The sequence below is a fragment of the Arthrobacter sp. zg-Y179 genome, assembly GCF_020907345.1.
In the GTDB taxonomy this organism is placed as follows: domain Bacteria; phylum Actinomycetota; class Actinomycetes; order Actinomycetales; family Micrococcaceae; genus Arthrobacter_B; species Arthrobacter_B jinronghuae.
In genome coordinates this window covers 227,575-283,718 of the sequence record NZ_JAJJOB010000005.1, presented here as the reverse complement: position 1 = coordinate 283,718, position 56,144 = coordinate 227,575, and the positions used below count along the sequence as shown (strand labels likewise).

53 protein-coding genes (2 of these 53 only partly in view) are annotated in these 56,144 nt (G+C 65.9%); 33 read left to right on the top strand and 20 right to left on the bottom strand.

Annotated features, from left to right (window positions below):
* From LOC56_RS04470 to nagA, 7 genes are all read left to right on the top strand, one after another.
* Positions 1-1,003, top strand: partial view of a Gfo/Idh/MocA family protein gene (locus LOC56_RS04470; protein ID WP_229950866.1) — the 3' portion only. The gene continues 278 nt to the left of window position 1, outside the view; only the last 1,003 of its 1,281 coding nucleotides appear in the window; its start codon lies beyond the left edge, outside the window; it ends in the stop codon at positions 1,001-1,003.
* The gene (locus LOC56_RS04465; protein WP_229950865.1) at positions 1,003-2,346 is read left to right on the top strand and encodes an ABC transporter substrate-binding protein; all 1,344 of its coding nucleotides are present in this window, start codon (positions 1,003-1,005) and stop codon (positions 2,344-2,346) included. Before LOC56_RS04470 ends, LOC56_RS04465 begins: the two co-directional genes overlap by 1 nt.
* A gap of 4 nt (positions 2,347-2,350) precedes the next feature.
* Positions 2,351-3,331, top strand: coding sequence for a carbohydrate ABC transporter permease (locus LOC56_RS04460; protein WP_229950863.1), 981 nt, complete (start codon positions 2,351-2,353; stop codon positions 3,329-3,331).
* The gene (locus LOC56_RS04455) at positions 3,324-4,244 is read left to right on the top strand and encodes a carbohydrate ABC transporter permease (protein WP_229950861.1); all 921 of its coding nucleotides are present in this window, start codon (positions 3,324-3,326) and stop codon (positions 4,242-4,244) included. The genes LOC56_RS04460 and LOC56_RS04455 overlap by 8 nt, the downstream gene beginning before the upstream one ends.
* A 20-nt stretch (positions 4,245-4,264) precedes the next feature.
* Positions 4,265-6,016 (top strand): DUF4832 domain-containing protein, encoded by a 1,752-nt coding sequence (locus tag LOC56_RS04450; protein WP_229950859.1) that lies wholly within the window; start codon positions 4,265-4,267, stop codon positions 6,014-6,016.
* An 87-nt stretch (positions 6,017-6,103) separates the two neighbouring features.
* Positions 6,104-7,081, top strand: coding sequence for an ROK family protein (locus LOC56_RS04445; protein WP_229950858.1), 978 nt, complete (start codon positions 6,104-6,106; stop codon positions 7,079-7,081).
* The gene (gene nagA / locus LOC56_RS04440) at positions 7,078-8,199 is read left to right on the top strand and encodes an N-acetylglucosamine-6-phosphate deacetylase (protein ID WP_229950857.1); all 1,122 of its coding nucleotides are present in this window, start codon (positions 7,078-7,080) and stop codon (positions 8,197-8,199) included. The genes LOC56_RS04445 and nagA overlap by 4 nt, the downstream gene beginning before the upstream one ends.
* Before the next feature lie 46 nt (positions 8,200-8,245).
* Here the strand turns inward: nagA and LOC56_RS04435 are convergent, their stop codons facing one another.
* The gene (locus tag LOC56_RS04435) at positions 8,246-8,809 is read right to left on the bottom strand and encodes an MOSC domain-containing protein (protein ID WP_229950855.1); all 564 of its coding nucleotides are present in this window, start codon (positions 8,807-8,809) and stop codon (positions 8,246-8,248) included.
* 256 nt (positions 8,810-9,065) lie between these two features.
* Between LOC56_RS04435 and LOC56_RS04430 the strand changes: the two genes are divergently transcribed.
* Positions 9,066-10,031: a hypothetical protein gene (locus LOC56_RS04430; protein ID WP_229950854.1), complete on the top strand. Its 966-nt coding sequence runs from the start codon at positions 9,066-9,068 to the stop codon at positions 10,029-10,031.
* Between the two features lie 500 nt (positions 10,032-10,531).
* Here LOC56_RS04430 and LOC56_RS04425 read toward each other — a convergent pair whose 3' ends face one another.
* The gene (locus LOC56_RS04425; protein WP_331460910.1) at positions 10,532-11,611 is read right to left on the bottom strand and encodes an alkene reductase; all 1,080 of its coding nucleotides are present in this window, start codon (positions 11,609-11,611) and stop codon (positions 10,532-10,534) included.
* 225 nt (positions 11,612-11,836) lie between these two features.
* On the opposite strand from LOC56_RS04425, the gene LOC56_RS04420 reads away from it, so the two are divergent.
* From LOC56_RS04420 to LOC56_RS04405, 4 genes are all read left to right on the top strand, one after another.
* Positions 11,837-12,235: a hypothetical protein gene (locus LOC56_RS04420; RefSeq protein ID WP_229950851.1), complete on the top strand. Its 399-nt coding sequence runs from the start codon at positions 11,837-11,839 to the stop codon at positions 12,233-12,235.
* Between the two features lie 1,002 nt (positions 12,236-13,237).
* Positions 13,238-13,969, top strand: coding sequence for a hypothetical protein (locus tag LOC56_RS04415; RefSeq protein ID WP_229950849.1), 732 nt, complete (start codon positions 13,238-13,240; stop codon positions 13,967-13,969).
* A gap of 190 nt (positions 13,970-14,159) precedes the next feature.
* Positions 14,160-15,140 carry a hypothetical protein gene (locus LOC56_RS04410; RefSeq protein WP_229950848.1) on the top strand — a complete coding sequence of 327 codons (981 nt, stop codon included), beginning with the start codon at positions 14,160-14,162 and terminating at the stop codon, positions 15,138-15,140.
* 765 nt (positions 15,141-15,905) lie between these two features.
* A complete protein-coding gene (locus tag LOC56_RS04405) occupies positions 15,906-16,862 on the top strand; it encodes a hypothetical protein (protein WP_229950843.1) in 957 nt (318 codons plus the stop codon).
* 36 nt (positions 16,863-16,898) lie between these two features.
* Here the strand turns inward: LOC56_RS04405 and LOC56_RS04400 are convergent, their stop codons facing one another.
* The gene (locus LOC56_RS04400; RefSeq protein WP_229950841.1) at positions 16,899-17,231 is read right to left on the bottom strand and encodes a DUF6221 family protein; all 333 of its coding nucleotides are present in this window, start codon (positions 17,229-17,231) and stop codon (positions 16,899-16,901) included.
* Between the two features lie 320 nt (positions 17,232-17,551).
* Between LOC56_RS04400 and LOC56_RS04395 the strand changes: the two genes are divergently transcribed.
* The 7 genes from LOC56_RS04395 to LOC56_RS04365 all read left to right on the top strand — a co-directional run bounded on the left by LOC56_RS04395 (position 17,552) and on the right by LOC56_RS04365 (position 25,609).
* Positions 17,552-19,036: a fumarylacetoacetate hydrolase family protein gene (locus tag LOC56_RS04395; protein ID WP_229950839.1), complete on the top strand. Its 1,485-nt coding sequence runs from the start codon at positions 17,552-17,554 to the stop codon at positions 19,034-19,036.
* A complete protein-coding gene (locus LOC56_RS04390; protein WP_229950837.1) occupies positions 19,033-19,740 on the top strand; it encodes a GntR family transcriptional regulator in 708 nt (235 codons plus the stop codon). The genes LOC56_RS04395 and LOC56_RS04390 overlap by 4 nt, the downstream gene beginning before the upstream one ends.
* Positions 19,741-19,774: 34 nt before the next feature.
* On the top strand, positions 19,775-21,292 hold the full coding sequence (gene hpaE, locus LOC56_RS04385; protein ID WP_229950835.1) for a 5-carboxymethyl-2-hydroxymuconate semialdehyde dehydrogenase: 1,518 nt from the start codon (positions 19,775-19,777) through the stop codon (positions 21,290-21,292).
* A 50-nt stretch (positions 21,293-21,342) separates the two neighbouring features.
* Positions 21,343-22,440 carry a 3,4-dihydroxyphenylacetate 2,3-dioxygenase gene (gene hpaD, locus LOC56_RS04380; RefSeq protein ID WP_229951509.1) on the top strand — a complete coding sequence of 366 codons (1,098 nt, stop codon included), beginning with the start codon at positions 21,343-21,345 and terminating at the stop codon, positions 22,438-22,440.
* 99 nt (positions 22,441-22,539) lie between these two features.
* Entirely contained in the window at positions 22,540-23,325 is a 786-nt protein-coding gene (gene hpaH / locus LOC56_RS04375; protein ID WP_227932833.1) for a 2-oxo-hept-4-ene-1,7-dioate hydratase, read from the top strand.
* Positions 23,310-24,110: an HpcH/HpaI aldolase family protein gene (locus LOC56_RS04370; RefSeq protein ID WP_229950833.1), complete on the top strand. Its 801-nt coding sequence runs from the start codon at positions 23,310-23,312 to the stop codon at positions 24,108-24,110. Before hpaH ends, LOC56_RS04370 begins: the two co-directional genes overlap by 16 nt.
* 11 nt (positions 24,111-24,121) lie before the next feature.
* Positions 24,122-25,609 (top strand): MFS transporter, encoded by a 1,488-nt coding sequence (locus LOC56_RS04365; protein WP_229950831.1) that lies wholly within the window; start codon positions 24,122-24,124, stop codon positions 25,607-25,609.
* A 461-nt stretch (positions 25,610-26,070) separates the two neighbouring features.
* On the opposite strand, the gene LOC56_RS04360 is transcribed toward LOC56_RS04365, so the two are convergent.
* A complete protein-coding gene (locus LOC56_RS04360; RefSeq protein ID WP_229950829.1) occupies positions 26,071-26,757 on the bottom strand; it encodes a M23 family metallopeptidase in 687 nt (228 codons plus the stop codon).
* A gap of 224 nt (positions 26,758-26,981) precedes the next feature.
* On the opposite strand from LOC56_RS04360, the gene bsh reads away from it, so the two are divergent.
* The 5 genes from bsh (at position 26,982) to LOC56_RS04340 (ending at position 30,273) form a co-directional block, all read left to right on the top strand.
* Positions 26,982-27,929 (top strand): choloylglycine hydrolase, encoded by a 948-nt coding sequence (bsh, locus tag LOC56_RS04355; protein ID WP_229950828.1) that lies wholly within the window; start codon positions 26,982-26,984, stop codon positions 27,927-27,929.
* A gap of 115 nt (positions 27,930-28,044) precedes the next feature.
* Positions 28,045-28,176, top strand: coding sequence for a hypothetical protein (locus tag LOC56_RS16165; protein ID WP_269437935.1), 132 nt, complete (start codon positions 28,045-28,047; stop codon positions 28,174-28,176).
* A gap of 82 nt (positions 28,177-28,258) precedes the next feature.
* Positions 28,259-28,795, top strand: a complete 537-nt coding sequence (locus LOC56_RS04350; RefSeq protein ID WP_229950826.1) for a helix-turn-helix transcriptional regulator — start codon at positions 28,259-28,261, stop codon at positions 28,793-28,795.
* A gap of 126 nt (positions 28,796-28,921) precedes the next feature.
* Positions 28,922-29,818, top strand: a complete 897-nt coding sequence (locus tag LOC56_RS04345) for an alpha/beta hydrolase family protein (RefSeq protein WP_229950824.1) — start codon at positions 28,922-28,924, stop codon at positions 29,816-29,818.
* Positions 29,818-30,273, top strand: coding sequence for a MarR family winged helix-turn-helix transcriptional regulator (locus LOC56_RS04340; RefSeq protein ID WP_229950822.1), 456 nt, complete (start codon positions 29,818-29,820; stop codon positions 30,271-30,273). The genes LOC56_RS04345 and LOC56_RS04340 overlap by 1 nt, the downstream gene beginning before the upstream one ends.
* Here the strand turns inward: LOC56_RS04340 and LOC56_RS04335 are convergent.
* The gene (locus LOC56_RS04335; protein ID WP_229950820.1) at positions 30,270-30,686 is read right to left on the bottom strand and encodes a hypothetical protein; all 417 of its coding nucleotides are present in this window, start codon (positions 30,684-30,686) and stop codon (positions 30,270-30,272) included. The two genes, LOC56_RS04340 and LOC56_RS04335, sit on opposite strands and share 4 nt — an antisense overlap.
* Before the next feature lie 23 nt (positions 30,687-30,709).
* Complete coding sequence (locus LOC56_RS04330) at positions 30,710-30,910, bottom strand: hypothetical protein (RefSeq protein ID WP_229950818.1); 201 nt, start codon at positions 30,908-30,910, stop codon at positions 30,710-30,712.
* A 106-nt stretch (positions 30,911-31,016) separates the two neighbouring features.
* Here LOC56_RS04330 and LOC56_RS04325 point away from each other — a divergent pair, with 106 nt between their 5' ends.
* From LOC56_RS04325 to LOC56_RS04305, 5 genes are all read left to right on the top strand, one after another.
* Positions 31,017-31,574: a GNAT family N-acetyltransferase gene (locus tag LOC56_RS04325; protein ID WP_229950814.1), complete on the top strand. Its 558-nt coding sequence runs from the start codon at positions 31,017-31,019 to the stop codon at positions 31,572-31,574.
* 249 nt (positions 31,575-31,823) lie between these two features.
* The gene (locus LOC56_RS04320) at positions 31,824-32,993 is read left to right on the top strand and encodes a sugar ABC transporter substrate-binding protein (protein ID WP_229950811.1); all 1,170 of its coding nucleotides are present in this window, start codon (positions 31,824-31,826) and stop codon (positions 32,991-32,993) included.
* Positions 32,993-34,747, top strand: a complete 1,755-nt coding sequence (locus LOC56_RS04315; protein ID WP_229950809.1) for a sugar ABC transporter ATP-binding protein — start codon at positions 32,993-32,995, stop codon at positions 34,745-34,747. Before LOC56_RS04320 ends, LOC56_RS04315 begins: the two co-directional genes overlap by 1 nt.
* On the top strand, positions 34,747-35,817 hold the full coding sequence (locus LOC56_RS04310; RefSeq protein ID WP_229950807.1) for an ABC transporter permease: 1,071 nt from the start codon (positions 34,747-34,749) through the stop codon (positions 35,815-35,817). Before LOC56_RS04315 ends, LOC56_RS04310 begins: the two co-directional genes overlap by 1 nt.
* A gap of 70 nt (positions 35,818-35,887) precedes the next feature.
* The gene (locus tag LOC56_RS04305; RefSeq protein ID WP_229950805.1) at positions 35,888-36,844 is read left to right on the top strand and encodes a LysR family transcriptional regulator; all 957 of its coding nucleotides are present in this window, start codon (positions 35,888-35,890) and stop codon (positions 36,842-36,844) included.
* Between the two features lie 4 nt (positions 36,845-36,848).
* Here the strand turns inward: LOC56_RS04305 and LOC56_RS04300 are convergent, their stop codons facing one another.
* The 10 genes from LOC56_RS04300 to LOC56_RS16265 all read right to left on the bottom strand — a co-directional run bounded on the left by LOC56_RS04300 (position 36,849) and on the right by LOC56_RS16265 (position 46,603).
* A complete protein-coding gene (locus LOC56_RS04300; protein WP_229950803.1) occupies positions 36,849-37,853 on the bottom strand; it encodes a fumarylacetoacetate hydrolase family protein in 1,005 nt (334 codons plus the stop codon).
* Complete coding sequence (locus tag LOC56_RS04295) at positions 37,846-38,973, bottom strand: amidohydrolase family protein (protein ID WP_229950801.1); 1,128 nt, start codon at positions 38,971-38,973, stop codon at positions 37,846-37,848. Before LOC56_RS04295 ends, LOC56_RS04300 begins: the two co-directional genes overlap by 8 nt.
* Positions 38,970-40,097: an FAD-dependent monooxygenase gene (locus LOC56_RS04290; RefSeq protein WP_229950800.1), complete on the bottom strand. Its 1,128-nt coding sequence runs from the start codon at positions 40,095-40,097 to the stop codon at positions 38,970-38,972. The genes LOC56_RS04295 and LOC56_RS04290 overlap by 4 nt, the downstream gene beginning before the upstream one ends.
* Positions 40,098-40,141: 44 nt before the next feature.
* Positions 40,142-41,122, bottom strand: coding sequence for a cyclase family protein (locus LOC56_RS04285; protein ID WP_229951508.1), 981 nt, complete (start codon positions 41,120-41,122; stop codon positions 40,142-40,144).
* A 26-nt stretch (positions 41,123-41,148) separates the two neighbouring features.
* Positions 41,149-42,123, bottom strand: a complete 975-nt coding sequence (locus LOC56_RS04280) for a fumarylacetoacetate hydrolase family protein (RefSeq protein ID WP_229950798.1) — start codon at positions 42,121-42,123, stop codon at positions 41,149-41,151.
* Between the two features lie 4 nt (positions 42,124-42,127).
* On the bottom strand, positions 42,128-43,147 hold the full coding sequence (locus LOC56_RS04275; protein ID WP_229950796.1) for a VOC family protein: 1,020 nt from the start codon (positions 43,145-43,147) through the stop codon (positions 42,128-42,130).
* 83 nt (positions 43,148-43,230) lie between these two features.
* Positions 43,231-44,490 (bottom strand): glycosyltransferase 87 family protein, encoded by a 1,260-nt coding sequence (locus LOC56_RS04270; RefSeq protein ID WP_229950791.1) that lies wholly within the window; start codon positions 44,488-44,490, stop codon positions 43,231-43,233.
* 33 nt (positions 44,491-44,523) lie between these two features.
* Positions 44,524-45,195 (bottom strand): DUF1345 domain-containing protein, encoded by a 672-nt coding sequence (locus LOC56_RS04265; protein WP_229950789.1) that lies wholly within the window; start codon positions 45,193-45,195, stop codon positions 44,524-44,526.
* 90 nt (positions 45,196-45,285) lie between these two features.
* Positions 45,286-45,783 carry a GNAT family N-acetyltransferase gene (locus LOC56_RS04260; RefSeq protein WP_229950787.1) on the bottom strand — a complete coding sequence of 166 codons (498 nt, stop codon included), beginning with the start codon at positions 45,781-45,783 and terminating at the stop codon, positions 45,286-45,288.
* A gap of 28 nt (positions 45,784-45,811) precedes the next feature.
* Complete coding sequence (locus LOC56_RS16265) at positions 45,812-46,603, bottom strand: GNAT family N-acetyltransferase (RefSeq protein ID WP_331460909.1); 792 nt, start codon at positions 46,601-46,603, stop codon at positions 45,812-45,814.
* Positions 46,604-47,228: 625 nt separating this feature from the next.
* Between LOC56_RS16265 and LOC56_RS04250 the strand changes: the two genes are divergently transcribed.
* Positions 47,229-48,122, top strand: coding sequence for a dihydrodipicolinate synthase family protein (locus tag LOC56_RS04250; protein ID WP_229950785.1), 894 nt, complete (start codon positions 47,229-47,231; stop codon positions 48,120-48,122).
* A gap of 564 nt (positions 48,123-48,686) precedes the next feature.
* On the opposite strand, the gene LOC56_RS04245 is transcribed toward LOC56_RS04250, so the two are convergent.
* The 4 genes from LOC56_RS04245 to LOC56_RS04230 all read right to left on the bottom strand — a co-directional run bounded on the left by LOC56_RS04245 (position 48,687) and on the right by LOC56_RS04230 (position 54,502).
* Positions 48,687-51,623: a molybdopterin-dependent oxidoreductase gene (locus LOC56_RS04245; protein ID WP_229950783.1), complete on the bottom strand. Its 2,937-nt coding sequence runs from the start codon at positions 51,621-51,623 to the stop codon at positions 48,687-48,689.
* Entirely contained in the window at positions 51,620-52,516 is an 897-nt protein-coding gene (locus tag LOC56_RS04240) for an FAD binding domain-containing protein (protein ID WP_229950781.1), read from the bottom strand. The genes LOC56_RS04245 and LOC56_RS04240 overlap by 4 nt, the downstream gene beginning before the upstream one ends.
* Before the next feature lie 10 nt (positions 52,517-52,526).
* Positions 52,527-53,672, bottom strand: coding sequence for an XdhC family protein (locus tag LOC56_RS04235; RefSeq protein WP_229950779.1), 1,146 nt, complete (start codon positions 53,670-53,672; stop codon positions 52,527-52,529).
* Positions 53,673-53,983: 311 nt separating this feature from the next.
* Positions 53,984-54,502, bottom strand: a complete 519-nt coding sequence (locus LOC56_RS04230; RefSeq protein ID WP_229950776.1) for a DUF3995 domain-containing protein — start codon at positions 54,500-54,502, stop codon at positions 53,984-53,986.
* A gap of 238 nt (positions 54,503-54,740) precedes the next feature.
* On the opposite strand from LOC56_RS04230, the gene uraD reads away from it, so the two are divergent.
* The 3 genes in view from uraD to pucL are tightly spaced (at most 3 nt apart) and all read left to right on the top strand, a layout consistent with a single transcriptional unit that may run on beyond the window.
* The gene (uraD, locus tag LOC56_RS04225; protein ID WP_331460908.1) at positions 54,741-55,268 is read left to right on the top strand and encodes a 2-oxo-4-hydroxy-4-carboxy-5-ureidoimidazoline decarboxylase; all 528 of its coding nucleotides are present in this window, start codon (positions 54,741-54,743) and stop codon (positions 55,266-55,268) included.
* The gene (gene uraH, locus LOC56_RS04220; RefSeq protein ID WP_229950774.1) at positions 55,265-55,606 is read left to right on the top strand and encodes a hydroxyisourate hydrolase; all 342 of its coding nucleotides are present in this window, start codon (positions 55,265-55,267) and stop codon (positions 55,604-55,606) included. Before uraD ends, uraH begins: the two co-directional genes overlap by 4 nt.
* A 3-nt stretch (positions 55,607-55,609) precedes the next feature.
* A protein-coding gene (gene pucL / locus LOC56_RS04215; RefSeq protein WP_229950773.1) for a factor-independent urate hydroxylase crosses the window boundary here: on the top strand, positions 55,610-56,144 show its 5' portion. It continues 416 nt past the right edge of the window; only the first 535 of its 951 coding nucleotides appear in the window; its start codon is at positions 55,610-55,612; its stop codon lies off the right edge, out of view.

Here is a 56,144-nt window from a genome sequence, read left to right as displayed (position 1 = left end):
CCACGAAGCCATAGCGGTGAAGCTGTTGAAGGCGGGCATCGCTTCCTATCTCGAGAAGCCCCTGGCGATCACGCTCGAGGGAGCGGACAGAGTCCTCACCGCGGCAGCCGAATCCGGCACGCTGCTCTACGTGGGCCACAACTTCCGCCATTCCGGGGTGGTCCGGGCGATGCGGAAGATCATCGAGCGGGGTGAAATCGGCGAGGTCAAGGCCGTCTGGGTACGGCACTTTGTGGGCAACGGCGGCGACTACTACTACAAGGACTGGCACGCTGACCGCTCAAAGACCGGCAGCCTGCTGCTGCAGAAGGCCAGCCACGACATCGATGCGGTGCACTACCTCGCCTCGGGGTACACCCGCCGGGTGGTCGCCATGGGGGAGCTGATGGTTTACGGCGGCGTCACCGACCGGCGCACCCGGCACGGCGAAACCATGCCCGACTGGTTCTCCTACGACAACTGGCCGCCCGGCCGGCAGACCGGGCTCAACCCGGTGGTGGACGTGGAGGACCTGTCCATGATGCTGATGACGCTCGATAACGGCGTGATGGCCAGCTACCAGCAGTGCCATTTCACGCCCGACTACTGGCGCAACTACACGGTGATCGGCACGGAAGGCCGGCTCGAGAACGTCGGCGACACCGCCGGCGGCAGTATCAAGGTCTGGAACCGGCGCCGTGAATGGCAGGTCGCGGGTGACCTCGAATATCCCATTGACGGCGCAGCCAGCGGCCATGAAGACGCAGACCTGCTCACGATGACTGAATTCTTCGACGCCCTGGTCGACGGCGCCCCCACAGTTGTCAGCCCGCGCGCGGCCCGGGAAGCGGTCGCGGCGGCTTACCTCGCCGCCGAGTCCCTTCGCAACGGGTCGCGGCCCATCGACGTGCCCGCCCTCCCGGCGCATGTCGCCCGGCACTTCCCACAAACGCCGGCCCCGGTGACCACACCGGCCACAGACTCCATTCACACCGCGCAATCAACCCTTGGAAGGACCTCCTGATGAAAAACCTGTTCCCTTCTGCCGCTTGGCGCTCCGCCCGGCGCACTCCCGTACGCCCGCCCACCCGGCGGGTCGCCGCCGGGGTCGCGCTCGGCGTCGGGCTGGCCATGGTGGCCAGCGGATGCGGTTCGAATGCGGAGTCCGCCGAGCCGGGCGAGTATTCAGCTGCCGACAAAGACCTGACCGCAGAGATCACCTACGGGGTGTGGGACAAGAACCAGGTGGCGGCGATCGAAGAGAACATCACCGCGTTCAACGAGGAGTACCCGAACATTGACGTCTCGGTCAATGTCACGCCCTATGCCGAATACTGGACCAAGCTGCAAACGCAGGCCTCCAGCGATACCCTTCCTGATCTCTTCTGGATCAACGGCCCGAACATCGGTCTCTACGCCTCGAACGGCAAGCTTGAGCCGATTACCGGCGCCGTTGACGCGGGCGATATCGATCCGGCCAACTATCCGGAAGCACTTGTTGACCTGTACACGATCGACGACGTCCGGTACGGCGTGCCCAAGGACTTCGACACCATCGGCATCTGGGCCAACAAAGCCCTCTTCGAGAAGGCCGGCGTGCCGCTGCCCACAGGGGACTGGACCTGGGAAGAGTTCCAGAAGACGGCTGCCGACATCTCCGCGGCGCTGGCTGCCGACGGCTCATACGGCGGTGCCGGCGGAATGGACGGCCAGACCACGTACTACAACACCATCTTCCAGGCCGGCGGCACCGTGATCGAAGACGGCACATCGGGCTACTCCTCACCGGAGACGCAGGCAGGAATCCAGTTCTGGACCGACCTGATCGCCAACAACGGTTCGCCGTCCATCCAGCAGCTCACGGACACGACGGCGGACCAGTGGTTCACCTCGGGCAAGCTCGCCATGTACTGGGGCGGCAGCTGGTTCCGTTCGGCGCTGACCGATACGGAACTGGAAAGCGACGTCGTGGTGCTGCCGCTGCCGCAGGGCGAGGAACAAGCCACCGTGATCCACGGCGTGGCGAACGTTGTCTCGGCATCATCGAAGGAGAAGCAGGCGGCGCAGGCCCTGCAGGCCTTCCTGGCCAGCAAGGAGGCGCAGCAGCAACAGGGCGACGCCGGAGCGGTCATCCCCGCCTTCGAAGGAACCCAGAGCGCATTCACCGGTTCCATGCCCGAGGCCAATCTCCAGGTATTCCTTGACGCACTCGACTACGCCCAGCCCCTGCCGGTAAGCAAAAACTCCGCCGTGTGGAACGCCTTTGAGACCGACTTGCTGCCGCAGGGGTTCTCCGGGGAGAAGCCGGTGAAGGACACAGCGGATGAGCTGGCAAGCAAGATGAACGCTGCGCTCGCCGAAGAATGATGCGATGACGACAACTGACCGCCGTGCAGGCCGCCCCGCGCCGTCCCAGAAGGACGGCGCGGGGCCGGCCCGCCCGGCCCCGCTGCCCGGACCGGCAGGGAAGCGCAGGCGCCCCGGCAGGGACGGACTGTGGCCGTGGTTCTTTATTGCGCCACTGGTGTTCGGCATCGCCGTCTTCTACCTGTGGCCGATTGTCCAGACCGTCGCCATGTCCTTCACGGAGACAGGGCCGTTCGGCGGGTCGACCTTTTCGGGCCTGCAGAATTACACCGAGTTGCTGGCCGACCCGCAGCTGTACCGGTCGCTGGGCAACACGCTGCTGTACACCGGCATTGTGATGCTGGGGATCCCCATCGCGGTCTACCTGGCGAGCCTGCTGAACCTTCCGGGCCTGCGCTTCGCTTCCGTCTACCGGGTACTTTTCTTCCTCCCGTACGTCGCCATGCCGACGGCGGTCGCGATGGTCTGGCGGCTCATTTTCAACGGCGATTTCGGGCTGGTGAACTACGGCCTGGGGTTCCTGGGCATTGACGGGCCCTACTGGATCAGTACGCCGGTGTTCGCAATGGTGGCGGTGGCGATTGTGGGGCTGTGGTCCTCACTCGGATTCAGCCTGATTGTGCTGGCCGCAGGGCTCAAGAACATTCCGCCGGAACTCTACGAAGCCGCCGAGCTCGACGGTGCAACCCGCTGGGGACAGTTCAAATCCATCACCGTTCCGCTGCTTTCGCCCAGCGTCTTCTTCGTCACGATCGTTACGGTCATCTCCAGCTTCCAGCTCTTCGACCTGCTCTACGCGATCCTGGGCAGCAGCAACCCCGTCCTGCCCAAGAGCATGTCCCTCGTCTACTTCTTCTACCGAGAAGGATTCGTCAACAACGACAAGGGGTTCGCGGCCGCGATCGCCATGGTGATCCTCCTGATCATCGGCTTCGTCACCCTGCTGCAGTTCCGGTTCCAGAAGAAGTGGGTGCAGAGTGACTGACAGGTTAATGCCCGTGCGGATGCCCGATGCCGTGCCGGAGACGGCGTCGAAATCGGTGCAGCGGAAGTCCCGCGCCCGGGCGAGGGCACGGGCCCGACGGCGGGGCGGCTCCCACGCCGTGGCGCACATTGTGCTCGGGCTGGGTGCACTGGTCATGGCCTTCCCCTTCGTATGGCAGATCATCATGTCGCTGTCCACCAACGCCGAGGTGCAAAGCGTTACGCCGGTGTTCTGGCCGGCGGAGGTGCAGTGGTCGAACTATGCCGAGGTCTTCGAGCGGCTGCCCTTCCTGGGCCAGCTGCAGAACTCCGTGGTGATCACGGTGATCCGCACCCTGGCACAGATCCTCTTCTGCACACTGGCCGGCTATGCCTTTGCCCGGATGCGTTTCCGCGGCCGGTCTGTCCTGCTCGCCCTGGTGCTGTCGATCCTGATGGTCCCGTCGCAGGTTTACCTGCTGTCCCAGTACCAGATTGTGCAGGGCCTCGGGCTGCTGGACAGTGTGGGCGGACTTGTCCTGCCCGGCCTTTTCAGTGCCTTCGGGACCTACCTGATGCGCACGGCCTTCCTGAGCATGCCCGCGGAGTTGGAGGAAGCCGCGCGGCTGGACGGCGCGAATCCGTTCCAGATTTTCTGGCGGGTCATGCTGCCGCTGGCGCGGCCCACCATGAGCGTCCTGGCCATCACCACAGTGCTGTGGTCATGGAATGAGTTGCTCTGGCCGCTGGTGGTAACCACCTTCAGCGACCGGATGCCGTTGTCCGCCGGGCTGGCAACCCTGATTGGCGACCGTACTACGGACTATCCCGTGGTTATGGCCGCGAGCCTGCTGGCCATGGCGCCGGTGCTTCTCTTGTTCATCTTGTTGCAGCGCCGGGTTATTGACGGCCTCGCCTCAAGCGGCCTGAAGTAATCCTCGACATCTGGAGAATCATGAAAAAACCTACGCTGGCGGTTCTTCTGGCTGCCGCCGTCGCCCTTGCCGGGCCGGCGGCAGCAGCCGTCGCCCTTGACCCCGCACCCGCCGCCCCCTCCGTCTACGTGCCCGGGGATACGGCCGCCACGGTGGCCTACGAACCCAGCAACGAGGTGATCGCCAACCCCCAGCGCGGGTTCTACCACCACACCGAGACCCACTACCGCGCGGACGGTTCGGGCTACGTCCCGCTCGATGCAGCGGCCCTGGCGGCACTCCGGCCGCAGGGTATAACGCAGATCCTGCGGGTCTTTTACCTGGAGAAGTTCGCCGCGGACCCGGTCCTCGATGAGGAGTTCCTGGCGCTGGTCCAGGCCGACTACGACACGGCGCGTGAAGCCGGAGTGTCGGTGATTACGCGGTTCGCCTATGTCCAGGGCGGCGCCTGGCCCTACGTGCCGCCTTACGGAGACGCACCCCTGGACGTGGTGCTTGCGCATATTGAACAGCTTGGACCGGTGCTGCGCGCGAATTCCGACGTGATTCCAGTAGTGCAGAACGGGCTGATCGGGTTGTGGGGCGAGGGCTACTACACGGATCACTTCGTGGCAGACCCGGCGAATCCCGGCGTCGTGACCCCGGAGGACTGGGCCAAGCGCTCGGCCGTCACCCAGGCCCTGCTCGATGAGCTGCCCGCCGACCGCGGTGTCCAGGTGCGCACGATGGCCTCGAAGCAGCAGATGCTCGGCGTGCCCGCCGCGGCGTCGAGTGCAGTCACGGCCGCGGAAGCGTACACGGATACCGCCATAGCGCGCACCGGACACCACAACGACTGTCTGCTCGCCGCCCCGGACGACTGGGGCACCTTCCTTTCGGACCCGATCACCCTGGACCAGGAGTATCTGGCCGCTGACAGCCTCTACGTTCCGGTGGGCGGCGAAACCTGCAACGTGAACCCGCCCCGGTCGGAATGGGAAAGCGCCTCGGCTGAACTGGCCCGTTATCACTACAGCTACCTCAACACCGACTACAACCGGGACGTGCTGAATTCCTGGGGCGAGGCAGGGCTTGCCGAGACGGCGAAGAGGCTGGGCTACCGGTTGGTTATGGAGTCCTCCTCCGTTGCACCGGCGGATGACTCCGCTGTGTCCACCGCGGCCGCGGATGAGTCCGTGGTGGTTTCCGTTGACGTACGCAATGACGGGTGGGCGGCTCCCTATACGCCGCGGACGGCCCTGCTCGTGCTGACCGGCAGCGATGGATCCACAACTTCGGTGCCGTTCACGTCCAACGCCGATCTCCGCCGCTGGCTCCCGGGAACAACCAACACGTTGTCCACCACGCTGAGCCTGTCCGATCCGGCGCTCGCTTCCCTGGCCGAAGGCAGCTATCAGCTCGCGATTGCCTTCCCGTCATCCGATCCGGGTACCGCGGCCGATGCCCGGTTCGCCGTGCAGGCAGCGAATATCGGCACCTGGAATCCGTCCGAGGGTACGAACCTGTTGGGACAGACCGTAATGATCGGTGCCCGGGCCGCGGTGCCCGGGCCGGTGACTCCTGAGCCGTCGACGGCACCGGTTGTGCCGCCGGTTGCGCCGCCGGTAGCGACTACGCCAGCCCCGCCCACCCCGCAGGTGGATGTCCTTGCTAACACCGGCGGCGGACTGGGGCCTGTCTCCGCTCTCGCGCTGGGCGGTTCAGCCCTGCTGGCCATCCTCGTCGGCGGTGCCTTCCTGGTCTATCGGCGGCAGCTGGAGCGGCGCACCTGACGCCCGGGAATACCCGGATCCCTGCAGCTGCCGGGGGATCATTGGCCCGTTGGGTCATCACGACGCCGCTACGACGAGGAAACCAGCATGTCCCTACCAGCCATATCGCTCGGTGCCGGATCTTCAACGGTCCTGGCCTTCGACGTCGGCGGAACCTACATAAAGGCAGGAGTGGTCGGCCCCTCGGGCCGGCTGCAGGCGTTCTGCCGTGTTCCGACTCCCCTCGACAAGGCCAGGCCCGCAGAAGCAGTGCTGGACCGGATCGCGGCGCTTGCCCGCAACTTCAGGAGCGAGCTGCCCGAAAGCCGGATCGAGGCCGCGGGAGTCATCGTGCCCGGGATTGTTGACCCGGGCACGGGAACCGCTGTCTATTCCGCCAACCTCGGCTGGCGGAACTATCCCTTTGCGGAGGAAGCGGAACGAAGGTTGGGAATCCCCGTGGCGTTTGGACACGACGTCGCTGCCGCCGGAGACGCGGAAGTCCGGTTGGGCGGGGCGAAGGACTTCCGGGACGTACTGGTCATCGTTATCGGAACCGGGATCGCCGCCGCCGTTTTCTGCGAGGGCAAACGGGTCACGGCCGGGGGTTATGCCGGCGAAATCGGGCAGGCCCTTGTCCCGGCCGGTTCGCTGACCGGTACTGCCACGCTGGAGTCCGTGGCCTCCGCCGCGGCTATCGCCCGGAGGTATGCGGCACAGGCGGGGCACCAGGTGGACGGTGCACGGGAGGTGGCGGGCCGTGCCCTTCAGGGGGATGCGGTGGCGCGGCAGGTCTGGGGAGATGCCGTGGACGCCCTCGCCTTCAGCATCGCCCAGTGCGCCAACATTCTTGGGACGGAAGCCTTCATCATCGGCGGCGGGTTGTCCCAGGCAGGTGATGCCCTCTTGGTTCCCCTGCGCGAGCGCCTGGACCGGATGCTGGGATCCGCCCGGCGTCCGCACATCCTGTGCGCCCGGCTGGGCCAGGACGCCGGCTTCATCGGAGCCGCCCTGAACGCGCGGGAGCTGCTGCTGAACCGGCCTGCCCGTCTGTCACCGGAATCCGCACCGTCAGGAACCGCATGATCATCGAAGCCTCAGCAGTGCTCACCCCCGAGGGCATGCAGGAGCCGGGCTGGATCGAAGTGGACGGCGGGGACATTGCGGACGCCGGCCCCGGCAGGCCTCCCCGCCGGGCTGACTACAGTCTTGACGCCACGGTGGTTCCCGGATTCATCGATGCGCACGTCCATGGCGGCGGCGGGTACTCCTTCAGCGACCCGGAGGTCAACGCTGCCGATCGTATTGCCGCCGTCCACCTGGCACACGGCACAACCACCATGATGGCCAGCCTCGTGACCCGCCCCCATAACGAACTCGTGGCCAGTGTTCGCGGCCTTGCAGGAAAGGTGCGGGACGGCGTCGTCGTTGGTATTCACCTGGAAGGCCCTTGGCTGAGTCCTGACCACCGGGGTGCGCACGCGCCCGAATTCCTGCAGGAACTGCGGATGCCGGAGTTGCTGGAACTCCTCGAGGCCGGGGCAGGGACCATCCGGATGGTCACCTTGGCGCCGGAGTTGGACGGCAGCCGCGAAGCCATTGCGGCAATCACCGCCCATGGAGCAAAAGCGGCCATCGGCCACACCGGTGCCACGTACGCCCAAACCCTGGCGGCCATCGAGGCCGGTGCCCGCATTGGCACACACTTATTCAACGGCATGCGTCCGGTACATCACCGCGAACCTGGGCCTGTGATTGCACTATTGGAAAACAGTGGGGTCTTCTCCGAAGTCATTGCTGATGGCGTGCACCTGCACCCGGCGGCTGTCCGTACGGTGTTCAACAGCCCGTGCCGCGCGGTCCTGGTCACCGATGCCATGGCCGCCGCCTGCGCCCCGGACGGCCGCTATGCCCTGGGCGGTGTCGCGGTGGACGTGCATCAGGGGCAGGCGCGGACCGTTGAGGGCGGAAGCATTGCCGGCAGCACACTGACTCTCGACGCCGCCCTGCGGTACACCGTGAAGACGGTGGGCATACCGCTGTCCATGGCTGTCGAAGCACTCACCGGGAGCCCGGCCGCGATGCTTGGCCTCAGCAACGTCGGCCGAATCGAAGCAGCCCGGCGCGCTGATCTGGTTGCCCTGGACGGTGATCTGGAGGTGAAGGCCGTTATGCGCGCGGGCCAGTGGGTTAGCGGCCCTTGAATGGACGGGCCCGGACGCTGCCGTGCTCACCTTCCGCGCAGGAGTTTCAGACGCACTTGAGCCGGCGCTGCGGCCCGGCCGGAACCTCGACGCGGATTTCGTCGTCGACGTTCACCCGCCCGCCTGCCAGCACGATGCCCATGATTCCCGTCTTCCGCACGACTTTTCCCGCGCTGTCGCGGGGCAGCACCGCTTTGAGCAGCCCGGTTTGGAAGCGGTCAATCTGCCGGCAGGGATTCCGCAGCCCGGTCACCTGGACGACGGCGTCGGGTCCGATCCGCAGGAGTGTCGCCTCGGGCAGGTTCAGGAGGTCGATGCCGCGGGTGGTGATGTTTTCGCCGAGGTCGCCGGGACCCACCTCGAAGCCGTCCCGCGCCAGTTCCTCGAACAGCTCCGCATGGATCAGGTGCACCTGCCGCAGGTTGGGTTCCGTCGGGTGGAACCGCTTTCTGAACACATGCTGCACGGTGGTGCCGGAATGCGCGTCTCCTTCAACGCCCAGCCCTTCCACCAGCAGAACCGATTCCACCTGGTCCTTGCTGAAGTTGTGCTTGCTGCTTTGACTGACGGAGAGCACTTTCGATCCTTCGGGAGTGCGGGTGGCAGTCATTGACGGATCATTTCATATCCCGCCACGGCCTGCGGAAAGGGCCCCGGAGCACGCCACCCGTGACGGGAAGTCGATTTTTCCCAACTCGACCTAGACCGTGTACCTCCCGGCATTCGGTGCGCACCGGCCCAAGAGGACACGAACAGGTAATGATTTGGGGGGGTGGTATGGACTTACACGTTTTGGGAACACAGGATAAACACAGCAAAAGTACCCATGTCAGCCAATCATTCCTGGGGACGAAATGAGCCGCGTAATGCAGTCGAATACTGTTCAGCGAGGTGCTGCTACCCGCCCTGTGAAGCAGCACGACAGCACAACCCTGTGGTCCATCCTGACTATTGAGCCGGAGCGTAAGAATGCCGGCGACGACATTATCCGCCATGTTGTTGCCCCTTTGTCTTCCCAACTGCGGGCCGGGGAGGGGAGCCGGTTTCGGTTGTCACGCAGCCCGGAATCCGACCGTCACGCCGTGCTCCTGCATCTGCTTGCCACCGACGACGTCGCTAAGCGCCTATGGAAGTTTGCGCACGCGCTGGCGGACGAAAACGTTGCCACGCTGGGTACCGTGAAGATCTCCCACTCGCCGGGGCTCGTCTATCCGCCGCTGCCGGGCGAACCGGTACCTGAGGTGGTGGAAGCGGCATTTGCACGGTTCGGCGGGCCAAAGGGCTTGGACCTGGTAACTGAGATTGGCGAGGTCTCCATGGATCTGACTTTGTGGGCGGTCAATCGCTTTCCCAGCCTCAACACGCGCTCGATGCTGGCTGCCCTGCTTCTCTTCGACGCCGGCCACGCCATGATGCGGGGCCCCCGGTCCGCTGTTTGGCCCGACCGCAGAACCACTAGCTGGGACTTCTACTGGAACGCTCATCTGCACGCCTGCATAGGTTCTTTTGGCCCGAACGCTGCGCAAGCGCGCAGGGAAATGATGGCCCGGATTGCACCCCGGGTTATGCCCGCACATCGGGTGATGGCCGCTCTTGCCTCAGAGCAGGCAGTGGATATCTGGCGGAAGCGGTGGGCAAGGGCCATGGATGAGTATTTGTACCGGGCAGACAAACAACGCGTCAGCCGCAGTGCTCAGCAACTGGCAATGGGGGCTACCCAGCACGCACTCAACGGGCTGGGATTCGCGCTCAGGGAGCAGGCGACCCTTGGCCTATACGCGCGTGCATGGAGTAAGGAAATTGAAGCGCAGTATTCCGGTGAGGAGCATTAGTCGCAGCCGTCAAAACGGTAAGAAACAACGGCGCAGGCCGCACCGGTCAATGGCCACGGAACACTTCGTTCTACATCGGATCTCCCAACGATCTGGGGTGCGGGTCCGGGTTCTTCCACCCGCCCCGGTGCGTCATGGACGGTTCGACTGGTTCCGGTGCCCGCCGCACGACAATAAGGATCGTGGCAATGGGCCCTAACAGGAGCGATAACAGGAACCAGATCCAGCGGGAGCGATTCTTCTGCTCGGCAAGGCCGGCATTTATAAGCGCCACCATGAACCAGAATGTGCCGGTACTTACGTAATCGTCCATTGGCCCACCTAACCACAAGCCGCAATACACCGAGGCGCGGAAAGGCCGTGGCAGCCGATCATGAACGAGCGTCCCTGTCCCATGGGCGCCGCCCATGATCGACGCGAAACTGAATCCCGATCATCCGCTGACAATGCGACGGCAGGCCTCCCTCATCACGCGGAAGGCCTGCCGTCGTTCGTTTCGGCTAGGAAACCGGAGCGAGCTCCGGGTAGTCCGTGTAGCCGGCGGCGCCGTCGGTGTAGACGGTGGCCTGGTCGATCTCGTTCAGCGGGTGGTCCTCCTGCCAGCGGCGGGCCAGGTCCGGGTTGGCGATCACGGGACGGCCGACGACGGCGGCGTCGGCCAGGTTCTCCTCGAGCAGCATGACGGCGTCGCTGCGGGTGGTGACCGTGCCGAAACCGGTGTTCATCAGCACCGGGCCGCCGAAGCGGCGGCGCAGGCCCTGGACCAGCTCGTCGGCCGGATCCGCGTGCAGGATGCTCAGGTAGGCCGGCTTCAGATCGGCAATGCCGTCCACCAGGGCGGTGTAGGTGGCGGTCACATCCGCGCGGTCGGTTTCCAGCACGCCCTGGATGTTGTGCTCCGGGGAGATGCGGATGCCGGTGTGCTCGGCGCCGACGGCCTCGGCCACGGCTCGGAAGGTCTCGATGACCAGGCGGGCCCGGTTCTCCGGGGACCCGCCGTAGTTGTCGGTGCGGGTGTTGGAGACGGGGGAGAGGAATTCCTGCAGCAGGTAGCCGTTGGCACCGTGCAGCTCGACGCCGTCGAACCCTGCCTTCATCGCGTTCTGTGCTGCGGAGACGAAGTCCTGTACGACGCCGGGCAGTTCTGCTTCGGTGAGGGCGTGCGGCACCGGGTAGGGCTGCTTGCCGTCGTAGGTGTGCGCCATGCCTTCGACAGCGATGGCGCTGGGGGCGACCGGCTGGCGGCCGCCGTTGATGTTTTCGTGCGCGACGCGTCCGGAGTGCATCAGCTGGGCGACGATCCGGCCGCCGGCCTCGTGCACGGCGTCGGTGACGCGCTTCCAGCCGGCGACGTGGTCCTCGGTGACCAGGCCGGGCATCAGGGCGTTGCCCTGGCCAGTGAAGGAGGGGTAGATGCCGTCAGTGATGATCAGGCCCATGGAGGCGCGCTGGCGGTAGTGCTCGACCATGATGTCGGTGGGCACACCCTTACGGTCGGCGCGCACGCGGGACATCGGTGCCATGACTAGGCGGTTGGGCAGTTCCATGGTGCCGACGGTCAGCGGGGTAAAGAGTTTCACTAAGTGGTTCTTTCTGTTGCGTGGCTCAGGACGCGGATGCTCCGGGCCTATAGGTCTGTATATGCAACAACAACCGCGAGGGTGCCAGGAGATATTCCGCTGACCTTGCACATCACACTCGGGAGGCCTGACACACCCAACAACGAGCTGTCGTTTCGCTTAGCTAGATAATCTCTAGCCGCTGCTTGTTTCCATTCCGAATGAACCGTGTCGTAGGCTGCCCGGATGGGGAAAGATGCAAAATCGGGCGTAGTTTTATTAGCACTATGCGCGACTCTGGTCGTCACCGGTTGTGAAAGTGATGTCGAAGACACGGCGATATCTCATGCCTGTGCACAGGCATTTGAAGATCTTCGCCAAATATCTGACGCTATGTATGCAGCCGAAGCAGAGGGCAATATCTTTACTGACGACCAGTGGAACTCCATAGATGTCCCACCTTTGGAGGCATGCAATTCGGCGGATGAGTGGCTGGCCGCTGGGAAGCAGAATCCTGGTGCTTTGGGGTTCACGCATCCCGATGCAATCGATGAAACGGTGCTAGGTGTTTTCTGCTATGGCGATGATGTGACTAGTACACCAGTCTGCGTTGATGCGGCGGCCAAGGGTATTGAGGCTCCGTGACTGGCAGGTTCAGCTTTCTTTAATATCACGTAAGCTGACAGTCAATTAAAGGGTCTCCAGAAGTCGTTTTCACACGGGCGTGCAGGGTCCCAGCAGAGGTCCAAGACGTCTTCTGTAAGCGAAGCGCGCCGTATCCCGAGGGGCCTCAGAAGAACGAGTAAAGCCCCGTCACGTGGGACGGATCAGCAAACGCATCCTCGAGGTGCGAAAGCTGACATATGCGCTGTTATCGGCATCAGAGATCAGTTTACATTTATCCTCTTGGCGGTATTTCGTGGATCCAGATGGTTTTGTTTCACAGCCCAGCCGTGCCGTGGTTCTGGGGGAGGATCCACATCCGGTTGAGGTAGAGACTCTTCCATCTTCTTCCCCTGAGAACGACGAGACTTTGGTTCAGGCTGCCGCCTTTGCTTGAGTCGAGCATGCGGAGCAGCTCCACGTATGGACGGAAAGCGAGAGTGCGAAAAGATCGAGGATCGCTCTCCGGCCAATCACGAACCTCAACAGAACGACTGGGAACGGCCAGTCTGATGCCACAAGGGCAAACTGGACTGGCATGGGTATGGGGAAAGCGCCTGAGGGGGAGGGTGCCATCAGGCTCCCTCCCCCTCAGCTACAAGGGCTCGATAGTTATTTCGAGACCGGCTACAGTAATGCGACATGTAATGCGGAAGCCGTGACCCACTAAGGGTTACCTCCTTTCTATAGGGATGTTCCCCCCCGCCGGCCAGGGCGGGGGGGAACATCTGCTTAACCTCAATCTTCAGGGCACGAGGGGCTGGCTGCAAGCTGTCTACCCCCACGATTTAAGCGACCAAAGTAAACCGTTGAAGCGGCAAAATTGTGCTCTTTTACCGTTGACAGTTGACGCTTGTTGCGGAACGAATTAGCGTTCGTTGCGGAGTCTATATAAGGAAGAAGTACGGAACCCCAGGTAACCCATGAATCACGTGGATACCTGGTCTCTCCGCTACGAACGTAAACTTGTTGGAGGAACCCTGCATGGATGAGCCCGTTGATGCCTTAGCGAAGCTGAATGGCGCTGTTGATCGGGCCAAACGAATCTCAACGGTTCAGTTTCCAGTTGTTTTCGTGCGGCGAGATGGGGAGGATGCCCCATTCCTTTCGAAGCTGATGCGCGGCGGGCGGGGAGGCGAGGTTCGTCTCAGGCTCTATCTAACCTTGAGGATGCAGGCAACCAGGCACCCTTATAGACTCAGGGCTCGGCCTGCCCGAAGTCTGGCAGCCATGCTCAACCTGCCTGACGACACTGGTCCGCGACAGATTAACGCTGCCTTGAAGTGGCTTGAAAAAGAACGGTTGATCCGCCGGGATCGCCAAGAGGGAAAACCATCGGAGTTCACCCTACTGAAGCCGGATGGTTCGGGCGAGGAATGGACATCTCGGTCCGAGCCGCGGTGGGTCACCATCCCGATTGAATTGTGGAAGAACGGCTGGATCCTGAGGCTCAACGGACGTTGTCTGGCTGTTTACGTTGCACTCCGAGAGCTCACAGGCGGAAGCGGCCCGGAAGGAGGAGTCATGGATGGCCACCGAAAGGCCCAGTATGGAATGTCCCTGGACACCTGGACTCGGGCCACGAAGGAACTTGAAGACATGGGCATCTTGACGGTGAAGTCGGAGGTTTATGGCGACGAGGATTGGGACCGGCGACGCCGTAATAGGTACAGGCTTATGAATTTGGCTGATCTCGGTTCGCCGTCTTGGTATTGAAAGGGGCACGCGACTTGGATGGAGGTTGGTGAAAGCACTCTCGTCCGCGGGGGCCGAGCGAAGGTGGTGACTCGCGTGCTCACAAGGGAACAAGCGAAACAGGATCGGCACAAGCGTGATGTAGAGATGATCCGTGCCCAGGGCTGGTCAACCGGCTAGGACGCTGGTTCAGTGACCATAGACTTCAGTCATGAGTATGGAGTCAAAGGCAGCGTTTGGGGGGACCCTTCTGCGGTTAAAAGAAGCGCAGAATCAGCGGGTGCAGTTTCGGAGAAAGTGGGCGGCCCACCTTGCCGATGTTCCGTATGAGTTTTCGTTGGAGTCCGATACTGCCCTCGATCACCGGCTGATGGGCCATGAAAAACGCACCGCCCCGCCTGACCTCGGACTTCATTTCGGCATGTGGTTACAGCAGCAACGAGCTGCCCTGGATAACGCCCTGTATGCCTGCGTGGGCCTCCGGCAGAACAGCTTCCCGCCAGCCCGAGAGAATCTAATCGAGTTTCCCATTGTTGAGTCTCTGGGGAAGTTTCGAGCCACCAAGACCATCAAGAACGATGTGGTGGACCTGGAGGTTGCAGAATTCTTGGAGGGACATCAGCCGTATCGCCATTACTACAAGGGGAAGGAACAGGATCCCCATCTGTCACCGTTGTACTGGCTCAACGAGCTAGCCCGTGTAGATCGGCACCGAGTTATGCACGTCGGCGTTGGATCAATGCAGATATCGCGGAACCTCTTCCTCTATGGAGGGGCTGAACACAAGGTCACGCACGTTGTCGAGGAAGGCCATCTCCTTACCGGCAGCACCTGCCTCGTAGCTTTCAGCACCGCTCAACAGTTGCGCTCTCGGAAGTTTCGTTTCCACGAGAAACCGCAGATCCTCCCTGAAATCTCCGAATGGAGTCAGGCCAAATGGAATATTTATGTGTTCGGACATTGGGATGAACCCGATCCCGGTTATGTGCAGGGTTATGTGCCGCTGGACGTCCGCATGTCCGACATCGAGAAAACTGTAATCGATATTTGTGGAGGCCTCGCCCGCCATTCCGGTTTAAACCGCTTTTTCGATTCGGTCGAGTCTTCTGTGTACTCCAGGCCCTTTGATTATCAACCGACTAAGTACTGGGGTGAAGACCCTGCCCAAAGACGCCGGGTTAACGGTTTGTAGGCCTGGTCAAGGGCTCGGAAGAGGGCGCCTGCACGCGTGGATCTTCATCCTAAAAGGCTCTCCGGAATCCATGTGCTCGATGGGCGAAAGTGTCTAAGCGCGAACCGAGTCACGAGCGTCGACACCCAAACGCGGCGTACACCGGGGCAATGCGGTGCAGAAGACGCATGCCGCGCGACAATCAACTCGTGTTCCTGACATCGCAGCGACACTATGGATTCCAAAGACACTCTGGCGAGAATAGTGTGTACCCAATAACCTCTGACGGGACCGGAGTATGCCCAGGACTCAATCGGCCGATTCGTGCCGTTGTCATTCACCCCGCGGCGAAGTACGACGGTGTCTTTCCTGAATGCGTCTCGAAGCACGCCCTGACAGATAGCCACATGCTTGGCTGCGAGCCACCCGGGAGCGGGCAAGGTCTACAACCATGCGCGAAAACTGACCTAGCTTTGGTTTCGCAACCGTGCAATCCTTCCCGACTATCTACACGATTCAGGCTCACCGCTAAACACTTGGCAGAAGCAGCACACACCCGGGCCGCAGCCAAAGTCGAGACGGGCATTACTAGGTCTGCACGGCCGGTATAGATTCGACCGAGCCCACCGCCTGTATCTCCGCCCGCTGATTCAGTAGGCCGGCACGCGTCATATTAAGAGGATCCCGCGGCGGAACACCTCAAGGTGGCAGGATTGAGCGATGAATTCTCATCAGAGCCGCCTCTCGTATGCACTTATGTCTGCTCGCCTACGTGCAGAACACCATATGAAACGCTCAGAGAAGGCTGGTTTCACCTGGGGGGAGGAGACCATTACTGAACTCGTTTTGGTCGGGGCGAGCCCAGCGGTCGCTACTTATCCCTTCACGCGGAGAGAAGAGGGCGGAGATGAGGGCACCGGGGCGGACTGGCTTTGGTGGTGGATTGACCCTGATGGAACCTCGTTTGGCATGCTCGTTCAGGCCAAACGCCTGAAAAAGAAGAACAAGCAGGGGGTGTGGAATATTGACTTTGAGTACAAGTCCGGAGCTCAACGTCAGCGACTTTTCACAACTGCAAAAAAGCTCGGAGTGGCAGCTGCCTACGTTCTATATTTCGGCTCGACGGACTACACGAGCGACATCGAGCCGCCGGAGGATGACCCCCATTACGGTCACTGGAACCCTGACGCGGCCGCCCGTAACCGGTGCAGAGAATGTCGGCGCAAGACTATTGCCTACTTGCCAGCTCATGTCACACTCTCCTCCAACTTGTCAGCGGATGCCCCCAGGGCTTACCGGGACTCCGTCCCACTCGAGGATCTCGCGCACAAACAAACGGAGTTCAAGGCCCCTCTCGTGATACCGACCGTGAGAGACAAGTTGTCCGCCAAGTTGGAGGCGTTCATCGACCACCAGCAACAGGGCGCGAAGCACGTTGCACACACCTTCCTCGCCCAAGTTCTCAATCACCGCATGGGCCAATCAACTTTGAGTGTCGCAGAGCGGGTGGAAACGGTCCCAGACAATCAGATCACTGATGCACCGTTTTTTGAGGAGTGGCCCGACGATCGGGATCATTCCGGTCAACAATACTTCTCCGCGGTCCTGCGTGGATTGAGGAAGGCTCCTCCGCGGTATGTCCTTAATTTGGTGTACGGGGAGACTCCTTACCTACCTAACGACTTGGGACTGAATGAAGAAGAACTAAAAGGCATAGCCGGGATGGTTGTCATCAGGCTCTAAGGGCATAGGGCTGGTTAGGGCGGTCCCGGTCGTTGCTTAAACAGCCCAGTGCAGCGAGTGGTCGACATGGTCGCGCCAGGGTAGGGCCAGTAGCTGGAGGATGGTGCGCATGTAGTCCTGCTCCCCTGCCGGTTCGTAGTCCCAGTCGATGCTCTGCACGTGAGCAACCAGGCGCTGTTTCGCGGCACAGTCCGCGATGACCTTTTCCGGGCCCTGATTCATGTTGTGGCAGGCGAGCGGATCCAGCAGCAGCTCGTGGCCAGCGACGTCGATGGGCCGGCCGGTGTCGGCTGCGTGGCAGTTCCGGGTGTGAGCGCCGAGGATCCTCTTCCGCGACGCGGCGAGGACGAAGGCGGCGAGCTCGTCCATTCAGTGAGCCCACGATCCGATGCTCGGACGTCGCAGTGAAGCATGGACTTACGAGACTGGTCGGCCACAAACCGCTACAAAAACCAGGCCATTTACTGCTGCGATTCACAAGCTATGTATCGGAACCTCGCAACTAGCTTTTGGTGCGATCTTTGGATGTAAGACACTTTTGGTTCATTCGGACGGCAACTGTGGGTTTGCGTCGACCGCCGTTGGAAGGGACTCAGATGGCTGAGCAGAGAATAAATGCGACCCTTGACGTGACCCCCACCACATGTAACCCTGATCATATACGATTTCGTACTTGATCCAGGAGAGACATGGGCAACGACGCCACCAAGGACACGCTGAAGCAGGCCGGCAAGGTCATCGCCGTCCACATCAACTACCCCTCACGGGCAGCAGAACGCGGACGCACCCCGGAACAGCCCTCCTACTTCCTCAAGCCCAGCTCCTCCCTGGCTCTGACCGGCGGCAGGGTGGAACGCCCGGCCGGCTGCGAACTGCTTGGCTTCGAAGGCGAAATCGCGCTCATCATCGGCAAGACCGCCCGCCGCGTTTCGATCGAGGACGCCTGGAGCTATGTCGGGGGAGTGACCGCCAGCAATGACCTAGGCGTGTACGACCTGCGCTGGGCAGACAAAGGCTCCAACCTCCGCTCCAAGGGCGGCGACGGCTTCACCCCGGTCGGCCCCCATATCCTCAACGCGGCCGACGTCGACCCCGCCGCCCTGCGCGTCCGCACCTGGGTCAACGGCGAACTTGCGCAGGACGACACCACCGCGGACCTGCTCTTCCCCTTCGCCCAGCTGGTCGCGGACCTCTCCCAGCTGCTCACCCTGGAACCGGGCGACCTGATCCTCACCGGAACCCCCGCCGGCGCCTCCGTGGCCGTCCCCGGCGACCGCCTCGAAGTGGAAGTCGACGTCCCCGGCACGGATAAAACCACCGGGCGCCTCGCCACCACCGTCACCGACGGCATCACCCCGCTGGCGCGCTTCGGCGCGCAGCCGAAGATCGACGACAAGCAGCGCGAAGAAGCCTGGGGCTCCGCGGAAAAGGCCGGCCTCGCCCAGCAGTCGGAAACACCGCAGGAACAGCAGAGAACCCTTCCCCCGGAACTCAAGGCGAAGCTGGAATCCGTCGCCACCGCCACCCTGTCCTCGCAGATGCGCGCCCGCGGCCTGAACAACGTCTCCATCGACGGCCTCACCGGCACCCGCACCGGCCGCAAGGTCGTCGGCACCGCCCGCACCCTGCGCTTTGTGCCCAACCGTGAGGACCTCTTCAAGTCCCACGGCGGCGGATACAACGCGCAGAAGCGCGCCATCGACTCCGTCGGTGACGGCGAAATCCTCGTCATGGAAGCCCGCGGCGAAAAGGGCACCGGCACCCTGGGCGACATCCTCGCCCTGCGCGCCAAGCACAACGGCGCCGCAGCCATCATCACCGACGGCGGCGTCCGCGACTACTCCACCGTCGCCGGCATCGACCTGCCCGTCTACTGCGCCAACCCGCACCCGGCCGTCCTCGGCCGGAAGCACGTCCCCTGGGACACCGACATCACCATCGCCTGCGGCGGCGCCACCGTGCAGCCCGGCGACATCATTGTGGCCGACGACGACGGCATCCTCGTCATCCCGCCGGCCATCGCCGAGGAGCTGGTGGAGGCCTGCATCAAGCAGGAACACCAGGAACAATTCATCGCCGAAATGGTGAAGGCCGGGCACGGCGTCGACGGGCTGTACCCGATGAACGCCGCTTGGAAGGAAAAGTACGAGGCCTGGGCAGCGGAACAGGCATGAGCGCAGAAGCCAACAGCAACGGGCAAGCCAGCAGCACCGCCCCGGGCACCGGCTCCAAGTCGGAGCAGGCCTACACGCAGCTCAAGGACCGCATCCTCGGCGGGGAAATGAGCCCGGGCTACCGCCTGGTGCTCAGCAGCATCGCCACCGAGATGGGCTTCAGCGTGGTCCCGGTCCGGGAGGCGATCCGGCGGCTCGAAGCCGAAGGGCTGGTGCACTTTGTCCGCAACGTCGGCGCCACGGTGGCCGGCATTGACCCGGACCTGTACCTGCACACCATGCAGACCCTCAGCATCATAGAAGGCGCAGCCACCGCCCTGGCCGCCCCGGACATAAGTGCCGAGGAACTGGCGAAGGCCCGGGAACTCAACGACCAGATGCGCGAGATCCTGGATCGCTTCGACCCGGTCCGCTTCACCGCCCTGAACACCGAGTTCCACGCCCTCCTCTACGCCCGCTGCCCCAATCCGCACATCCTGGACCTGGTCCACCGCGGCTGGAACCGGCTGGGCCGCATGCGCTCCTCCGTCTTCCGGTACGTCCCGGACCGGGCGCACGCTTCGGTGCAGGAACACGAGGCGCTGCTGGACCTGATCGACGCCGGCGCCGCGGCGGCCGACGTCGAGCACGCCGCCCGCGCGCACCGCACCAACACCCTCAACGCCTTCCTGGCCCAGAACCACCAGCCGCCCTCCCCGATCTAAAAGCCTCCCGCAACATCAGAAAGAGGAACACCCCATGAGCACGCACTTCGTCCCGGAGAACCTGCCCACCCACATCCAGCACTTCATCAACGGCAAGTTCGTGGACTCCGCCAGCGGCGCCACCTTCGACGTGCTGGACCCGGTCACCAACCAGACCTACGCCACCGCCGCCGCCGGGCAGAAGGAAGACATCGACGCCGCCGTCGCCGCCGCCCGCGAAGCCTTCGTGAACGGCCCGTGGCCGAAAATGAAGCCGCGCGAACGCGCCCGCATCCTCAACAAGATCGCCGACGCGGTCGAGGCCCAGGAAGAACGCCTGGCCGAAATGGAAACCTTCGACACCGGCCTGCCCATCACCCAGGCCAAGGGCCAGGCCCTGCGCGCCGCGGAGAACTTCCGTTTCTTCGCGGACCTGATCGTCGCCCAGTTCGACGACGCCATGAAGGTCCCCGGCGCCCAGATCAACTACGTGAACCGCAAGCCGATCGGCGTCGCCGGGCTCATCACCCCGTGGAACACCCCGTTTATGCTCGAGTCCTGGAAGCTCGCCCCGGCGCTGGCCACCGGCAACACCGTGGTGCTCAAGCCGGCCGAATTCACCCCGCTCTCCGCCTCGCTCTGGGCCGACATCTTCACCGACGCCGGCGTTCCCGCCGGGGTGTTCAACCTGGTCAACGGCCTCGGCGAAGAAGCCGGCGACGCCCTGGTGAAGCACCCGCAGGTCCCGCTGATCTCCTTCACCGGCGAAACCACCACCGGGCGGACCATCTTCCGCAACGCCGCGGAAAACCTGAAGGGCCTGTCCATGGAGCTCGGCGGCAAGAGCCCCTGCGTCATCTTCGCCGACGCGGACCTGAACGCCGCCATCGACTCCACCCTGTTCGGCGTCTTCTCCCTCAACGGCGAACGCTGCACTGCCGGCTCCCGCATCCTGGTCGAACGCCCGGTCTACGAGGAGTTCTGCGAACGCTTCGCCGCCCGCGCCAAGACCATCGTCGTCGGCGACCCGCACGATCCCAAGACGCAGGTGGGCGCTCTGGTGCACCCCGAACACTTCGACAAGGTCGCCTCCTACGTGGAAATCGGCAAGACCGAAGGCCGCCTGCTCGCCGGCGGCGGCCGCCCCGAAGGCCTCGAAGAAGGCAACTACATCGCCCCCACCGTCTTCGCCGACGTCGCCCCCGACGCCCGGATCTTCCAGGAGGAAATCTTCGGCCCCGTCGTCGCCATCACCCCCTTCGACACCGAAGCCGAGGCCCTGGAACTGGCCAACAACACCAAGTACGGGCTCGCGGCATACATCTGGACGCAGGACCTCACCCGCGCGCACAACTTCGCGCAGAACACCGAGGCCGGCATGGTCTGGCTCAACAGCCACAACGTCCGCGACCTGCGCACACCGTTCGGCGGCGTGAAGTCCTCCGGCCTGGGCCACGAGGGCGGCTACCGCTCCATCGACTTCTACACCGACCAGCAGGCCGTGCACATCACCCTGGGCAAGGTCCACACCCCCAAGTTCGGGACCGACGACGCCGCCAAGGTCGACGGCTAACCCCTCCCCGACACTTCCCCCGCCGTTTGCAAAGGAGCAAAACCATGGAGATCGAAAACCGCATTCCCACCCCGAGCATCGCCCCGCCGGATATCGTCCGCTGCGCCTACACGGACCTGGTGGTCACCGACCTGGAACGGTCCCGGAAGTTCTACGTGGACGTCCTCGGCCTGCACGTCACCGAAGAGGACGACGACGCCATCTACCTGCGGTCCCTCGAGGAGTTCATCCACCACAACCTGGTGCTGCGCAAGGGCCCGGTGGCCGCCGTCGCCGCCCTGGCCTACCGCGTCCGCACCCCCGAAGACGTGGACGTGGCCGAGGCGTACTACCAGGAGATGGGCTGCCGCACCGAACGCCGCAAGGACGGCTTCGTGAAGGGCATCGGCGACTCCGTGCGCGTGGAGGACCCGCTGGGCTTCCCCTACGAGTTCTTCTACGAAGTGGACCACGTGGAACGCCTCACCCAGCGCTACGACCTCTACTCCGCCGGCGAACTGGTCCGCCTGGACCACTTCAACCAGGTCACCCCGGACGTTCCCCGCGGCCGCGCCTACCTGGAGGACCTGGGCTTCCGCGTCTCCGAGGACATCAAGGATTCCGACGGCGTCACCTACGCCGCCTGGATGCACCGCAAGCACACCGTCCACGACACCGCCCTGACCGGCGGCGACGGCCCGCGCATGCACCACATGGCCTTCGCTACGCACGAAAAGCACAACATCATCCAGATCTGCGACAAGATGGGCGCCCTGCGCATCTCCGACCGGATTGAACGCGGCCCCGGCCGGCACGGCGTCTCCAACGCCTTCTACCTCTACATCCTCGATCCGGACGACCACCGCATCGAGATCTACACGCAGGACTACTACACCGGCGATCCGGACAACCCCACCATCACCTGGGACGTCCACGACAACCAGCGCCGCGACTGGTGGGGCAACCCCGTGGTCCCGTCCTGGTACACCGAAGCCTCCCTGGTCCTGGACCTGGACGGCAACCCGCAGCCGCTCACCCAGCGCACGGAAACCTCGGAAATGGCGGTCACCATCGGCGCGGACGGGTTCTCCTACACCCGCCCCGACGACGACGCCGGCAACTCCGACGGCGAGGCCGCGAAGGGCTTCAAGATCGGCACCCAGCTCTAGACCGCGCCTGACGACGGCGCCGAGGCAAGCGCCGTCGTCGTCGCACGCCTCCCACGCATCCCCGAACACGCCGCACCCTCCGAAAACAAAGGAATCGCCGTGCTAGATAAACAGACTCTCCGGGCGGTGGCCGATGAGCTGCTTGAAGCCCAACGCACCCGCACCCCGGTGCCGCGCCTGACCGAGCGCTACCCGGACATGACCATCGAGGACTCCTACGCGGTGCAGAACCTGTGGCGGGAACGGATGATCGCCTCCGGGCGGTCCCTGGCCGGCCACAAGATCGGCCTCACTTCCAAGGCCATGCAGGCCGCCACCGGCATCACCGAACCCGATTACGGCGTCATCCTCGATGACATGGTGCTGGAAAACGGCTGCACCCTGGAGTGGGACCGGTACACCCATCCGCGGATCGAGGTGGAGCTGGCGTTTGTGCTGGGCAAGCCGCTCTCCGGGCCGAACTGCACCCTGTTCGACGTCCTGGACGCCACGGATTACGTGGTGCCGGCGCTGGAAATCCTGGACTCCCGAATCGAGATGGAGGGCCGGACCATCGTGGACACCATCGCGGACAACGCGGCGATGGGTGCCATGGTGGTCGGCGGAAACCCGGTGCGGCCTGCCGACGTCGACCTGCGCTGGGTTTCGGCGCTGCTGTACCGGAACCAGGGCATTGAGGAAACCGGCGTGGCCGCCGGTGTGCTCAACCATCCCGCCGCCGGCGTGTACTGGCTGGCGAACAAGCTCGCCGTGCACGGCACCTCGCTGGAGGCCGGGGAAATCATCCTCGCCGGCTCCTTCACCCGCCCGATGTGGGTATACAAGGGCGACACCGTCTTTGCCGACTACGGACCGTTGGGAACCATCACATGCCGCTTCGAGTAGAGCAAACCTTCGCCGCCCGGCTGGCCGACGGCGGCCGGCAGACCGGCATGTGGGTCTGCTCCGGCAGCCCGCTGGTCGCCGAAATCTGCGCCGGATCCGGCTTGGACTGGCTGCTAATCGACGCCGAGCACAGTCCCAACGGACTGGAATCCCTGCTGGCGCAGCTGCAGGCGGTGCACGGCTATCCGGTGACCGCGGTGGTCCGCCCGCCGATCGGAGACGCGGTGCTGCTGAAGCAGTACCTGGACCTGGGCGCGCAGAACCTGCTGATTCCCATGGTCGACACCCCGGAACAGGCCGCCGAACTGGTCCGTGCCGTCCGGTATCCGCCGCTCGGTATCCGTGGGGTGGGCAGCGCGCTGGCCCGCGCCTCGCGCTGGAACCGGATCGAGGGGTACCTCGAGAACGCCGCCGAGTCCGTGACGCTGCTGGTGCAGATCGAGACCGCCGCCGCCGTCGAAAACGTGGAGGCGATTGCCGCCGTCGACGGGGTGGACGGGTTGTTCATCGGGCCGTCGGACCTCGCCGCGTCCATGGGGCACCTCGGCCAGCAGGAGCATCCCGACGTGATTGCCGCCGTCGAACACTGCATCCGCGTGGTGAAGGCTGCCGGGAAACCGGTGGGCGTGAACGCGTTCGCCGAGGCCACCGCCCGCCGCTATATCGACGCCGGCGTGGACTTCATCCTGGTGGGCGCCGACGTCGCACTCCTGGCCCGGGGCAGCGAAGCCCTGGCCGCCAAATATCTCCCTGCCGCGGACGACGACGTCCGCGCGAGTTACTAAGAAGGATTCCCATGGCTGCACCTTCCGGCACTGCCGCCGGCCCCCATTCCCCTCGATCCACCTCTGAATCCACCTCTCGATCCACTCCTCGATCCACTCCGCGGGACACCCGCAAGGTGGCGGTCGCCACCCTGATCGGCACCACCGTTGAGTGGTACGACTTCTTCATTTACGCGACCGCCGCCGGACTGGTCTTTTCCGAGCTGTTCTTCAAGCCGGCCGGCAGCGAGTTCGCCACCCTGGTCACGTTCGCCTCGGTGGGCCTGAGCTTCCTGTTCCGCCCGCTCGGCGCCTTCCTGGCCGGGCACTACGGCGACAAGATCGGCCGCAAGGCCATGCTGGTGCTGACCCTGCTGCTCATGGGCGGGGCCACCACGCTGATCGGCGTACTGCCCACCCATGCCACCGCCGGCATCTGGGCGCCCATCCTGCTGGTGCTGCTGCGCATCATCCAGGGCATCTCCGCCGGCGGCGAATGGGGCGGCGCGGTGCTGATGTCCGTGGAACACGCCCCGCGCAACCGTCGCGGGCTCTTCGGCTCCTTCCCGCAGCTGGGCGTGCCGCTGGGCATGCTGCTGGCGTCCGGCGTGACCGCGCTGATGACCGGTGTGATTTCCCCGGGCGACGAGTTCGTCGAGTGGGGGTGGCGCCTGCCGTTCCTGCTGAGCATCGTGCTGATTGTGGTCGGTTTCCTGGTCCGCAGGTCAGTGAGCGAAAGCCCGGTCTTCGAGGAAATCGCCGAGAAGAAGAAGCAGACGCAGATGCCCATCGTGGAGTTGATGAAAAACCACTGGAAGCTGGTGATCCTGGCCGCCCTGGTCTTCGCGGGCAACAGCGCCGCCGGCTACATGACCACCGGCGGATTCATCCTGAACTACTCCACCAACCCGGACGGTCCGGTGGCGCTGGACCGCACCGATGTGCTGCTGGCCGTTTCCGGCTCCGCGGCCCTGTGGTTCGTCTTCACCCTGGTCAGCGGCTTCATGGCGGACCGGATCGGCCGGAAGAAGACCTACCTCATCGGGTTTGCCTGCCTGGCCCTGACGGTCTTCCCGCTGTTCTGGCTGATCAACACCGGCGACATAGAGATCCTGTTCCTCGGCATGGCCCTGTTCACCGTCGGGCTCGGCCTGACCTACGGGCCGCAGGCCGCCTGGTACAGCGAGATCTTCCCTGCGTCGATCCGCTTCTCCGGCGTCTCGGTGTCCTACGCGCTCGGCGCCATCATCGGCGGGGCGTTCGCGCCGACCATCGCCGCGGCGCTGGTCAAGGAAACCGGTTCGACGACGGCGGTTTCCGCCTATCTGATGGTGATGATCGTGCTCGCTGCGGCGGCCACCATGATGCTCCGCGACCGGCCGGGCATCGACCTGTCGATCCGGAACCAGGCGGAGCAGGAAGTCGGTGCGACGATCTTCGACAAGCGCCGTGGGGTGTCTACGGATGCCGCGGCTTCGGGGGCTGTCGGGGTGGGCGCGGGGGAGATGGAAACCCGCTAGCCACCGGGGCCGGGGGACGGCGTGTCCAATGCGGGCACCGGCACGCACGTGGGCTCGGGCACCGGCGCGCACGTTTAGCGGTCTCTCTGCCGGAGGCCCGGCAGGCTTAGGGGTTCGATTCCCTTATCCTGCCGGGCCTCGCTGTTTCCGGGATTTCCGGGTGTCCCAGCGAATCGAGAAGGCACAAATTACCGTTTATTGTCCGAAAATCGGTAATTTGTGCCTTTTCGTTTGCCGCAGCCGCCGCCGGCCGCACGGCGTCCCACGGGGTGGGGCTGCTGGGGCGAATGTTTCCCCATCAGGTGACTTCCGTACCACCCGATGGGATGCTGTGCTCGCGGGCCGCACGGCGTCCCACGGGGTGGGGCGGGTGGGGCAGATGTTTCCCCACCAGGAAACTGCCGTACCACCCGATGGGATGCTGTGCTGGCGGGTGGACCAAACACCCGCAGTTTGACCGGTCAGGGCGCCTCGACCGTCGAAGCCTCCTGGGGCAGCACGTTCTCGCGGGGGATGAACGTCCTGCCGCGGACAGGTTTCTCGCCGAAGGACCGGAACACCAGCGGCAGTCCGCGGGCGGTCCACGGATCCACCCCGTCCATCGCCTGCACATGCACGTGCGGCTGCGTGGAGTTGCCGGAGTTTCCGCAGTCCCCGAGATGCTCGCCCTCACGGACCTGCTGCCCGGCAGAAACCCGGATCGAGCCGGACCGCAGGTGCATCACCCCCACCACCGGGCCGCCCTCGGCCGTCTCGATAAGGACGTAGTTCCCGGCAATCGCCCCGGCTCCCTGCCGCAGCCGTCCCTGCTGGCCCAGCATGTAAGGGATGAGCGCCAGCTGCGACCGCCGGGCCTCGTGGTCCGCTTCGCCGTCGTGCACGGTGACCACCTGTCCGCTGACCGGAGCCAGGATCGGCCGCCCGAAGGCGAAGAACAGCTCCGGCGGCTCGGTGCCGAACGCGGTGCGCCAGCCGGCCGCGGGAGCCGACCGGCCGGCGTCGTCCACGCCTACAAAGTCGATGGCGAAGGTGGTCGCAAGCAGATGCGTGCCGTGGCTGGGCACCCGCCGCAGGGGACTGTTCTGCACCTTCCATTTCCCGGTGAAGGGGAGGGAGACCTCCAGTGGCGCATCGGGCGGGTTCATCATGGTTCCCTTTATAGGTTCCCCGGGCCTCCGTGGGCGATGACCTGCGAGAGTTTGAGCCCGAGTTTGGCGAGGACACTGCCGCAGGTGCGGGGTCCGGCCTAACCTGAAAGTGCACTGAGGGCGCGGGCGGGGCGACCTCCCTAACTCCTCGGCAGCTTCTCCGGCGTAGGCCCACGGAACAAGCGAAGTGCCGTCAGGGCTTCGCCAAGGCAGGGAGCATCGACATGTGCACAGGCATCAGGTTCTCGGACGGCAGCGGCAACCTCTATTTCGCGCGCAACCTCGACTGGACGTCCGACTTCGGGGAGCGGGTGGTGGTGACACCCACCGGGTACACCACCAAGTCGCCCTTTGGGGCGGTGCCGAAGATCCAGCATGCGGTCATCGGGATGGGCATCGTTCAGGAAGACACGCCGCTGTACTTCGACTGCGGCAATGAGGCAGGCCTGGCCGTCGGCGGCCTTAACTTTCCGGGGTACGCGGAGTACGCACCGGCACCGGTCGACGGCGCGACGAATGTGGCCGCATTCGAATTCCCGCTCTGGGTGGCCTCCCAGTTCAGCACCGTCGACGAGGTCGAGGCAGCCCTGGACAGCGTTGTCATTGTGGACCGGCCGATCAACGAAAAGTACCCGAGTTCGCTGCTGCACTGGTTGATCGGCGACTCGACGCGCGCCATCGTCGTGGAGTACACGAGTGACGGCATGCACGTCTTCCACGACGACGTCGACGTCCTGGCAAACCAGCCCGGCTTCGGCTGGCACCATGAGAACCTGCGCAATTACCTCAATGCCTCGCCCGACTTCCCCGAGGAGGTTGTGCTCAACCAGGCTCACCTGGCCCCGTTCGGCTCGGGGTCGCTGATGCGGGGGATCCCCGGCGACTACTACTCGCCGTCCCGGTTTGTCCGCGCGGCGTACGTCCACGCGCACTACCCGCCCAAGACCAGCGAAGAGGAGAACGTCAGCCGCGCGTTCCACACGCTGCAGCAGGTCGCGATGGTGGAGGGAAGCGCGGCCATGGGCTCGGGCGAGTTTGAGAAAACCACCTACACGGGGCTCTTCTCCTCCCGGACGATGACCTACTACTGGAATACGTACGACGACCCGGCCATCCAGAGCGTCGCGCTGGCCGACCACGGGGCGGACAAAACGGAGCTTATGGTCGTCTAGCTTTTTGCCGCAACGCCCGTAGACCAATGGAGCCTGCCAGGCCGAATCTCGCCAGTATCCTCAGCGATAGCGCAGCCCGCTCACCGGCAGTCCCGCGCTGAGGATCGGCGACAGCGTGATGACTTACGCGGCGCTGGATGAATTGAGTGCCCGTGCCGCCGGTTCGCTTGCAGCCCTCGGCATCGGCTTCGTCGACCGGGTGGCGCTCCTATTGCTGAGGGCAACATCTACGTTGTCGGTCGTGTGAGGACTGACGGTCCGGCACCTCAAAACTTCTGCCGGCGAGTATGGCAATGTGCCTGATTCCGCCTCTCGGCATACTAGGTGGCATGAGCACACACCAGGAAGAAGCGAAAAAGCGTTTGGGAAGTCTGATCACGGAGGCGTACAAGGCAGCAGGGGAAACCAGGCTGTCTCTGTCGGATGCGGTGGGGCTGTCGGCGCGATCTCTGTATGCAATTGAGACGGGGCAGGCGATTCCGCGCAAGGGGTCGCAGGAGAGGATCGAGAAGTTCTTTGACTGGAGGCCGGGCGCCATTGGGGAGCTGCTTAAGGGTGTTCGTGGTGTGAACTTGGAGCAGATAACGCAGAAGACGATGCGGACTGAGACCGCACCGAAGAAAGTGGATGAGATGCGGGCTGATCTGGATGAGACGGCACGGCGAATCCAGGAGGACGCGAAGGCTCTGTCTGATCGACTAAGGGAGCGCGACCGGACCATTGAGTCGTTAGAAGCGGAACTCAAGCAGGAGCGAAACCGGACGAACAAACTGCAGGAGGACTTGCACACCGCGGTCGAAGCGTTGAGGGCTCAGCAGAACGGCGAGGCGGTGGGTGGTGAGGTTCGATCCGGCATCGTCCACTAACGGGGGTCCATATGTACCCGATGGAGCATCGAAAGAGCATTAGTTACCGCCGGAAAACGGCAACTAATGCCTTCTCGATGGCGGGTGGGGTACCCGAAACCCGCTGTCCCGTGTAGATTACTTCGCATGCGAAATAATAGTGTGTCAGCCGTCACGTCCGAACGGATCAGCATCCCCGTCCCTGCGGGCGGTGCGCTCGCCGGAACCCTGCGTCTGCCGGCCGACGACGCGCCCCGCGCATCCGTCGTCATCCACCCCGCCACGGCGGTGGCCGAGCGGCTGTACACCGGCTTCAGCGAATACCTGGCCGAAAACGGCTACGCGGTCCTGACCTACGACTACCGCGGAACCGGCGCCTCCGGCAGCCCGAAGGCCAACCGGAAGCTGCGGATGCGGGACTGGATGGACCAGGACGTTCCGGCCGCCGCGGAGTGGATGGCCGCGCGGTTCCCGGAGCTGCCGCGCCTCGCCGTCGGGCACAGCATCGGCGGCCATGCGATGGCCCTGGACAACGGCACGGACGGACTGCTGGGCTTCGTGGCCGTGGCCTCGCACGCCGGTGTCACCAAGGCCATCCAGGATCCGAAGGAACGGCTGCGCGTGGGACTGGTCCTGCGGGTCCTCGGCCCGCTCACGAGTAGGCTGCTCGGCGCGGTGCCGGGCCGGAAAATGGGCCTGGGCGAGGACATGCCCGGCGGCGCCATGCTCGAGTGGAGCTCCTGGTCCCGCCTGCCCAACTACTTCTTCGACGACCCGAGCATGGACGCCGCCGAACGCGCAGCCCGGGTCAAGACCGAGGTGCTGTCCATCGGCTTCACGGACGACCTCTGGGCCACGCCGGGACAGATCAACGCCATCTACGGCCACCTCACCAACGCCCCGCTGGAGCGGCGCACTTACTCGCCCGACGACGCCGGTGTGCCAGCGATCGGACACATGGGCTTCTTCCGGCGCGGCGCCAAGGACAAGCTGTGGCCCGAGATCCTCACCTGGCTGGACGGACGGATCGCGAACCAACGGTGATGCCGGACGACGCCGGCGGAACGGGCGACGCCGGCCGGCGGCGTCCGCCACGGCTGGTCTTCCTGACGCTGACCGCCGAGCGGCGGCTGCGGCGGTGGATCGGACGCCGGGGCGAGGACCGCGGCCTCAGCGCGGCAGCCTCCGGAGTGCTGCTGTATCTGGCCGCACGTCCCGGCGCGAGCACCGGCGAGGTGGCCGAAGCGGTGGACGCCTCGCCGGCCGGGCTGAGCGGGCTGCTGTCCCGGCTCGAGAAGGCCGGACTTCTCACCCGGGCGCCCGATCCGGCGGACCGCCGGACCATCCGGCTGAACCTGACCGCCGACGGAAAGGCCGCGGTCGGCGTCGTGCAGTCTGCCCTAAGCGAGCTGAACGGGAAAATCACCGACGGGTTCAGCGCCCAGGAGTTGGCCGTCGTCGCGCGCTGGCTGAAGCACGTGGGCGGAGTGCTGGATTAGTCCGGGTCCGTGAGGGAAACCTCGCCGTCCGCAGCGTCCTGGGCATGCCAGATCGTCGCCTTCCACCCCCACACCGACGTTACCTTGCCCACATAGCCAGGGCTGTACCACCGCTCCTGCCCTTCATCGTTCGGTTCTGCATTCCCGATCACCTGCAGGTGGCCTTCGGTGAAGATTTCGATCCGGGTCAATGCTCGTTCAAGCGGGACGAGTCCCGTCACCTCGGCGGTGCCGGGCGCCGATCCGCCGCGCCAGGGCAGCAGGGCAATGATGAAATTCGTGCGCACCCGAGGCTCAAGTTCCACAACCTGCAGGCACGCCCAATTGCCGGACGAGCCCTGCACCGGGACCAGGTCACCGACCATGAGTGAGGTGGCGGAAGTCGGCGAGAAAGGGAACGCTCCGGGTTTCATTGGAGGCCTCGAGCTGATCCGGCTCAGACCGCTCCCCGGCGGAAGCCCCGGTAGCCAAGTACCGCAGCGAGGCCGAGCCAAATGGCACCGGAAACGTAGTCGAACCATTCGGCCGCATTTCCGAAAGCGAGTATTGAGAACATCAGCATGGCGACCGCGCCACAGAAATGCATGACGGCGTCACTTGAGCGGTTGTCGGATTCGGTACCCCCGGGAATTGTCATGCGAAGAAGAATACCTTGCTGCCCATGGCCGGCTGACAGGTCAAGGGGTTCGATTCCCCTGAGCCTGTTGAACGGAACCGGGGGAGGCCCCGCTTAGGATGGGCGCATGCGCCAAGACCCGAGCGACTGGACTCCCGTGAGCACCGAGCGCCTGCTGCTGCGCCGGCTCGAACGTGCGGACTACGATGCCGCCATCCGGATCCACACGGACCCCCGGACCAACCGGCACAATCCGCATACCCCCACCGTGGAATCCGTGACAAGGAGCCTGCAGGATTTCCTGGACCACTGGGACCGGGAGGGCTTCGGCTACTGGGCGGTGGCACAACACGAGGCCCCGGAGACCGTCGTCGGTTTCACCGGACTGCAGCGCGCCGTGGTGGACGGCCGGACCATCCTGAATCTGTACTACCGCTACGACCCGGCGGTCTGGGGCAGGGGCTACGCGACAGAGGGAGCAACGGAAGCGGTCCGGCGCGGCCGGAAGCTGCTGTCGGAGCTGCCGGTCCTGGCCCGCACGACGACGACGAACACCGGCTCCCAGCGGACCGCCCTCGCTGCCGGCCTGGGGCACTTTCCCGCGTTGGACCGGGAGTATGCCGGCGTGCCGGAGATGTACTTGGCCCTGGGCTGGCCTGGGATCACCGGCGGAGACCCGCTCTAGCGGTTGGGAAGACTGCAGCCAGTCCTGCCCCGGTTCCTGGTTTCCATCCTCCGCAGCGCTTCTGGATACCCGCAGAGTCTCTGGATAACAGCCGGCCCAAGTGTTCCTTTGCCTGGCCCACACACGCGGCTATCCGTTTCGCAAATACGAGGTATCCCAATTAGTCGCTTCCTCACATAGTCCGGCTCCTTCACAGTGGTTGCAACGTGATGTACATCACGTTCAACTTTGACTGTCAATGGAGACCCGATGAGAAGCATGAAGCCGAGAATGAAGGCCGGCGCACTCAGCGCCTTGCTGATTGCCAGCCTCGCTCTGGCATCCTGCAGTACGGCAACTGCAGAGAATGAACCCGCTGACACACAATCCGCTCCGGCAGCCACCTCCGGGAGCACCGACGCTTTGGCCGCCGCCTATGAAGGTACGGTCGGCACCCCGCCCACCGAATCGGTTCCAGTCCCCGAGGGCCTGACGGCCTGGATTGTCTCCTGCGGACAGTCACAGGTGACCTGCTCGACGCCTGCCCAGGCAGCAGCGGATGCAGCGGAAGCCATCGGCTGGCAAAGCAATGTCTGCGACGGCCAACTGAATCCCAACGGCTGGGCCAGCTGCATCCGTCAGGGTGTGGGTGCCAACGCGGACGTCATCCTTGTGATGGGCCAGGACTGCTCCAGTTTCCAGGGCCCCCTCGAGGAAGCCCGTGCGGCAGGAATCACTACGGTCGGGGTCGGTGCAAACGACTGTGACATCGACGGCGGCGAGCCGCTGTACTCCGGCATAACCAAGAAGCTGGACGGACTGGACAACGAGCAGTGGTGGAACATGGTCGGTAAATTGCAGGCTGATTGGTTGATTGGCCAGACCGACGGCGATCTGAAGCTGCTGGAAGTGACGTTCGCGGACGCCAGGTTTGGACCCTGGATCAGTGACGGCCTGAATGCCGCTCTTGCGGACTGTGACACCTGCGAAGTCGTGGGAACACTGCAGCTGAGTAACCAGGACGCGGCGACCGGCACCATGGCACAGAAGCTCTCCACCGCCCTGCTCCAGGCGCCGGATGCCAACGCAATCTCCGTTCCGCTGGACGGCTGGTTCCTGGCAGGTCTCTCGCAGGCCATTGTGTCTTCCCAGCGTTCCGACGATCTGGCCGTCATCGGCACCTTCGGTCAACGCAGCAACCTGGACCTGATAGCGGCAGGCGAAGGCCAGGATGCATCAGTTACCTTCAGCCTGGAGTGGGACGGCTGGTCCGGCGTGGACACCGCTCTGAGGCTGCTGGCTGATCAAGAGATTGCCGCCTCCGGCGTGGGGCTCCAGGTGGTGGACGCGGAAACCAATATGCCCGCCGACGGCACCTCCTTCACGTACAACCCGGAAATTGATTTCAAGCAGGCGTATCTGGAGGCTTGGGGCAAGTAGTGGCTGCTCATAACGAAAACCGCAATTCCGTGCCCGCGGCAGCCGGGGGCACGGAACGTGCGGCTGACCATGTGGGGACCGTTGCCTTGGCCGCATACGGGCTGGTGAAGTCATTCGCCGGCGCCAATGCGCTCTCGGGCGTGGACCTGACGGTCAACGGTGGGACCATCCATGCGCTGCTCGGGGGCAACGGGTCCGGCAAATCGACACTGATCAAGTGCCTCGCCGGCGTCTACCAGGCCGATGCAGGCACGATCAGCATCCACGGAGAAAACCTTCCGGCCCGGCAGGTGACCCCGCGCCGCGCTCGTGCCGCCGGACTGAGGTTTGTTCATCAGGATCTTGGCCTGTTCGACTCCCTGAGTGTGGCGGAGAATTTCGCGTTGGACGCGGGCTTCCCCACCAATCCGCTGCACGGAATCCGTTGGCGCGAATTGCAGACCCGGGTGGACGGGTTGCTGGCGCATTACGCCATAGCGGTCCGGGCAACCGACAGGTTGGGTTCGCTGCGGCCCAGCCAAAAAACCATGGTGGCCGTGGCACGAGCCCTAGCCGACCAGCAGGACAGCGAATACACGCTGCTGCTGGATGAGCCGACGGCGTCCCTCGCTGAGGACGAGTCCAGGGAACTGATGGCGGCACTGCGCTCCCGTGCCGACCACGGGCAGACAATCGTGCTGGTGACGCACCGTTTCCGTGAAATCGAGGAAGTTGCAGACCACGTAACAGTGCTCCGCGACGGCATCGTTGCCGGCGGCGGACCCGTGGCTGATACGTCCATCGCTGCCATCGTTGACATGATGTCGGGCGCCGGACCCGCGGGCTCCGGTCTTACCGCCGGACCCGCCGGACCCGCCGGACCTGCCGGACCTGCCGGACCTGCCGGACCTGCCGGACCTGCCGGACCTGCCGGACCCGCCGGACCCGCCGGACCCGTCAGCGATGAGGCGGCCCTTGGAACTCCGGCGCCGCCGGCCCCGGGAGCCGGCACGCGGAGCCCCCTCTTCGAAGGTAGGGACCTTTCCAGATACCCGCTGACTGACGTAAACCTCTCGGTGGCATCCGGTGAAATCGTGGGCCTGGCCGGATTGGCCGGTTCGGGCCGCTCTACCGTCCTGCGCGCGATTTTCGGAGACACCTCCCTGAGCAGCGGAAGCATGAGCTTGGACGGCGCGCCCCATGAGCCGTCCTCGCCCGCGGACGCGGTTCGTTCCGGCGTCGTCTTCGTACCGGAAAACCGCCACCGGGACGCAGCCTTCCTGGACCTCGGAGTACGGGAAAACGCCTCCGCCACCGTCATCGGGCGCTACTGGCGCAGGCTCGTGATGAACCTGCGGATGGAACGCGATGAGACCCACCGGCTGCTGGCCGACCATTCGGTTCGCGCTGACGGAATAGAGATCCCGATCAGCAGACTCTCCGGCGGCAACCAGCAGAAGGTGATCCTGGCACGCTGGTTGCGGCGAAACCCCCGGCTGCTCCTGCTCGACGAACCTACCCAGGGAGTCGATGTGACCTCCCGTCGGGATATCTACCGGTCGCTGCGGGACATCGCAGCACAAGGGTGCGGAGTGCTGGTGGCCTCCAGCGACCTCGACGAACTCGCAGAGCTGTGCGACCGGATCCTGGTGCTGGTGGAAGGCCGTATCGTCGCCGATCTTGACCCCGCGGACACCGGACGCAGCGCGCTTGCCGCTGCCGTGATGGCCGCAAATCACACCGTCCGCGTCCCTCAAGAAGGATCAGAAGACTAATGGATAGCAGCCACGCACCGGCAGGATCCCTCGAGACCCGGAAAGCCGAAGTAACCGGCCCGGCCGGGTCGGAAAGCTCCCGGGCCCGGCCGCAACGCCGGGCGGGAGGCCGGCTTCTGGGCGCGCACCTGGAACGTTTTGCCCTGCCGCTGCTGCTGGTCCTGATCATCGCCTTCTTCGGCGTTTTCCCGGCCAGCTCCACTGTCTTTCTCAGCGGAGCCAACGTCTCGGTGGTGCTGGCAAACCAGTCCGTCGTTACCCTTGTCGCCCTCGCCCTGATATTCCCCCTTGTCGCAGGACACTTTGATTTCTCGGTTGGCGGTATCGCGGTCCTGAGCAGCGTAGTTACTGCGGCTTCCATGGCGCATTTTTCGCTGCCGCTGTGGCTGTCCTGCCTGCTCGGGGTGGCAGTAGCTGCGGTTGTGGGAGCGGTAAACGGGCTGCTTGTGGCACGGTTTGGGATGAACGCCTTCGTCTCCACCCTTGGCATGGCCACACTTTTGGGTGGACTCATCCAGTGGTACACCGGCGGCCTAGCCATCATCGGCGTGGATCCGGCGTTCACGAAGTTCGGCAGCAGCAGCTGGCTGGGCCTGCCGCGGGTGGTGTTCGTGGTGGCAGTGCTCGCTTTCCTGGCCTGGTATCTCCTGACACATACTCCCTTCGGCCGCTCCCTCTACGCCATTGGGTCCAACAACCGAGCCGCCGTCCTGGTGGGCCTGCCGCTGCGCCGGTACACACAGACCGCCTTTTGCCTCTCCGGAACCCTGGCCGGGCTGGCAGGAGTCATCCTTGCGGCACGAACGGGCGGGGCCAATGCGGACAACGGAACCTACCTGCTTTTCCCTGCCCTGGCAGCTGTCTTCCTGGGAGCAACCGCCATACTGCCGGGCCGCTTCAACGTCGTCGGAACAGTGTTCGGAGTGCTGTTCGTAGCGGTCAGCGTCAGCGGCCTGACACTGAGCGGCGCTGCCAACTGGGTGGACCAGGTCTTTAACGGCGTGGCGCTTCTTGTCGCCGTCGGGCTGTCCAGTTATCTCGGCCGGCGCCGATCGGGCCAAGGGACGTAGTGGAAGGGCAGCTCAACCGCCCCGATGGGAAGAAGACGAGCCAAGTAGCCGCTCGCCTATGCTGTCCCGCATGAAGTCCATCGATCTGAACCTCCTGCCGACGCTTCAGGCCCTGCTCCGGCTGCGCAATGTCTCGAGGACGGCGGAATACCTGCAGCTGAGTCAACCGGCTACAAGTGCCGCCCTTTCCCGGCTGCGCCGCTATTTCGACGACGAGCTGCTCGTCCGTTCCGGCAGGCACTTCGAGCTGACCCCGCTGGCGCAGGATCTGGTCCCGCTGGTGGACGAAGCGCTGCAGGGCCTGGACCGGGTCACCGGCATCCGGAGCAGGTTCGATCCCTTCACCAGCGACCGCGAGTTCACCATCGCAGCGTCGGACTACGCAGCAACGGTGATTCTGGAACCGCTGCGCGGCATCCTGCAGGTCGAGGCACCCGGTGTCAGCGTCAACGTTGTCTCGGGAGATGCGATGCCCCTGCACCAGGCCGATTTCACCCGCTGCGACCTGATGGTCGGACCCACCGGGTACTCCCTTCCCGGGGAGAAAAAGGCGGTCTTCCGGGACAGCTTTGTGGCGGTGGTCGATTCCGGCAACCCCATCCTGCAGGCGGACCCCCTCCGTGCGGAGGACCTGGGCCGGCTCCCGCACGCGGTGGGCAACTTCGGCGCATCGATCAAAACCCCTGCGGACCTCTTCTGGGAAACGCTGGGAATTCAACGCCGGGTCGCCGCGCAGGTATCCGGATTGCTTGCCCTCCCGCTGCTCGTCGAAGGGACGGACCTGGTGGCGGTGGTTCCGAAAATGCTCGCCCTCAAATCGCAGCGGGGAGCAGGGATTTCGATCATCGAATTTCCCGCGGAAACGGAACCCGTGCTGGTGGAGGCCATGTTCTGGCACCCCAGCCGGGCCGAAGACCCGGCGAGCCTGTGGCTCCGTTCCGTGGTCCAGCGCGCCTGCGCCCAGCGGCACCCGGAGAGCAGCGTCGTGACCCGCCTGGCGGAGGTCGGCGGGACTCCGCGGCCCTGACGGTTCAGCCCCGCGCCGCCGAGGCGCCGTCGTAACTGCGCGGCAGGCGCTGCCGGGGCCGGGCACGCACCAGGGTGGATGCTTCACGCCGGGTGCCCACGGTGTTGGTGATGGTGCCGATGCCCTCCACCGTCATGCTGACGCTGTCCCCCGTCTGCAGGGGAGGCGGAGCCTGATCTCCGAGCCGCCCCCACAGTTCGGCAAGGCAGCCGCTGCCGCAGGTGCCGGACCCCAGCACGTCGCCCGGAAGCACCCGGGAATCCTGCGAGGCGTAGGCCACCAGCTCAGCAAACGGCCACCCCATGTTGGACAACAAGTCCTCTCCGACCCGTAACCCGTTGACGTCCACGCTCATCCGCAGGGCCAGGAAACCGTCGGAGTCGTGCCGGTGAGCGAATTCGTCGGCAGTGACAATCCACGGACCCAGGGTGCCGGCGAAGTCCTTTCCCTTGCACGGACCCAGGCTGACCTTCATCTCCCGGCGCTGCAGGTCCCGGGCGGACCAGTCGTTGAAGACCGTGTAACCGAAGATGTGCTGCTGCGCCTGCGCTGCGCTGAGGTTGCTGCCGCTGCTGCCGGGAACCCGCCCGATGACGGCGGCGACCTCCGTTTCGAAATCCAGTTGGCTGCAGCCGGCCGGGATAGGAATCTCGTCACCCGTGGCCCGGATGGTGTGCGGATTGCTGAAGTAGAAAGTGGGGGCCTGGTACCACTCCTCCATAACGCCGGGTGCGCCGTCGATGCTGATCCGCATCCCCTCGACGTGTTCCTCGAAGGCGACAAAGTCACGCAGGGTGGCGGGCACCAGCGGAGCCAGCAGCACCACGGCGGACAGCGGTGCGGAGGAGGCGGCTCCGATGACCCGTTCCGCGGTTGCCAGCGTCTCCTCCAATCCGGCCTCGAGCAGGTCGTTGGCAGTTTGTCCTGCGGGAAGCCGGTAGGCCCGGTCCTCATGGATGAAGCCGGAGCGGACCTCACCGCCGTCGTTCCAGCGTGCGAGCTTAACCATCGATTTCAATTCCTTCCCTAGGTACGGCACGACTGGCTCCGGCCTCTGCACGGCCTGCACGGCCGGCACGGATCCCGAGGGCCGCGGCGTTGCCGGCGAGGATTCCCTGCTCCTCCCGGACGGAAAGACCGGCGGCTCGGACGTCCCCCACGGGGTCTTCCGAGCCCATGTCGAACGGATAGTCGGAGCCCAGCAGGATCCGGTCCGCCCCGGCGGCCCCGGTCAGTGCGCGCAGTTCGGCGGGACTGTGGGTGAGCGAGTCGAACCACAGGTGGCTGATGTACGACGACGGCGGGGCAGCGCAGCCGCGTGCGTCCGGCCTGGCCCGCCAGGCATGGTCGGACCGGCCGAGCGTGGTGGGCAGGTATCCGCCGCCGTGTGCCGCGATGATCCGCAGCTCCGGGTAGCGGTCCAGCACCCCGGCGAAGATCAGGTGGGAGAGGGCGACGGCGTTCTCCGCCGGCTGCGAGACGGTATTCGCCAGGTAGAACCGGTCCAGCCGTTCATCGAGCGAGCATCCGAAAGGGTGCAGGAAAACCAGCGCGCCGAGTTCTTCCGCCCGTGCCCAGAAAGGCTCCAGCCGTGGGTCGGACAATTCCACGGTTCCGGCGTTCGGCTCCTGCCCCGGGATCCGGTCGAATCCGGGGGCGTAGGACCCGATTTCCACCCCCAGCAGGCCGCAGTCCAGCACCGCATGGTCCAGTGCCGCGACCATGGCCTCCGGGTGCTGCAACGGAACCAGTCCCAGTCCCGCGAGCCGGCCGGGGGCGGACGCCACCAGTTCCATGACCGCGGTGTTGGCGCGGCGGGCGATTTCCCCGCCGAGCTCGGGGCCGGCGAAATAGTAATAGTGCGACGGTGAGGGCGAGACCAGCTGCACATCGACTCCCGCGGCATCCATGTCCGCGAGCCGCCGGGACAGGTCCACCAGCCGCGGCCAGCGTTCCCGGATCATGGCGCCGGAGATTTTCACCGATTCGGGTCCCTGCCGTCGGGCATCGAGCTCCTGCGCAGCAGCAAACTCCCCCGGAGCGCAGGCCGCCACATACTCCTGCAGCGCCGGCAGCACTACGTGGGCATGGACGTCCACCACCGCGGGCACGGATTTCCTTCCGGTCATGCGGGCTGGCTCACGGTTGCCGCCACGGTGGCGATCACGCCCGGCACGTCGGCATCCCGCATCCGTCCTTCGAGCATCCACTGTCCCAGCTGCACCGATCCCCGGACGACGGTGCGGACCCGTTCCAGCCGTCGCTGCGTGAAGTCCGCCCAGAGGGAATCATCCAGCTCGTCCCGGCTGGTCAGCAGATCCGCCAGGACCGCGCCGTCTTCCACGGCCATGGCCGCCCCCTGGGCGATGGTGGGCGGGCAGCTGTGGGCGGCATCGCCGATAATCACGGCCCTGCCGCGGTTCCACGGTCCGTCCACCAAGTGGGCAGTGAACCGGGTGTAGTTGATCCGCGCACTGTGGTCCAGGCTGGCCCGGATCTCCGTCCACGGTCCGCCGTAGGCTGCTGCAAGTTCGGTCATGATCTTCGGGCCGTCTTCCACCCTGCGTTCCTGGGCGTCCTCGACCAGGTAGGCGTACATGCTGTCCTGGCCGGTGGGGCAGTACCCGGCAATGTAGCAGGGCCCGCCGTAGGTCAGATCGGTGCGGACCACATCGGCCGGCCGGTCCACGAATGCCCGCCAGATTCCCATCCCGGTGGGCTCCGGCTCGGTGGTGATCCCGATCGCGGCGCGCACCGTCGAGTGCAGCCCGTCGGCGCCGATCAGCAGGTCATAGGTGAGACGGTCGCCGTCGTCGGTAATGACGGTGACTGAACCGGTGTCCTGTTCCACCCCCTTGAGCCGCCTGCCGTAGCTGATCCGCACTCCGGCATCGGCGGCGCGGCGCCGGAGCGCGTCGGTAAGATCCGGCCGGTACATGCCCAGGGTGGCGGGCAGGTCCGGCCCGCCGGTCCGGACGTCATCAACCACGGACAGCACGGTTCCCGCCGGATCCGGTGCGCGGAAGCCGAGCTCGCTGAAGGCGAAGCCCTTGCCGGCAATCTCGTCCCAGATGCCGAGCTGCCGGAAGATCCGCAGGGCGTTGCCCTGCAGGGTGATGCCGGAGCCGAGCGGGGACGGGGCCGCTTCCTTCTCCAGGACTTCCACGTCCACGCCCGCGTCGGCCAGCAGAATCGCCGCCGTTAACCCGGCTGCGCCCGAACCGACAATGCCTACCCTGTTCACAGCTGCCATGATGCAAACTCCCTTGTTTTCATTCCGGCGGATTATGTAACGGCTTACTTCAAGGCGATGGGATTAACCGGCGAGCCCACTGCGCCGGTGATCGGCAGCGGAGCCGCCGTCAGGAGAAAGTCATATTGGCCGTCCGCCGCGCAGGACGCGGCAAGCTGCTCCGGATCCCACATTTCGCCCAGATAGAGGCCGAGGTTGGGGATGGCGATCTGGTGCAGCGGTTGGAACGCGGTGTCGAATTCGTTCGGCCGGACCTCGAAACCCCACGTGTCGGTGGCGATTCCGGCGATCTCGCTGCGATGCAGCCAGGGCGCCATGCTGAAGGACAGTCCCGGCGCCGGCCCGCCCGCATAGTCCCCCCACCCCTGCCGCAGGGTCCGGGCGTATTGGCCGGTGCGCAGCACCACGATGTCACCGCGCCGGATCTCCGAGCTGGGCCCCTGCTGCTCGATGGTGGCCTCGATGTGCTCGGCGGTGATGGCGAATCCGTCCGGCAGTTCCCCGTCGTCGCTGCCCGCGCCGGGTCCCAGCGCCCGGCCGACGTCGAGCAGCACGCCCCGGGTGACGATCCGGGCCGCCGCGGTCTGGATTCCGGTGAGCTGGTCACCTTCGCTGGTCACCACCGAACCCGCCCGCCGGCCGTTCCAGGCCTTTCCCCGGTCGAAAATGTGGCCGAGCCCGTCCCACTGCGTGGAGCACTGCAGCGGCATCGCGATAAAGTCGTCGGCCCCGCCGATGCCGTGCGGAAATCCCTGGTTGCCGAACTCCGCTTCCGTGCCGGTGTCGGTCATGGTGTGGACGGGGTTGATGCGGCGGCGCCAGCCCTTCTGCGGACCGTCGGTATTGAACGGCTGGGACAGGGAGAACGTCTGGCCGGTGCGGACCAGCCGGGCCGCCTCCACCCGCTTCGCCTCGTCGATGAAATTCAGGGTGCCCAGGACGTCATCCGGCCCCCATCGCCCCCAGTTGTTGTGCGCAGCCGCCATCGCCTCGATGCTTCCCAGCGCGTCGTCGCGGCGGATCATCTCCTGGTCTTCGGCATTGATTCCGGTCACGGTGCCACCTCATCCCTGCAGCGCACAAGCTGCGTTCCCAACCCGGTAATCGTGCCTTCCATAACGTCACCGTCGCGGAGCATCCGCCCCCAGTGGGCACCGTTCCCGGCCGGACTGCCGGTCAGGACCAGGTCCCCGGGCAGGAGCGGCATCTGCTGGGAAGCATGCGAAACCAGCTGGGCCACGGTGAAGATCATGTCGGCGGTCGATTCCGCCTGCATGGTTTCGCCGTTGAGCCGCAGCGTCACCATCAGGTCCTGCGGATCGGCCACGAACTTTGCGGGCAGCACCAGCGGCCCGGTCGGCAGGAAACCCGGGGCGCTCTTGGACCGGTACCAGTCGCTGCCGATGGCCGGCATATCCTTGCGGAAGACCAGGTCCCGGGTAGTGATGTCGTTGACCATCGTGTAGCCGAAGACGTAGTCCAGGGCATCTTCGGGGCTCACACGGAACGCCCGCTTGCCGACGACGGCGGCGAGTTCCAGCTCCCAGTCATGGGCCTGGCTGTAGCCCGGGAGCACCAGGTCCTCGGTGGCGGAGGCCATCGCCGTCGGGAGGCCGATGAAAAAGTACGGGGTACCCTCGGCGGCCCGCCGGTCCATCGTGGCGGCGGTCCGTGCCCGGATCTCCTCATCCGTGCCTTCACCGTCGCGGTGCGCCACTGCCAGGTCAATAACGTGCTGGCGGTAATTGGCCCCGGCCTGCAGGACCTGCTGCGGCCGCAGCGGCACAAGCACCGTGAGGTCCGCGTAGTCGAGCCAGCCGGCGGACTCACCGGGGGACTCTTCCGCGAGCCGGTCCAGCTGGCCCTCGGCTTTGTCCCAGTGTTCGACTACCGCTTCCAGCGTGACCCCGTCTCCGGGCAGGTCCAGGTTCGCGTCCGTCAGCGGCAGGACGCGGCCGCCGGATTCCAGTCCGGCCCGGGTCTCGCCGGTGCCCGGATCCCGAAACGTGATCAGCGAGTAGGTCATTGACTCAGCCCCTGCCGTGCTTGGCATAGGGGTTGAGCAGCGCTTGTTTCATTTCCTCGGAGGCGCCTTCCTCCGTGGCGGTGAACCCGTCCGCCAACGGGAAGGATTCGGTCAGCGAATGCGGCATGGCTCCGTTGCGGTAGAAGTTGTTTGATCCCTGGGAAGGCGTCCAGGTGCGCGGCTCCCAGTCCGGCACGTAGTTGCGGTAGCCGCCCGAGTTCAGTTCCACCCGCAGCGCACTCGGCTCCCGGAAGTACAGGAAGTTCTGCTCTCCGATGCCGTGGATGGAGGGGCCGTATTCCATCGGGGTGCCGTTTTCCATCAACACGTCCGCGGCGCGCAGCAGGTCCTCATGGGTGTCCACCCAGAACGCGATGTGGTTGACGCGTCCGGCCCGGCCCGAGGTATCCATGACCACCCCCAGATCGTGCGATTTTTCGTTGGTGGTAAGCACGGAGAAGACGGTGATCGGTGCCTCGTCCAAGGTGGTGAAGGCCATGATCCGGAAGCCCAGGGCGGTGCTGTACCAGTCGGCGAAGCCGGTGACATCGCTGCTGGCCACGGTCACATGGTCCAGGAAGCGCGGCGCCGCGGCGTGGCTGCTCCGGCGTTCCGGCCGGTCCGGGTAGATGGAGGTCCAGCCGGGTTCCGCTACGTACGGCTCCACCTCGTAGAACAGTTTCATCGGGTGCCCGTAGGGGCCGGTGAACTGATAGGCCTTGCCGTGCGCGTGCCCGCCCGGAATCCATTCGCCCTGCACACCCGCGGCTTCCACATTTGCGGCCGCCGCCTCGAGCGCCTCAGCGGAGGCCGTGCGCCAGGCCATGTTCGCCAGGGACGGTTCTTCCCCCGGCCGCACCACCAGGCTGTACCGGTAATGGTCACCCCAGCAGCGCAGATAGGAAACGCCGTCAAGGGAATCAACCAGCCGCATGCCGAAGTTCTCCACATAGAACCGGGTGGAGGCCTCGACGTCGGGGCTGGTGATTTCCAGGTGTGCCAGATGGGAGAGGAGTCGTTCCACGGGCATTCTCACATTCGTTAGGTGCTGAGCTTTTCAGAACCTAACTGTGATCGCCATCACGTAGTTGTGGAAGCAGTCTTTTCCTATGGCAGGTATCCATGCAACGAATGATCACGCGCCGGCACCGGAGCCGTGGCCCAGAACGCCAGCGCGGCGACCGGCAGCACCACGCCCAGGCTCGTGAACAGCTCCAGCGCCGCCGGGCCCTGGCCGCTGACGACGCCGGTCAGCATCATCGTGACGGTGATCGAGGACAGCATAAACACCGGCACCAGCACCACCAGCAGGGCGATGCCCGCGGCGCGGACCCCGGCCCGCCGTCGTCGTACCGCCACCCACAGCGCCGGCAGCACCAGTGCAATCCAGACCCAGTGGTGGAACCAGGAAATCGGCGAGATCGCGAGCATCACGACGGCGTTCGCGCTGATCGCGGCCACCGTGTCGCCGCGCGCATCCGACCGGCGGATGGCGACGAAACCCAGCACAACGACGGCGGCGGAGGCCAGCAGCCACAGCGGACGCTGCAGCGACTCGGGGGTTCCGAGATGCGCGAGCAGCGAGTTCAGCGACACGTTGTACATGTCCGTGGTGTCCCCGACGCGGGTGGAATCAAAGAGGGAGTCGAGCCAGAACGTGCGGGACTGCTCCGGGGAGGCCAGCCAGCCGGCGGCAATGGTGGCGGCGAACGCGGCGCCCATCGTCAGGGTGGCCCGCCAGTCGCGGCGGACCAGGAAGATCAGCCCGAAGGCCAGCGGGGTGAGCTTGATGCCTGCCGCGAGCCCGATGAGGATGCCGCGCGGAAGCTTTGACGACGCCGGCCGGAGCAGATCCGCGACGATCAGGAGCATCAGCATCGGGTTGATCTGGCCAAAGCCCAGACCTTCCCGCCACGGTCCGAGCACGCCGATCAGCAGGGCGGCGAGAACCGCGACGCCGGCACTGCCGCCCAGGGCGGTGTGCAGCCGCGGCGGCAGCACCTCGTTTTCCGTGAGGTAGCGCGCAACCAGGAAGGCGGTCAGCACCAGGCAGGCGCACGACGTCGCGGTCAGCAGGACCAGCCCCACGGCCTCGGGCAGGAGCGCGAACGGCGTCAGCAGCAGGGCGGCGAAGGGCGGATACGTGAACGGCAGGCCGCGGGTATCCGTTTCGACCAGGCTCGGGTCATACAGCCGGTGCTCGCCCAGGCCCAGGAAAGCCCGGGCCCCTTCGCGGTACACGGTGAAATCCAGGCCGTGGATCTGGGCGCCGAGGACCACCAGGACCAGGGCAACCGGAAGGCCGAGGGCGAGCCAGAGGATCCGGGTGCGGGGACGGGACGCCGGGTCCGCCGTTGATAATGCCATGCCTGCCAGTTTAGACGGCGGGGTTCCGCCGCGTTATTGGAAGAGCAGGGTGATCAGCAGGGCAATGATGAAGGTGGTGAAGGCGAAGGCAATGTAGGACTGTCCGGTGACGGTGGTGCGGGCCCGGGTGGTCAAGACATCGACGTCGGAGGAAGAGAACGTGGTGGCGATCTGCGCCGACAGGTAGTAATAGTCGGCAAAGACCGGCCCCGGCGCCGGGCCCGGCAGTTCGAACGAATCCTCGGCGCTGTCCAGCCGGGCGTAGTGCACGGCGTAGGTGGAGACCGTCACCAGCCAGGCACCGAGCACCACCGCCACGGTGAGCCCGCCGGCCAGCCCGCTGCTGATCAGGCCGGGCAGAACCAGATACAGGCCGACGGCGGCGGTCGCGAGGATGGAGCCCTGGACGTTGACGGTGGGCAGCCGGCCTGTGCGGGTGGAGGTGGCGCGGAGCCAGGTCCGCAGCGTGGCGGTGTCCGCACCGGCAAACACCCGATGGGTCAGCAGCAGCCAGATTGCGGCATAGAGGATCCAGAACACGAACGCCGTGAGAGTCAGCGTGTTGAATGTGAAGCGGACCGGTAAGAGCAGTGAATATAGGGCAAGCACCACCACGCTGCCCGGCAGGGCAATCACCAGCGCGGTGAGGCTCCGGCGGCGGTCGGAGGCCAGTGTAGGCACGCGCGTGGAGGGCGGCTGCTGCATGGCGGGATGCTACCGGACTGCGCCGTGCGTTGGCCCGGGCACTCCGCCGGTAAGGATGCGCCCGTACGGTGCCCGCCGCCGTCGTGCTGCCTATGCTTTGCCTGTTTGGGGCGGGCCGTCCGGCGGGACGGTGTCCAGATCCAGGCGCAGAAAGATGCTGTTGGGATCCGGGGTGTAGCCGCCGAACGGCAGGCACGGACGAAAACCGTGCCGCTGGTAAAGCCGCCGTGCCGGCGCGAAAAAGTCCTGGGTACCCGTTTCCAGCAGCAGGGCAGCGTAGCCGCGGGACCGCGCCTCGGCGACGATCACCTGCAGGATGCGTGCTGCGACGCCGTGTCCGCGGGCGGCTTCGACGGTGCGCATGGACTTGATCTCGCCCTTGTCCGGGCCGAGCTGCTTGAGCGCGCCGCAGCCCAGCAGCTGCCCGTCCTTCCGTGCGGTCCAGAAGGTGATGTCCGGGTCCTGCAGGGCGGCCGGGTCCAAGGCGTGCACGCTGTGGGCGGGGGAGGTGGCGAACATGTCGGCGAGATGTTCGGCCAGCAGCTTGAGTACGTCTTCCCGGCCGGGGTTGTCGAGCTGCAGCTTCACGGTGTTCCTCTCGCGGATGTGCTGAAGGTCAGCGCCGTCTCGGGTTCGGGATCGGGGTCGATGCCAGGGCCCGCTGCGCGGCCAGGATCCCCGTCAGGGTCCCGGGCTTGGCATAGACCTTGCCCTCGGCTGCGTCCGGGGCGGCGGCGGTTTCCGCCGGGCCGGCCGCTGGGGCGCGCAGATTCAGGCACATAAAGGTGCTGTTGGGGTCGGCGCGGTAAGTGCCGAACGGCGGGCAGGCGGTGAAACCGTGGCGCTGATACAGCCGCCGGGACGAGGCGAAGAACTCCTGTGTTCCGGTTTCCAGCAGCAACGCGATGTAGCCGCGGGCGCGGGCGTTCGTGATGATCTGCTGCAGGAGCATCTGGGCAACACCCCGGCCGCGGGCGGACTCGACCGTGCGCATCGAGGTGATTTCGCCGCATTCACCCGGTGCGCCTCCGAAGAGGGGAGGAAGTTCCTTCAACGCGCCGCAGCCCAGCAGGGTGCCGTCTTCCCGGACCGTCCAGAAAGTGACCGAGGGGTCCCGCAGGGACGGGGGAGTCAGGCCGGCGGCTACTGTTCCGGCGGGATACAGCAGATCGCGGTTCTCTGCGAGCAGGGCCCGGACATCCCCTTTGCCCGGATCGTCCCGGAGAACGCTCACCCGGTGCGCCTCCAGAGCGCGCGGGCCGGCCTGCCCTCCGCGGGCGGTGGGGTGCGTGTCGCGGAGGTCCGGGATAAGGGGCAGGGCCGCCGTCGTCGCCTGCTGGCCCGCACCGGCGAACGGGACCGGACCCGGAACGCGGATCGGCGGCGGAGTGGGGATGGAACCGGGCATTTCTAACTTCTTCCAACTTTGAAACGGAGACGGGCTCGAATGTCTTCCGGGACGAAAGGCTGTTGCCCCGGCAGGGCGGCGTCGACGATCCCGCCGCATTGCAGCTGGTGGCACCCGCCGCGTTTTCTCAGCCAGAGTCTAACCGGTGGCCGCCGTGACGGCGGTCACGGGCAAGCTGGGTCGCGGTTGCTGCACCGCTGGCTGGGCTTGCGGGTCCCGATTCCCTCCGGTTTGGGGCAAGTGGCCTCTCGTGCGGCAGCGCAACTCGGCGATCCGGGCGAGATTCCCTGCGGCTTGGGAAAAACCCTGCGGCTTGTGCCAATCCCTGCGCTGCGCGGCGCAGGGATCCGGACAAACCGCAGGGATTTGCCTGGTCGTGATCGCGGCCGAAAGTCCTTGCCATATTCATGTCGTATACAGATATTGCTTCCATGAGCACCTGAGAGATGCGCGAACCGACCTTCCTGATCCTGACAGCCTTAGCCAAGGGCAGGCACCACGGATACTCCCTGCTGACGGAAACCAAGAAGCTTTCCGGCGGGAGGGTGTCGGCGTGCCACCCCCGCGGCGGCGCGCACACATGATGTGCTGGGCCGGTCGGTTTCCCACGCTGAAACGAGCTTCCGTGTTCACAGGTCTGTCCGCCTTTCCCTTGACGCCCGTCATCAACGACACGGTGAATGAGGACCTGTTCGCCGCGCTGGTCCACCGCGCGGTGGCGGCCGGGGTGGATTCCATCGGCGCCCTGGGGTCCACCGGAAGTTACGCCTATCTGTCCCGGGAGGAACGACGCCGGGTGGCAGCGGCCGCGGTGCAGGCGGCCGGGGCGGTGCCCGTGATCGTAGGGATCGGAGCGCTGCGGACCTCCGATGTCCTGCGCGGAGCCGAGGATGCCCAGAACGCCGGTGCCGCCGGCCTGCTGCTCGCGCCGGTGTCCTACCAGCCGCTGACCGAGGACGAGGTGGCCGGCTTGTTCGAGGCCGTCTCCGCCGCCAGCTCGGTGCCCATCTGCATCTATGACAATCCCACCACCACCGGGTTCACGTTCACGAACGAGTTCTATGCCCGGCTCGGTGCCCTGCCGCAGGTGGAGGCCGTGAAGATTCCACCTCGGCCCGTTGACGAAGCGGAGCGGCGGGTCCGTGAGGTGCGTGCCGCACTGCCAGACCGGGTGGCACTGGGAGTCAGCGGCGACGAGTTTGCCGCCCCTGCACTGCTCGCCGGCGCGGACGTGTGGTTCAGCGTGCTGGGCGGCACCCTGCCGGACCTGGCGCTCGCTATCACCCGGGCGGCGCAGACCGGCGACGCCGAGACCGCCCGGCGTTTGTCGGCGCAGCTGGTACCGGTCTGGGAACTGTTCCGGCAGTTCGGCAGCCTGCGGGTCACCTCCGCAATTGCCGCGGAGCTGGGCCTGCTGCCGCGGGAGAATCTTCCGGCCCCGCTGCGGCCCCTGTCCGAGGACGTTCAGCGGAGGATCGGCGGCGTGCTGCAGACGCTTCGGGGCTCAGCGGCCGGTTAGCCCACGGCGCATCCCTCCGCAGGAAGCAAAACTCCTCCGGTTTGGGAAAACCCTGCCGGTTTGGGAAAACCCTGCCACGGCGCAGCGGAGGGATTTCCCAAACTGGAGGGAAAATGCACAAACCGGAGGGTTTCGCACCTGATTTCCGGGCCGCAGGACACAAAAACTCCTCCGCTTCGGGAAAACCCCTCGGTTTGTGGCAAATCCTGCCGCGCGCGGCGCAGGGATCCGGACAAACCGCAGGGAAGCGGACAAACCGCAGGGATTCGCACCTGATCTCCGGGATACAGACGTCGGGCTGCACCGCTTGAGGCGCCAGGTTACACCGCGGCACGCGTCGGGCTACACCGTCGCAGCCGGGGCCTCCGGATCAGCCGGGGCCTCCGGATCAGCCGGAGCTTCCGTAGGGCGCGAACCCTCCAGTTTGGGAAAACCCTGCCGGTTTGGGAAATCCCTGCCACGGCGCAGCGGAGGGATTTCCCAAACTGGAGGGGAAATACACAAACCGGCGGGAAACGGGCGGGCAGCCGGAGCCGGAAGGCGTGCGGCAGGACAGGGCAGGCCCTACACCGCAGAAGCTGGCGCAGCCTCCGGTCCGGCCGGAAGTTCCGCCGGAACCTCGGCTGCAACCCGCGCGTCCCGCAGCCCCAGATAGACCCGATCCCGGGCGAACGGCGTCCGGGTAAAACGGATACCGGTGGCATCCCGGAGGGCATTGGCCAGTGCCGGAGCCACGGGGTTGAACGGGCTTTCGCTCATGGACTTGGCGCCCATCGGGCCCAGCGAATCGTCCGTCTCGGCGAAGAAGATCTCCGTTCGCGGCACGTCGGCGAACGTGGGGACGTGGTACTGGCGCAGGATCCGGGTCTCCACCGTGCCCTCGGGGTCGATCCGCACCTCCTCGAACAAGGCCGCCCCGAGGGCCTGCGCAATGCCGCCCTCGATCTGGCCGCGGCACTGCATCGGATTGACGACGACGCCGGCGTCCGCAGCGTGCACGCTCTGCAGGATCCGGATCTCCCCGGTCCCGGCATGCACCGCCACCCGGAAGCCCTGCACGTTGAAGGCGACCGACCGCGGGGTGCCGCCCCACCGGCCCTCCGCAGACAGGTCGATGCCCGCCTCGCGGGCCCGGGCAGCGACGTCGGCCAGGGGCACGCGTTCGCCGCCGGACTCCACCGCGTCGGCCAGCAGATGCACCTGCGCGGAGGTGTTGCTAAACAGGGACGCGGCGAAGCCCTTGAGCAGGGTGGCCAGTTCCTCCGCCGCTGCCAGCGACGCCTTGCCCGCCACCACGGTGCCGGTGGAGCCGTACGCACCGGTGTCGTGGTCCACCAGATCGGTGTCCGACTGCCGGATCACCACCCGGTCCGCGGTGGTGTGCAGCGCCGTCGAGGCCAGCTGCGCGTGCACGGTGGTGGTGCCGTTGCCGAACTCGGCGGTGCCGACGTCGAGCCCGTACCGGCCGTCCTCGCGGAGAGAGATCTTTGCGTGGCTGATGTGGCCGCGCGGCGGCACGGTGTCGATCATGGCGACGGCGGTGCCCTCACCGATCAGCCACCCGCCGCCGTCGAACGAGCCGCCGTCGGCCGAACCGTCCCCGGAAAGCCCGGCTGAAACAAGCTCCGACCCGGAGGTCTCCGGCCGCTGCCGGCCCGCGGCCAGGGCGCCGGAGACCAGCTCCAGGCACTGGTCGAGGCCGTAGCTGCCGTAATGCACGTCCTCGGCGGGTTCGGGGGCGGTGGAGACCATGCGGTCACCGTGCGCCACCACGTTGCGGCGGCGGAAGTCCAGCGGATCCATGTCCAGACCGCGGGCGAGTTCGTCCATGGCGGACTCGATCGCGTAGATCATCTGGCTCAGCCCGTAGCCGCGGAACGCCCCGGAGGGCAGCGTGTTGGTGTAGACGGAGCGGGCGTCCACCTTCTTGTTCGCGCACCGGTAGACGGCCACGGATTCCCCGCAGCCGTGGAACATCACGCCGGGGGCATGGTTGCCGTACGCCCCGGTGTTGGCCGTGACATCCAGGGCCAGCGCGGTCAGGGTGCCGTCCGCCGCGGCCCCGGCCCGGACCTTCACGGCGAAGGGGTGCCGGGTGGTGGTGGCGGTGAACTGCTCCTCGCGGGTCAGCTCCAGCTGCACGGGGCGCTTCAGCTTCAGCGCGGCCAGCGCGGCGAGGTCCTCGGTGAGCACTTCCTGCTTGCCGCCGAACCCGCCGCCCACCCGGCCGGCGAGCACGCGCACCGAGGCAAGCTTCAGCCCGAAGACCCGGCACAGCGTCCGCCGGACCAGGAACGGCACCTGCGTGGAGGTCCGCACCACCAGGCGGCCCAGGTCATCGAAGTACGCGATCGAGCCGTGCGTCTCCAACGCCACGTGCTGCAGGCGCTGGCTGTAATAGGTGTTCTCGTGCACGACGTCGGCCGCTGCGAGGCCGGCGGCAACGTCGCCAACCTCGGAGTGCAGTTCCGCCACGACGTTTCCGGCGGTACCGGGATGGACCTCCGGAGCGCCGGGCGCCAGAGCCGCCTCGGGGTCCAAGACCGCGGGCAGCAGCTCGTATTCCACCTTCAGTGCACGCACGCCCTCGGCCGCGGCCCCCACGGTGTCGGCGACGACGGCGGCCACCCGCTGGCCGCGGAACCGGACCACGTTGTCCAGGACCCGGGTGTCGTCGGGATCGTCGGTGTGCAGTTCGTGCTGGGCGGTGGAGAACAGCTGGTCCGGGGCATCCTCGTGGGTGAGCACCGCTTCGACGCCGGGCACGGCCAGGGCGGCGCTCGCATCAATGGACAGGATCCGGGCATGGGCGTGCGGGGAGCGCAGGATCTTCAGGTGCAGCAGCCCGGGCAGGTCCTCCGCCGGGACATCCAGGGTGTAACGGGCGCGGCCGGTGACGATGTCCGGTCCGGCGGGAGCGGCCACGTTGGCGCCGACGGTCTGGGCGTGGTCCGTCCGTGCATCGCCGGTAGGTGCTCCGGCTGCGGCGGAGGGCTGCGCGGGGTTCTCGCTGCCGGCGGTGCTCGTTTCGGTGTGCCGGTGCCCGCAGACAGCATCTTCAATGCTCCGGTAGCCGGTGCAGCGGCAGAGATTGCCCTTGAGGTTCCGGGGAAGGTTCTCCTTCTGCTGCTCGTCGAAGGTCGCGGCGGTCATAACCATGCCGGCGGTGCAGAACCCGCACTGGAAGCCCTGCGCGTCCAGGAACTGCTGCTGCATCGGATGGAGCGCCGCGCCGCCGTCGGCCCGGGCGTCCCCGTCGGCTGGCCCCGCGGCGTCGGCCAGTCCCTCGATGGTGGTGATCTCCCGGCCCTCGGCCCGGACCGCGGGGTAGATGCAGCTGTGCACGGGTTTGCCGTCCACATGCACGGTGCATGCGCCGCAGTCGCCGGCGTCGCAGCCCTTTTTGACGCCCAGGTTGCCCTGTTCGCGGAGGAAGGTGCGCAGGCACTGTCCGGGGAACGGGGAAGCCTCCACCTCGGCGTTGTTGATCCGGTAGGTCACAGGGAACCGTCCTTTGGTGCGGGTGCGGGTGCGGGTGCGGATGCGGGTGCGGGTGCGGGCGGCGACGCGGCTGCGGCGAGTTCCGCGCGGATTTCTTCCGCCAGGCGGTAGGTCATGTCCTGCCGCCATTCGGGCAGCCCGTGCACGTCGTCGTGCCAGAGCCCGGCGTCGATGGCATCCTCCAGCCCGCCCCGCAGGCCGGCGGCGTCGGGCACAGCAGGGAAGCGCAGCTGGACCGGCCGTTTCGTGGCCGCAGTGACGGTCAGGACAAAGCAGCCGTCCTCGTCGACACGGCCGATTAGCAGCACCCCGGACCGGCCCAGATTGGTCAGCGAGAGCCGCCGGAAGGCAGTGCGCGCTCGCAGCGAGGCAGCGGGAAGCCAGATGCTGCGCAGCAGTTCGCCCGGCACCAGCGCGGTACGCCCGTCGCCGGTCACGAGTTCGGCCACCGGCACCCGGCGGGAGGTGCCGCCGGGGGAGTGGATCAGGGCGACGCCGTCCAGCGCCGCGGTCAGCGAGGTCATGGGCCCGGCGGGCAGGCCGGTGCAGATGTTCCCACCCACGGTGGACACGTTCCAGACCTTGAAGGAGGCCACGAAGGAGTCGCAGCACGGCTGCACCAGGTCCAGTGCCGGCCAGGCCTGCCGCAGTCCGGGCGGTGCGGCGTCGGGGAAGGCATACAGATCGGCGATGGTGCAGGTGGCGGCGATCTCGAGTCCGTCGTCGTTCAGCACCAGCGGTTCCCAGCCGGCGGCGGTGACATCCAGCAGCCGCTGCAGGGTTTCACTGCCGTAGGAGAACAGCACGGTGCCGCCGGCGAGCCAGGCGTCGCCGGGACGCCACTGCTGCGGGTCCGCGGTGCGGATCAGCTCGGAAACGGTGGGCAGGTCCATAGGGGTTTCCTCAGCTGGCGCGGAGCCGGTTGGTTGGATGGATGGGACCGGAAACGTCGCGCAGCGGTTGTCCGCTGGCGGCCGCTCCGGACCGGGCGGCCACGATCTCCGCGAAAACGGACACCGCGGTCTCCTCGGGGGTGGCGGCGCCGATGTCGAGCCCGATGGGGGAGTGCAGCTTCGCCAACTCGGGTCCGGTCAGCCCGGCTGTATGCAGGGCGGCCAGCCGGGCGTCGTGGGTCCGGCGCGACCCCATTGCCCCGACAAAGGCCAGCTCCCGGCGCAGGGCCTCGGCCAGGACCGGGACGTCGAACTTGGCGTCGTGGCTGAGCACGCAGACCACGGTGCGGGCGTCCAGCCGCCCCGCCGCTGCCTCCCCGCGCAGGTAGGAGTCCGGCCACTGCACGTGCACCTCGTGGGCATCGGGGAAACGGCTCGGACTGGTGAACGCAGGCCGCGCGTCACAGATGGTCACGTGGTAGCCGAGCATCCGTCCCTGCCGGGCAAGGGCCGCGGAAAAGTCGTTGGAGCCGATCAGCACCAGCCGCGGCGGCGCCAGCCGGGACTCCAGGAACAGCACGGCGCTGCCGCCGTCGCACTCCGGCCCGCCGGGCTCTCCCAGCTCGACGACGCCGGTGCGGCCGGCCGCCAGCAGCGGAGCGAGGCGGGCTGCGGCACGCGCCGGGTCGACGCCGAGCATCGCGGCCAGCGCGGGGCCGTGGACGGAAAGCAGACCTGCTGGCGTTGCCGCTGCCGGGTCCTGGATCAGCAGCGGAACGGAAGCCGCGCCGTTGTCGATCCGCCGCAGCAGGGCGCAGGGCGCGCCGGAAGGCGGAACGAAGGGAACCGTACCGGGGAACACCGGGGAGATGAAGACGTCCAGGGTGCCGCCGCAGCTGAGTCCGACGGCGAACGCATCGGTATCGCTGTAGCCGAAGGACTCGAGCCTCGGGCGGCCGTCGGCGAGGACCTCCTCGGCCGCGGTGACGACGGCGGCCTCCACACAGCCGCCCGAGAGGGAACCGGAAATCACTCCGGTGCTGCTGACCAGCATGGTGGTGCCGGCGGGCCGGGGAACGGAGCCGGAGGCGCGGACAATGGTCGCCGCGGCGCAGGGAATATCGCAGGCCGTGGCGGCGGCCAACTCCTCCAACATGTCCAACACTGCGGCCTACCCTCCGGCAACCCGGCGGCAACCGCCACCGGTTAGCCCAGTAACCAAAGCGGTGAGTTCCCCCTGCGGGAAATGACGGGCAGGGGCCTTAATTCCGCAAAACAATGAAACATTTCAAAAGCGCATTACTTGGTATCTGCGGGTCGCAAAAGAATGTTCTTCGGGCACCGTAAATCCGGTTCCAAAACCCGCAGGGCTCCGGTAATTGCAGGGAAGCGTACCACGCGGTTCTTTCCGGCGGGATACCTCGCCGGAAATGGCGTGTTCTCCGTCAGCGGGCGCGTTCCCGGTGGTTATCCCGTCCGGCGCGGGACGGCACGGGACAGCACGAGATAGCCGAGCAGGGCCAGGCCCCACAGCAGGAACACGGGGTCCCAGAGCCAGGCATGCCCGATCGTCGCCATGCGGTTATACCCGGTATCCGAGCGGATCAGCCCGGCCAGCACGGCATTGCTGACCACCGTGTTCGTACCCCCGTACAGCACCAGCACCACGGCACCGATCCAGCTCACCGTCCGCCAGAGGCCCGGCCACGGCACCCGACCGTACGCCGCCGCCGTGGGAACCAGTGCGGCCGCCGCCTTGAAGGCGGCCACGGCTCCCAGCAGCAGCCCGGTCCGCAGCGGCGCCTCTGCGGATTCCCGCACGGCCCACTGGCCCACGGTATCCAGCAGCCAGCGTCCGCCCAGCGCCCAGTAGAGGCTGAAGCCGGCGTGCAGCAGCCCGGCGGCGCATGCCGTCCACAGACAGGCGCGGCCGAGCCCGGTCGGACCCTGCCGGCGGCCTGCCTTCCGTTCAACGGAGGAGTCCATGTAAGTCATTTTGGAAGCCGTCCCGCCGTACCGGAAGCGCCTGCCGAAGAGTGCGCAAATTAACCTGCGGTAATAGTGCGGGTTTATTAACGAACAGTTCCTTGACAGATACTGCGGGGGCGCACAGACTGTCCCAAATATAAATTCCGTTCCGGAACATCGAATCAAGTCGGCGTCGCCGATGGTCAAGGGTGTCCAGCGCCGGCGGCGGATGAGCTCTGACTGAAAGCTGACACCCGTGCCCCCAGAAAACACGCCTCCGGAAGCAGCGGATTTCCTTGCCGCCTTCAATGCAGCGTCCCGGCCGGATGCCGAAGCCATGCTCCGGCCCTGCCTGGACGTTCCCCGCTGGTGCAATGAGGTAGCTGCCGCCCGGCCGTTCGCCACGCCAGGGGAGCTGCTGAGTTTCGCCGAGCTGGCCGCCCCGGATTTCACCCAGGCGGAGATCGACGCCGCCCTGGCCCACCACCCGCGCATCGGTGACCGCGCCGACGGCACCGGCACGGAAGCCGGCTTCTCCCGCAGCGAGCAGGCGTCCGTGAGTGGGCTCGAGGGGATCCAGGACCGGCTGCAGGCCGGCAACCGCGCGTACGAAGACCGGTTTGGCCGCGTATTCCTCATCCGTGCCGCCGGCCGCAGTGCGGAGGAAATCCTGGCCGTCCTTGAAGAACGGCTGCAGAACACCGACGCCGAAGAACTCCCTGTCATTGCAGCCCAGCTGCGCGACATTGCCATCCTCCGACTCGAAGGACTCTTGAACGCATGACCCGCAGCCACGTCACCACCCACATCCTGGACACTGCCGCCGGCAGGCCCGCCGCCGGCGTCGCCGCCTCCCTCTGGTCCCTGCATGAGGGCAGCGAGACCCGGGTGGGGGAGGGAACCACGGACGGGGACGGCCGGATCGGGAGCCTCGGTCCGGCGGAACTGGAGCCGGGCACCTACCGGATCGACTTCGCCACCGGCGACTACTTTGCCGCCGCCGGAACGAAGACCTTTTTCCCCAGCGTCTCCCTGACCTTTAGCCTCACCGACCCGGCGCAGCACTACCACGTGCCGCTGCTGCTGAGTCCGTTTGCCTACTCCACCTACCGAGGAAGCTGAGCCATGACCGAAGCAACGCAGGCCCCCGCGGGGGACAAGACCGCCACCGCTGCAAGCCCCGAATCGAAGATCGTGCTCGGCCGCAACCAATACGGCAAGGCCGAGGTCCGGCTGGTGAAGGTCACCCGCGACACCGCCCGGCACTCCCTGGAAGACCTCAGCGTCACCTCCCAGCTGCACGGCGACTTCGAGGCCGCCCATACGCAGGGGGACAACTCCTCCGTGGTGGCCACGGACACGCAGAAGAACACCATCTACGCCTTCGCCCGCGACGGCGTCGGCTCGCCCGAGGCGTTCCTGCTGCGCCTGGAACAGCACTTCACGGGCGGGTTCGGCTGGGTCACCGGCGGACGCTGGGCCGCGGAGCAGTACTTCTGGAACCGGATCAGCGACCATGACCACGCCTTCGCCAAGGACAAATCCGAAATCCGCACCGCCCTGCTGCTGTCCGAAGCCGGGCACCAGCACCTCGTGTCGGGGATCAGCGGCCTGACGGTGCTCAAATCCACCGGCTCGGAGTTCCACGGTTTCCCGCGCG

Excerpts from the sequence above, each read along its gene's own strand:
- LOC56_RS04465 (WP_229950865.1), top strand. The coding sequence starts at position 1,003 with ATGAAAAACCTGTTCCCTTCTGCCGCTTGGCGCTCCGCCCGGCGCACT.
- LOC56_RS04460 (WP_229950863.1), top strand. The coding sequence starts at position 2,351 with ATGACGACAACTGACCGCCGTGCAGGCCGCCCCGCGCCGTCCCAGAAG.
- LOC56_RS04450 (WP_229950859.1), top strand. The coding sequence starts at position 4,265 with ATGAAAAAACCTACGCTGGCGGTTCTTCTGGCTGCCGCCGTCGCCCTT.
- LOC56_RS04445 (WP_229950858.1), top strand. The coding sequence starts at position 6,104 with ATGTCCCTACCAGCCATATCGCTCGGTGCCGGATCTTCAACGGTCCTG.
- nagA (WP_229950857.1), top strand. The coding sequence starts at position 7,078 with ATGATCATCGAAGCCTCAGCAGTGCTCACCCCCGAGGGCATGCAGGAG.
- LOC56_RS04435 (WP_229950855.1), bottom strand. The coding sequence starts at position 8,809 with ATGACTGCCACCCGCACTCCCGAAGGATCGAAAGTGCTCTCCGTCAGT.
- LOC56_RS04430 (WP_229950854.1), top strand. The coding sequence starts at position 9,066 with ATGCAGTCGAATACTGTTCAGCGAGGTGCTGCTACCCGCCCTGTGAAG.
- LOC56_RS04420 (WP_229950851.1), top strand. The coding sequence starts at position 11,837 with ATGGGGAAAGATGCAAAATCGGGCGTAGTTTTATTAGCACTATGCGCG.
- LOC56_RS04415 (WP_229950849.1), top strand. The coding sequence starts at position 13,238 with ATGGATGAGCCCGTTGATGCCTTAGCGAAGCTGAATGGCGCTGTTGAT.
- LOC56_RS04410 (WP_229950848.1), top strand. The coding sequence starts at position 14,160 with ATGAGTATGGAGTCAAAGGCAGCGTTTGGGGGGACCCTTCTGCGGTTA.
- LOC56_RS04405 (WP_229950843.1), top strand. The coding sequence starts at position 15,906 with ATGAAACGCTCAGAGAAGGCTGGTTTCACCTGGGGGGAGGAGACCATT.
- LOC56_RS04400 (WP_229950841.1), bottom strand. The coding sequence starts at position 17,231 with ATGGACGAGCTCGCCGCCTTCGTCCTCGCCGCGTCGCGGAAGAGGATC.
- LOC56_RS04395 (WP_229950839.1), top strand. The coding sequence starts at position 17,552 with ATGGGCAACGACGCCACCAAGGACACGCTGAAGCAGGCCGGCAAGGTC.
- LOC56_RS04390 (WP_229950837.1), top strand. The coding sequence starts at position 19,033 with ATGAGCGCAGAAGCCAACAGCAACGGGCAAGCCAGCAGCACCGCCCCG.
- hpaE (WP_229950835.1), top strand. The coding sequence starts at position 19,775 with ATGAGCACGCACTTCGTCCCGGAGAACCTGCCCACCCACATCCAGCAC.
- LOC56_RS04370 (WP_229950833.1), top strand. The coding sequence starts at position 23,310 with ATGCCGCTTCGAGTAGAGCAAACCTTCGCCGCCCGGCTGGCCGACGGC.
- LOC56_RS04365 (WP_229950831.1), top strand. The coding sequence starts at position 24,122 with ATGGCTGCACCTTCCGGCACTGCCGCCGGCCCCCATTCCCCTCGATCC.
- LOC56_RS04360 (WP_229950829.1), bottom strand. The coding sequence starts at position 26,757 with ATGATGAACCCGCCCGATGCGCCACTGGAGGTCTCCCTCCCCTTCACC.
- bsh (WP_229950828.1), top strand. The coding sequence starts at position 26,982 with ATGTGCACAGGCATCAGGTTCTCGGACGGCAGCGGCAACCTCTATTTC.
- LOC56_RS04350 (WP_229950826.1), top strand. The coding sequence starts at position 28,259 with ATGAGCACACACCAGGAAGAAGCGAAAAAGCGTTTGGGAAGTCTGATC.
- LOC56_RS04345 (WP_229950824.1), top strand. The coding sequence starts at position 28,922 with ATGCGAAATAATAGTGTGTCAGCCGTCACGTCCGAACGGATCAGCATC.
- LOC56_RS04340 (WP_229950822.1), top strand. The coding sequence starts at position 29,818 with ATGCCGGACGACGCCGGCGGAACGGGCGACGCCGGCCGGCGGCGTCCG.
- LOC56_RS04335 (WP_229950820.1), bottom strand. The coding sequence starts at position 30,686 with ATGAAACCCGGAGCGTTCCCTTTCTCGCCGACTTCCGCCACCTCACTC.
- LOC56_RS04330 (WP_229950818.1), bottom strand. The coding sequence starts at position 30,910 with ATGACAATTCCCGGGGGTACCGAATCCGACAACCGCTCAAGTGACGCC.
- LOC56_RS04325 (WP_229950814.1), top strand. The coding sequence starts at position 31,017 with ATGCGCCAAGACCCGAGCGACTGGACTCCCGTGAGCACCGAGCGCCTG.
- LOC56_RS04320 (WP_229950811.1), top strand. The coding sequence starts at position 31,824 with ATGAGAAGCATGAAGCCGAGAATGAAGGCCGGCGCACTCAGCGCCTTG.
- LOC56_RS04310 (WP_229950807.1), top strand. The coding sequence starts at position 34,747 with ATGGATAGCAGCCACGCACCGGCAGGATCCCTCGAGACCCGGAAAGCC.
- LOC56_RS04305 (WP_229950805.1), top strand. The coding sequence starts at position 35,888 with ATGAAGTCCATCGATCTGAACCTCCTGCCGACGCTTCAGGCCCTGCTC.
- LOC56_RS04300 (WP_229950803.1), bottom strand. The coding sequence starts at position 37,853 with ATGGTTAAGCTCGCACGCTGGAACGACGGCGGTGAGGTCCGCTCCGGC.
- LOC56_RS04295 (WP_229950801.1), bottom strand. The coding sequence starts at position 38,973 with ATGACCGGAAGGAAATCCGTGCCCGCGGTGGTGGACGTCCATGCCCAC.
- LOC56_RS04290 (WP_229950800.1), bottom strand. The coding sequence starts at position 40,097 with ATGGCAGCTGTGAACAGGGTAGGCATTGTCGGTTCGGGCGCAGCCGGG.
- LOC56_RS04285 (WP_229951508.1), bottom strand. The coding sequence starts at position 41,122 with ATGATCCGCCGCGACGACGCGCTGGGAAGCATCGAGGCGATGGCGGCT.
- LOC56_RS04280 (WP_229950798.1), bottom strand. The coding sequence starts at position 42,123 with ATGACCTACTCGCTGATCACGTTTCGGGATCCGGGCACCGGCGAGACC.
- LOC56_RS04270 (WP_229950791.1), bottom strand. The coding sequence starts at position 44,490 with ATGGCATTATCAACGGCGGACCCGGCGTCCCGTCCCCGCACCCGGATC.
- LOC56_RS04265 (WP_229950789.1), bottom strand. The coding sequence starts at position 45,195 with ATGCAGCAGCCGCCCTCCACGCGCGTGCCTACACTGGCCTCCGACCGC.
- LOC56_RS16265 (WP_331460909.1), bottom strand. The coding sequence starts at position 46,603 with ATGCCCGGTTCCATCCCCACTCCGCCGCCGATCCGCGTTCCGGGTCCG.
- LOC56_RS04240 (WP_229950781.1), bottom strand. The coding sequence starts at position 52,516 with ATGGACCTGCCCACCGTTTCCGAGCTGATCCGCACCGCGGACCCGCAG.
- LOC56_RS04235 (WP_229950779.1), bottom strand. The coding sequence starts at position 53,672 with ATGTTGGAGGAGTTGGCCGCCGCCACGGCCTGCGATATTCCCTGCGCC.
- LOC56_RS04230 (WP_229950776.1), bottom strand. The coding sequence starts at position 54,502 with ATGGACTCCTCCGTTGAACGGAAGGCAGGCCGCCGGCAGGGTCCGACC.
- uraH (WP_229950774.1), top strand. The coding sequence starts at position 55,265 with ATGACCCGCAGCCACGTCACCACCCACATCCTGGACACTGCCGCCGGC.